This window comes from Mucilaginibacter sp. 3215, from assembly GCF_050433785.1.
In the GTDB taxonomy this organism is placed as follows: domain Bacteria; phylum Bacteroidota; class Bacteroidia; order Sphingobacteriales; family Sphingobacteriaceae; genus Mucilaginibacter.
On sequence record NZ_JBNPWO010000002.1, the window covers coordinates 114550 to 172220 of the forward strand.

Here is a 57671-nt window from a genome sequence, read left to right on the forward strand (position 1 = left end):
TTTATATGCCTGCATAACCATGGGGTCACCAAGATATTTCAGGTAGTCCATATCATTGAGACGGCGTTTGATACCGTTAGAGAAGAACATATCTTTCTTTCCGTCCATATCAAAATCCTGCACCAGTGGCGACCATGTCCAATCTGTAGCAGAATTCCCGCTATACAAGCTCAGGTCGACAAACTTATTGCCGTTGCCCACGTTCAATTGCATGCAATTTTTTGAATATTGATAGTAATACCCGGCATTAACTTCCTGGTTATAAATATCCAAGGGTTCATCGTTGATGGTTGATCGTAACACCTTCATTTCTTCAGGAAGCATGTCGGTGCTAAGCACATCTAAATGGCCGTCCTGATTGACATCACTGATAGTATTCCCCATTGAAAAAAGGCTGGTATGTCCGAACGCATTTTTCAACTCTTCCTTAAATGTGCCGTTATGCTGGTTGACGTAGTAATAGTCCTGCTCAAAAAAGTCGTTACTTACATAAAGATCATCCCAGCCATCGTTATTCAAATCACCTACACTTACACCTAAGCCGTAACCGATCGGCGCCGAATAAATACCTGAACCCGCAGTTACATCTGCAAAGTGACCATTGTCATTCCTGAAAAGATGATCGCCGGCATCATGGCTGTATTTAAACCTTTGGGTTGAGTCACCATAGGTATCATTGCTATGAACTGATGAAGTAAGCAGGAACATATCCAGGTCACCATCCTTATCATAATCAAAAAAAGAAGCCTGGGTAGAAAGTCCTGCAAAATCGAGCCCGTATTTGGCCGCGCTTTCGGTAAAAGTTAAATTACCGTTATTGATGTAAAGCTGATTTTTACCTTTAAAGGTTTTATAACCTGAAACCACGCTTACGTAGATATCTTTAAATCCATCGCCATTGATATCAATTACAGTTACACCGGTTTTCCAATTCCCGGTACCTGCAACACCAGCTTTATCGGTGATGTCTTCAAACTTCATCCCTCCTTTGTTAAGGTAAAGTTTGTTAGAACTCTGGTTTGATACGAAATAAAGATCGGGCAAGCCGTCGTTATTAAAATCAGCGGTTGCTACGCCGGCACCGTTGTAGAAATACAAATAATCTAAAACATTAACTGAATCGGATACTATGTTCCTGTTTTCGAAGGTTACTCCCGTTTCATTAGCTGGGAGTAATTTAAATACACCTTCCCCGACTTTTTTGGGTTTACAAGAAGACAAGCCGACCACACCAATACAAATAAGGATAATGAAATATCTAAGAATATATTTGGCAAACAGCATTAAATTGATGTTAACGTAGTTCATAAGCTTTAAGCGGTTCATCATTAATGCCAAACAGGTAATAATTTTTACCGGCTGCATTTCTTATACCTAACGATGACCGTACCTGTCCGTTTAAATTGAGGCCCGTTTTGGCAGCCGGAAAATAAGCAAACCCATTTTTTGTATATTGATAAATAAGCCCCAGATTAGCATCAAGCCGCCCGACTTCAGGTTTAAAGCCGTAAAAGTTGCCTCCTAATATGATCTTCACAGCTCCGGTATTATCAAAATCTGCACACAAAATAGTATTTATCATAGATAACTGTGCATCGGCAGGCAGTGGTTTACAAATAAATTTTCCGCCTTTATTAAAAAATACCGCCGAAGCCAGGAAATTCATCTGGTGCTTTTCAGCGCCATCAAGCATCTCAGCAGGAAATACCTCGTCAAATGGTTTGCCCGCATAGTCAATATAGCGCAGAAAACGTTTTTTGAAGATTGGCATCTGGCCCACTAAATCAGGCTTCATATGAAAAACATAGTTTACTCCATCACTTTTATACATGGAAGTTACACATTCTTTTGTGCCATTATTATCAAAATCCTTTACAAAAATTTCCATGGGCCGCTCAAACGAAGCCCTGAATTTTGAGTTAAGCCCGATGTTACCGCCAATAATATCAAGGGTGCCGTCGCCATCCACATCAGCAATTTCAAGACTGCTCCACCAGCCTTTGTAATTGGCCAATTGTTTATCTTCAGCAAATTTCTCTTTGTTGTTTTTGAAGATCTTAATCCCCATCCAATCACCTGCAATTATCAAATCTGGCGAACCGTTATGATCAATATCAGCCCATTTGGCTGCTGTTACCATACCGATCTTTGTATCCGTGCCCAATACTAATTTTGACACATCGGTAAAATGCCCGTCGCCTTCATTATGAAAAACAAATGATTGCGGCGAACATCCGTAAAGCCCGGGCACACTTCTGCCCCCAACAAAAAGGTCGGGCTTGCCATCGCCATCATAATCTGCCGAAATAATCACCGAAGCATTAACAGCTGCATGAAGTGTTCTCTCAGGGTCCCTATGAAAATTCCCCTTGCCATCATTCACAAAAAAACGAGGATTGTACACTGGTGTTTCAGCTTCATCGGCGTTACCTCCTACTCCTATTATCAGGTCCTGATCGCCATCGCCATCAAAATCGCCAAAAACAGCCCCCGCATTTTCCAGGTATTCCTGTTTCTTAAAATCTTCAGGAATGGTTTGTTTAAACCTGCCGTCCTTTTGTTGGATATAGATGCTGGCAACGCTGTTTTTTGAACTTCCGAAATAAAAATCAGTCAGCCCGTCGCCATTAACATCACCAGTAGTCATATACGGATTTTCTGTCGATAACATCTGGAGCATCAGGCGCTCGTTGTCGAAATCGATAAAATCATCCTCCTTATGCTTAGGAATGCTGTCAAATATTGATTTTGTAACATCGGCAAATAGTGTTTTAACAGCAGGCTTTGTCCAGTTATATTTCAAGGCGGCATCGGTTTGCTTAACTGTGTAAACTTTATCCGCGTTTACGTTCTTTAGCAACTGATAAGTATTACCCGGCCAAATCACCTGGACAGAATCAATAGATTTGTATTTACCTATACCTATTGTAAGTAAATTGGGCGATGTGCAACTTTGAAAACCACGTGTAGGCTGATTATAATAAATTAGCGAACTGCCCTTCATAAACGCTTTTACCGTAGTACCTATTCCAAAAGTATTTAGGCCTGTCCCTTTTAATTTTATTTGAATGTGGTGGTTCCCATTTTTTTCGGCATTATTTTTAAAGATAGAAACGGGAGCATTCTCATTATTTATAATCAGGTCATTATCCCCATCATTATCCAGATCGGCATATGACGAGCCATTACTAAACCCAGGCTTATCCAAACCAAAATCAGTTGATTTATTGGTAAAAGTAAGGTTGTGATTATTCAGATAGGCATAGTTAGACAAAGGCGATGAAGCCATTTTATCAGTAAAATCTTTATAATCAAATTTCTTCCGGCCTTCGGCTATTTTGGCCATGTTATCGCGATTGCCCAAAAACTCGATATAATCCTGATCCGTCAGGTCTTTATAAATACCGTTTGATACAAAAATATCTTTCCAACCATCGTTATCCATATCAAACATCAGCGCCCCCCAGCTCCAATCCGTTGCAGCTACGCCCGAATAGAAAGCGGTTTCGGAGAACGTACCATCGCTATTACGCACCTGCAGGCAGTTTTGCATGTATTGGTTATAATAGCCATCGCGCTGCTTGGCTTTGATCACATCATACGATTCAAACGAGGTCATTTTTTTTAATCGCTGATCGCCTTCAGGCAGCATCTCTGTAGTAAAAATATCATACTGCCCATCGTTATTGATATCGGCAATATCCGATCCCATTGAGGCCAGGCTCAAGTGCCCGGTTTCATTTTGAATATCTTCTTTAAAAGTTCCGTCTTTTTGGTTGATATAAAGATAATCGCGTTCAAAAAAATCATTGGAGACATAGATATCAGGATATCCATCCTGGTTGATATCGGCGACAGAAACGCCTAAACCGAAACCTATATCACTTGAATATATGCCCGCTTCTTTGGTTACGTTAGTAAAATGGCCGCCATCATTGCGATAAAGACGGGCACCACCCAACTCATCAACAACGGCACGCAGATTTTTACTAAAATCAAACGACTCTATGGGCCTGAAAGAATTATTTAGTACAAAGCAGTCCAGATCGCCGTCATTATCATAGTCGAAAAAAATGGCCTGGGTGGATAATCCATTATCTACCAGGCCATACTTTTGGGCTTCTTCTTTAAACGTACCATCGTGCTGATTAATAAATAGTTCATTACCCTTTTCGTTGCCGCGAGCATTACCGCTGTGGCAAACGTAAATATCAAGCCAGCCGTCGCCATTAATATCAACCATAGTAGCCCCGGTGCTCCAGTATTTAGTACCCTTAACCCCTGCCTTATCGGCTATATTTTCAAATTTCCAATTTCCCTTATTTATATAAAGTTGATTGCCGCCCATGTTTGATGTCAGATAAACATCATTCAGGCCATCATTATTGACATCGCCAATGGCAACCCCGCCTCCATTGTAATAATTACGAAAGGTAAACACATTGGTACGATCCTGGTCATTGAGCTGATTAGCGAAATTGATGCCGATGGCTTCATTATTTTGCTCGGTAAACAGGGTTTGTTTATCCGCCCCATTACAGGCGCAAAAAATAGTAAGGATCAAGATAAGCAGAAACAGGGGTATTTTTGGTTGCATATACTTTGCGAAAAAACAAACGTAGCGGAAATTTCCGCTACGTTCCTTTCAATCAAATAAATCTCAATTATTAATAACCTGGATTTTGTTTAAGATTAGGGTTAGTATCAACCGCACGCTGAGGAATTGGATAAATTGTTTTGCTTTTATCTGTTTTGGCCGGGCGCTGATCAACCGGATCGTTAAATTTCTCAAAGCGGATCAGGTCATTCCTTCTCCAGCCTTCCCAGTAAAGCTCACGGCCTCTTTCGGCAAGCATGGCGGTCAGATCAACTGTTGCCATGGCAGTAGCACCACGTGGAACGCGGACAGAGTTAACAAGCTGCAGGGCTGTTTGACCCAATGGGTCGGTCCCCCCACGCAGAATGGCTTCGGCTTTTTCAAGCACCACGTCAGCGTAACGCAAAATCACATAGTCATTAGATGTATTATCATCGTTAACTGTGTTATCAGCTTTTGGTTGAGGGAAATATTTAAATACCCTAATCCCTTGAGCTTCGGTTGAAAAGTTAAGGTTAACATCCGGTGTAAAAATCAGAGGCTTGCCACTACGTTGTGTTAAAGCTTTGTGACCAGGGCCATATTGTTGTCCCACAGCAAAGCCTGCCCTTAAACCAACTTTATCAGTTAATCCCGGATAATCTACTCCACGGCGTTCGTCGGTAGCTTCAAATGAGTTATAAAAATCGGCCAGTGTGGTAAAACCGTTCCAACCATCCGGAGTTTGGTTATAATGAAGGCCCATCCTCCAGCGGTTTTTGGCAGGTGCAGGAGAAGACGTAGCTGTATTGTAGAAGCCAAATATGTTTCCATGTGATTGTTCTGAGTTATCCCATGCAAAATCCTGGAAATATTTGCCGGCCGGCTCCAAAGTATATCCTGCCGCAGTAACCTTGTTGGCATATTCTATCACTTTATCCATATCTGCCTTAGCAAATGTAAACGGACCACCAACTGTGGTTGCGGCATAAACCGCCCTGTTTAGATAAACTTTTGCTAACAGTGCCTGAGCTGCCGCTTTATTAGCAACACCAATATTTGCGGTAGTGGCTGCCAGGTTAGCTTCGGCAAATTCCAAATCTTTGATGATGAAATCAGTTGCTTCTGCCCGTTTCATAACTGTAGGAATGGATGAGGTTGGCGCATCAGGATCACGCATTGGTTGCTGTCCGTACAAATCAACCACCTGGAACATAAAGTAGGCTCGTAAAAAGCTTGCCTGTGCTTTGATATTGTTATCGGTTGCCTTTGAGATTACCTGTGTTGCACGGAATACACCAATATTTAGCTGGTCCCAGGTATCATTTACCTGGTTGTGGGTAGGTGTCCAGGTATGAGTGTGCAATTTACGCCATGTACCAAAATCGCCCCAGTCAGTACCGCGGGTAGGACCCATCATTTCATCCGTTGGATGTTCCTGTAGGGCATATGTATTGGCTTGATCAGTTTGTCCATATAATTGTGTGTAAACACCATTCAATTCGGCCGATCCGGCATTGTTACCATATAACGATTTCGATCCGTAAAGTTTTTCATCCAGTTTTGCACAACCGGCTGCGGTTATCAGAACTAAGCTACAAAGAGCTGCTCGTGATGTTATATTTTTCATTTTCATGTTATTAAAAGCCTGCGTTTAAACCTAAAGTGAATATACGGGCTTTGGGGTAAGAAGTATAGTCGATACCCTTTGAAGCCACGTCATTACGTTGTTTATCTGTGTTAATTTCCGGATCCAAACCAGAGTAACCGGTGATCAGGAATAAATTCTGCCCTGTAAATGATACCCTTAAAGTTTTTATCGCCTTAGATTTAAGCGGGAAGGTATACCCTAAGGTGGCATTGCTTAATCTTAAAAAATCACCTTTTTCAAGAAAACGGGTTGATACCTCACCAGAGTTAAGCGGGTTTTCATTGGTTGCTGCTACTTCTTTTGTTACGTTACGACCACTAACAAGGTTGCCTTTGTAAAAGAATGCGTTTGCGGTGTTGTTGTAAATATAGAAGCCTGTAGCGGCATTTAGGAAGAAGCTTAAGCTCCAGTTTTTATAATTAAAGTTATTGGTTAAGCTAGCAGTGAATTTAGGGTTAGGGCTTCCTTGCAGTGAAGAAACATCGACACCCTGAGGATAGATACTAAAGCCATTTGCGTCAAGCCCTTTATAATTCGGAACGTTGAAGGTATATAGCGGGACGCCGTTGGTAATTAATTGCGAATAAGCGCCAGAAAGGCCTTGTCCGTCGATATTACCCGTAACAATATAATTTTTGAAGTTTTTAAGCGTATTGCTTATAAAAGTCATGTTGTAAGCAACATCCCAATTAAAGTCCTTGCTCTGTATAGCAGCAAGGTTTAATCCTACTTCGACACCTTTATTGATTACGTCACCGTCCAGGTTTTTATAAATTCTCGAAGAAAACGTTGGCTGCGCAATATCCTGGAAGAAAAGCAAATCTTTAATTGATTTGTTGAAATAATCAACCGAACCCGTTAATCGTCCCTTTATGATTGAGAAATCGAGACCTGCCCCATAAGTGGTGTTAGTTTGCCATTTCAAATCGGGATTAGCCTGGTATAACGGAGCAACTGCATTACCTGGAAAATCCTGTAATTGCTGCACAGGTAATGAAGCGTACGCAGGAATTTCCTGGTTACCGGTTTTACCATAGTTTAACCTAAGGCTCAGATCATCAAATAAACCATCTTTAGGCATGAAGCTTTCATTGGTTATACGCCATTTTACAGCCAAAGCCGGGAAGTTACCATATTTATGGTTAGCCCCAAAGCGTGATGAACCGTCCCTTCTAATTGTACCAGTAATAATGTAACGGTCTTTATAAGAGTAATTTACACGAGCAAAGTATGATTGTAGTTTATAGCTCGAGCTATCGCCAACCGGATAAGGAAGATGAGTTTTAAAATCATCATAATTTTTAACTAATACACCGGCAGTTGATGTGCCGAAACCAAATTCGTTACGGTTAAAGTTTTTGAAAGTCTGGTATGAATAACCGGCCAAAGCTGTAAGCGAGCTTCCATCCTTCCACTTCTTGTCATAGTTTAAGGTATGTTCGGTTGTGTAATTTGTTAACTCATTATGTGTAAGGATAGCAGTACCATTACCTGTTGGCGACGGGAAGTTTATCTGCCTGATACCAATAGCATCTGTATAGCCAACAATTTTAGGATCATAAAAAGTCTTTCTTAATCCCCTTGATATATCAGCTCCAAAATTGCCCTTATATGAAAGACCTTCAAATAACTTCAAGGTAAGTGTAAGGTTATTCAAAAACCTGTTTATATTATCCCTGTCATCTATCTGATTTAATAATGATACCGGGTTCCTGAAACTGTTACCGTTAGGGTAACCAGCATCGTTATAGCCGTTAAGGTTAAAATATCTTCCTTGTGAGTCAAATACCGGGGCCGTTGGGTTTAGCTGTATAGCTGCACCCACTAAACTTCCGTTAAAACCGGCATTATTAGTAATCGGGGCATACTGGTTTTTAACATTTGAATAGGTTGACTGGAGATCTAACTTGATCCTATCGTTTAAAAATGATTTGGAAGCATTAATACGTCCGTTTAAACGTTTAAGGCCTGAATTTTTCACGATGCCCTGCTGGTCGTCATAGCCAAAGGAGGCACGGTAACTTGCAGTATTATCTTTGCTTGCGCCACCCAGGCTTAAGTTATAGTTCTGCGATATCGAACTGCGGAATATCTGTTTTTGCCAGTCGGTATTGGCACCATAATCAATACCTCCATCAGCTACCGGACCCGCATTAGCACCAACTGCAGCTACTGCTTTCAAAAACGCATCCCTGCCAAGTACGTCATAACGCTTTGCAGTGCTTGAAACACTTGTATTTGATGAAAATTGGATACCCTGACCTTTACGCCCTTTACGAGTGGTTATCAAAATTACACCATTAGCACCACGTGAACCATAAATAGCAGCCGAGGACGCATCTTTTAACACAGAAATGTTTTCAATATCAGCAGGGTTCAAGAAAGCCAGCGGGTTGCGTGCAGATGAGCTACCTGCTCCAACACCATAACCACCGCTTGTACCTCCACCGTTATCCAATGGAACACCATCAACTACATAAAGCGGGCCATCGCCTGAACGAATAGAACCAGCACCACGTATTGCGATTGTAGCCCCAGCACCCGGTTCGCCGCTTGATGGTGTAACCTGTACGCCCGAAATACGGCCCTGAAGTAATTGATCAGGAGTTGAAATAACGCCTTTGTTAAAATCTTTTGTGCTCAATGAGGCTACCGAACCCGTTGCATCTTTAACTTTTTGAGTACCGTAACCGATAACTACAACTTCGTTCAGCGCACGATTCGCTTCTTCCATCTGCACATCAACAGAAGTCCGACCGTTTAATGGAATAGTTGCGTTCAGGAAACCAACATAAGTAAAAGTAAGACTTGGGGTATTTGCCGGAACGGAAATTTTGTACGATCCGTCTGTTGCTGTTATGGCGCCACCCTGGGCACCTACAGCAGTTACTACCGATACTCCTATTAAAGGGGAGCCATCTTTTTTGTCGGTTACTTTACCTGTTATTATCTTATTTTGGGCCATAGCAGGCTCCATCAAAAAGAGAAAAACAGCAAAGAAACATACGTTGAGTAAATGTTTAATTTGCATAAAACTTGAGATTTAGTTGAAATTGGTTGTTGTTTGGGTTTAGTTTTTAATCCGTAAAAAGAGATCCCGAACATTTATACGAAATCATGCTAATATGGTTTCGGGTTTATCATAATAAATAATACCGAAGTATACGCACACAGGTCATGCAAACATCGCCCGTACCGGCAGGTTAGCAGGGGAGCACAGGAAAAGGTTAACAATGACTGATCGTTTAAAAATGTAATGGTTTACAATTATTACAGGTTAAATTCTGATGCAATTTACTTATAAATAAACTCAGAAAAAGACTTGTCCGGTGCGGTAAAGGTAAAAAGAGTCCATTTTAATAATTTTATAATTTTTTTCGATGTTTTTTAAATTCAATGCATTGAAAACCAAATAGTTATAAAAAAAATAGCGACGAAAAATATAATGTTTTTTTAATCATTTATAATACTTTTTTTGCTACGCACCCTGTAAGATTCGGGTATTTTACAGGGTGGCGAGGGTGTATTTTCTAAACAAATCACTCGTAATCAAAAGCCTTAATATCCATAATCCGTTGTTCAAATTGATCCGGGTGCAACGATTTGGCTTTGATCCTCATTTTGTAAACATAGATTGTATTGACAGAATATTCCAATATTTTGGCAATAGTTTCATTATCAGCAATACCCATCCTTATAAGCGCGAATATGCGAAGATCGGTATTTAATACTTCATCCTCATCTGGCCAGATCTGATCTTTCTCGGCAAACAAGCTATTGAACACCGTAATAAAATTAGGGAAGATCTTTAAAAAAATATGATCAAAGCTGTAATACAAGCTCTCCCTTTCTTTTTTAATATCAATATTATTTACAAAAGTATGGATGGCGTCGTACTTCTTCATCGAGAGCTTGGCATCAATAGAGATTTTCAAATTTTCGAGCTTAACAATATAACCCGAAATGGCTTTAAAGAACTGCCCGATATATTCTTCTTTAATTTTTGCATCTTCAATCAGTTTCCCGTTTATCTGGTTTAATTGTACATTTTTCCCTTCAATTATTGCTTCTTTAACCTTTAACTTTTTTAATTGGTTAATGATCATCACCAGAAAAAAGACCACCAACAATGCAAGCGCGGTAATAATTAACAGGAACACCAGGAAGCGATTTTTTTGATGCTCGGTATTGTTAAGTTCGGCTGCTGCTATTAATGGTAAAATTGAGGCAATTTGTATTTTACGCTGGCGGGCCCCGTAAAAGTCGGCATCAGCTTTTGCCAATTGAATGAAACTGTAAGCATCTTTGATATTACCCTGTTTATATAACAGTTCGGCCAACGTGTAAAGCGCAACCGTTTCACGGGTTGATGATTTGATATCGGCTATTGCAGCCCTCATCATTAAATTAAGGCCCTCCTGCCTTTCGTTATCTTCAAGACAGATAGCTCCCAACGAACATGACACCATTGCCCGCAGGTGCATGGAAATTGGCATATCCTTCTCCAATAATTTTTTAAACCGTATGCGCCCTTCTCCATAATTTTTTTCCTGGTAATTCTTCAAACCAAGTAAATAAGTATGCATTATATGGTCGTTGCCGCAAAACGAGACCGCTGAATCAATGTATTTATTACCAGCCTTAATATAATCGGGACTAAAATATTTGTCATTACTGTAATTTGCCAAGTCATAATTGCACCTGCCCAAAAAGAAATAGTAATCAACTTTATCGACATTACTTAGGGCTTTTACATTTACTTTTCGTAAATAGTCAAAGGTTTCGTTAAACATCCCCGACGAAAGAAGAATAAAAGCCATCCTTACATAACTATAATACTCCTTTGGTTTATTACCGGTTACCTTGCTTAATGATATCATTTTATCGACATAAACATACGCCGAATCAAACTGATATGATTTGTATTCGGTGTAAAGCTTGTCCCAGGTATCAAACTGAGCATCATAATTGGTTTGCGAAAGATTTGATTGGTATGCCTTTAATTTTCGGATCCTTACTTCTTTACTGCTGTCATATATATTTTTTTTTGCGATTTCAGTTTTTAATTCTTCGAGTAAGGTATTAGGATCAGTGAATGCATTTGCCGAAAGAATAATTAATGAAAAAAGCAAACAGAAGATATATTTCATTTTTGGTATAAAGGTTTTAAATAGCGTACCGATCCGATGATTAATCAAACACACAATTTCTGCAAATCAAATACGGCAATAAATTAATTAAACTGCAACCAACAAGGCTATCATTTTAGGAGATAAATTGCACACCTATCCCCGGTTTATATTCTCAAATATATGGATTTACAGTATTGCTAATGCGTTTTAGTTTTGTTTTTTGATCAACAGAAATTACACTGTCCGAACCTGAAAAGATTGAGATCATGCTACTCAAACGACGGGTTTTGTTTTTAACCTATAGTTAACAAAAACAGACAGTATTTTCAATTGCTGAGTTTTTTTCTATACAAGAAATAAATAACTAAGTAAAACATTGCAATAAGTTTAATTATATAAACTCAAATTTTCAAAATTTAAGTAAAAATCAATACAAACTAATTTTCAGGGCGAAGATGGCATCGCCCTTGTTTTTATTATTGTAAAACCTGACTTATGAAAGCATATTATGAAACACTAACAACAGGCATCAAAACCCTATTGATTGCAATAGCCTGCCTTTTTCCATCGCTGGTTTTCTCACAATCTAAAACACCAGGATCGGTTGAGTATTTAAAATTTTGCAACGGTATTAAGGGGCTGACACTCGGCGAGGATATCAGTCAAATTCCGGCCCATAAGCTTACCTATTTAGATAATGACGCTAAACCCGATGCAGACAGTTGTATCCGTTATCAATATAAAGACAGCAGCTCATTGATACAGGGAGATAGTTTGTTATTAGATGCAATAGGTTTCCTCGTTTAAAAAAACAAAATAGTGAACATTTATCTTTTTTTTAAGATGACTGACGCTTATAAAATACTGGACGATTTCTTAAAAGCATACGGACCATTTACCGGGCGCCCGAACGCTTATGTTGATATTTATAACTGGGATACAAACGCACTGAATTTGTCATTGAGATACCAGGTAAAAACGGAGATGGGGGTAGCTATATTTAGCAATAAAACCTGGAAAACGAAATAGCAGCCAATCGGCCTTCAGTACTCCTTAAAGATGCATATCAGTCGTTCTCTATTTTGTATTGATGTCATTGTATTATAAAGAGGCACAAAATGCCTCTTTAAGACCATTGGTGGCTTGAAAACAACGAATTATTAAATAAACTTTGGTTTTAACGCGAAAACATCCTTTATTTAAAAAAAATCAAACGAAATTTGTGTACGGTGGTTATCTATCATCTTAATCTCAATTTATAAATGGTCAAATTATTTGTAGGCGGCTTTCCTCTGGAAATGACAGAGCTGGAACTTGTTAAAATGATAGGTCCACATGGCGATGTGGAAACGATTAAAATTGTACGCGACAAAAAAACAAGGATATGCAAAGGATATGCATTTCTTGAAATGAAGGACCGCACCGGGGCCGAGAACGCGGTGATTGCCTTAGACGGTACGCCCATTGCCGATCGGGTATTAAGTGTAAAAATAAACGACGACTTTGTTAAGAAAACTCCTCCGCCACGTAAGTCATTTGGATACGGCAACAACAATAATAGAGGCACCGGTGACAGAACTAACAATACCCGAAGCTATAATAGCCCAAGCAATTACCGGAGCAATAATGATCAGTCACCTGGAGGTGACAGACCAAGGCGCCCCAGAAAAACGATGTAACAAACCCCTGATAAATCACACATAAAAAATCCCGGCCGATTGAGATCTGGCCGGGATTTTTTTAAACCTCATTATCCGTAATTAAACACCGAGGTCCTGCATAATTGAGGCAATTTTAGCATCAAGTTGTTTGTCTGTTTCACGGTATGTTTCTTTACTATCGAGTTTGCTGTTCACGCTGCAATAAAACTTAATTTTAGGCTCCGTGCCTGACGGGCGGGCCGAAATGATACTACCGTCCTCGGTAATGAATTGTAAAACATCAGATACAGGCAATTCAATTGGTTTGCTTGTATTGGTTGCTAAATCAGTTTCAATGCGTTTTTCGTAATCCTTAAGCGTGCTTACTTTTGAGCCGCCTAAGGTTGCCGGAGGATTGGTACGGAATTTCTCCATCATTTCCTTAATTTCTTCGGCGCCGGTTTTACCTTTTTTAGTCAGGGAGATCAGCTTTTCTTTATAAAAACCATATTGCACATAAGTGTCAATTAATGCTTCAAAAAGGCTGCTTCCTTTGTCTTTGTAATAAGCAGTCATTTCTGCAATGAATGCGCTTGAAACTACAGCATCCTTATCCCTAACCAGTTCGCCTATTAAATAACCATAGCTTTCTTCACCGCCACCTATAAAGGTTTGTCTACCCTCAAAATGGGTCATTAACTCGCCGATATACTTAAAGCCGGTAAGGGTGTTATAGTAAGTAACATTTTTGGCTTCGGCTATGCGTTCGATAAGATTTGTGGTGACAATGGTTTTAACAATGTACTCATTACCGGTAAGCTTGCCTTTTTCTTCCCATGCGCTTAATAAATAATTGATCAGCATAGCGCCGGTTTGGTTACCATTGAGCAGAATAAACTCGCCATCAGTATTTTTCACAGCAATTCCCACACGGTCTGCGTCCGGATCTGTAGCCAATACCAGGTCGGCATCAGTATCCTGGGCTTTTTTAAGGGCAAGTGTAAGCGCTTCCTTTTCTTCGGGGTTGGGGTAAACCACTGTTGGGAAATTTCCATCAGGAGTTATTTGCTCATCAACCAGGATCACATTTTCAAAACCAAACCGTTTCAAGGCTTGGGGTACCAATGTGATACCTGTACCATGGATCGGCGAATAAACTATTTTAAGATCTTTTTGACGTGCAATAGCATCAGGCGAAACAGAAAGTTCGGTGATCTTGCTCAGGTAAAGCTCGTCAATATCCTCCCCTATTTCTTCAATATTAGCATCAACGCGGTTAAATTTGATGTCATCAATGCTGCTGATTGCAGCAACCTCGTCCATCACGGCCTTATCATGCGGAGAAACAAATTGCCCGCCATCAGCCCCATAAGCTTTGTAACCGTTATACTCTTTGGGGTTGTGTGATGCTGTAAGCATTACACCGCTTTTGCAGCCTAAATGGCGTACCGCAAACGAAAGCTCGGGTGTAGGGCGCAATGCCTTAAAAAAGTAAACATAAATATCATTAGCTGAAAAAACTTCTGCTGTGATAGTCGAAAAGAAATCAGCATTGTTACGGCTGTCATGAGCAATAGCTACTTTAATTTTTTCGCCGGGGTAGGTTTTTTTCAGATAATTAGCTAATCCCTGTGTGGCGGCGCCTATAGTATACTTATTGATACGGTTTGAACCCGGCCCCATAATGCCGCGAAGGCCGCCTGTACCAAATTCCAGATCGCGGTAAAATGAATCCGTCAGTTCGGTATATGCCTTATCGTCAATTAATTTTTGAATTTCCTGCTTTACATCAGCATCATAATTTCCTTGAAGCCATGAGTTTGCTTTTTGAAGAATGGTGGGGTCTAATTCCTGCATAAGTGGTTGTATATTTTCAATTTATCTGACTCGGTTTTGTTTTAAATATGATAATAAATAATAAAAACAGAACGCCTTAAAGTTAAATCATCTTTTTAATTATGCCAGCCCAATATGCAATAACTTTTAAATATAATGCCCGGCAAGAGCGGCAACCGCCGAACCGTTATTTGAACAAGATATTCCGGTAAAAGTTTTATCAATTTCAAGCTATAAATGGCGTTGCCTTCCTTCGCCCTCGATTTATCGTTGGCCGACGAACCATTAATCAAATCTTTTAACGTCCTTTAGTAAACAAATTGAGTATCGGTATATCAACTAAAACCCCAACCGACCAACGCGTATATAACTTATTATCGCCGTAAGTGTTAGTTATCACATCTTTATTGGCTCCTGTTAAACTAACGCTGCGCAAATTTGGCGCAACCTGGAAACCACCCGAAATTGAGATTGGTGTGGATGGTATGCCTACAGATAAAAACAAACCGGGGCTTATGATATTCTTCAGTTCAATTTTAGGCACCTGCGCTACAGTGGCGCTGGTATCTTTTGCTACCGGGGTACTTCCGGATGTAAAACGGTATGAAGCAAGTGCGCCGATATCAATTAAAGAAACAAAAACAGAAGTCGACCATTTTTTATCGCCCGTAGGAACAAATAATAAACGGTGCCCCCAGCTAAATGAAATTCCTACCGGTGCTGATAGCCCATATGTGCCTTTATAGTTTTCATCAATGCCATGCACTTTTTCGCTACCTACATAAGGGCCAACATAGGCGTTTAGAGCGACATTAAAAATAGCCTCGCGTTTAACGGTTGAACTGCCTACCGGTAAAGCAATTGCTTCAATAGCATTTTTTACTTCGTCGCTATTTTTCGCTTTTGATACCTCAGCGGCGAAATTGGCATATTTGATAAACATTTTATTTATTGCCGGCCACTCGGTGAATGATGCAATTTTCGCTTCAAGTTCATTTATTTCTTTCTTTATGACAGTTTTGGCGACAACGTCCTGCAGTTTATCATATTCCGCTTTTTTTTCTGCAAGGTTTCTAACCAAATCCTGTTTTATTGGGTTGGTAACGACTTTATTAATAAACAAGTTATCGTAAACGCCGCTAAGCTCAACTATGGCCGATGGGTACTGTTTTTCGTAAACATCAATGTAAACGTTGCCAAGGCTCCGGGCTGATGACAGGTACTGCCCAATCTTTGGATCGTTCCTGTCAATCATTGGTATAGTGATATTGGCCGGGTTGACATTTAAAAGCAACGGCGATTTCAATAATTGTTCAAAAAGGTTTAGTGATGAATTATAAAGCGCGTAATAATCCTGGTAATTAAAAGTGTTTTCACCTTTTTGCTGAAGTTGCTTTAAATTAATAAAGCACCTGTTTACAATAGCTGCTTTTTGGATGAATTCAATGTTATAATTCTGATAAATTTCCTCAAACTTTAAAAAGTCAACACTACGATCTTTGAGAAATTGCCTCATTGAACCCTCTTTAAAATTAATGTCCTTTTTTTCCAATTGCTGGTAAAGCAAACCAAGGTAGATTTGGAAAGTTACAGGGCTATTAAACAGCATCTTTGCCGAATCGACATCAACCCAGTATTTATCTTTCTGATTTGACCGTAATGATTGTGAAAAAAGATCAAAAGCTTGCAATGCCGGATATACATTTTCATTTACAAGCCTTAAGGTGCCATTGTCTGCTTTATTAACCAGGTAGTTATGAAAAATATCCCCGGGATGGGAACCCTCATGAAACTCGTTGGCTATATACAAGGCATCGATGAAGATTATCCTGACATGAGGCATGGCAGCAAATAATTGATCCATGCACGGGTCTTCAATCAAATTGGAAACATTGGGAAGCAATAGTGCCAGATCTTTTTGAAATGATTCCCGGAGCAAATCGGTATAAGCGGCGTAGTTATAGATCTCAACATCTATAGCAGTAAGTGATTTGTAAGTAACCGGAAATAATAACTGCAACTGCCTGGTACTGTCCAGCTCCTTTTTAAACCGTGAAAAAAAGGCGGTGGAAAGTTCCTGCTTTGTTCGTTCCACCAAAAACTTTGCAAGACCGTCTGCAAGATTGGTAACATCAAGAGAGCCTATGGATTGTAGTAATCCGGATGGGCTGGGTATTGTCCCTCCGCTTGCACCGCCAGCTTCATAAATCCCGTTCAGGCTAAAAAAAGGATTCTTCTGAATAACAGTATCTACATTGGTGGTATTTTTAAGACTAAAATAATAAGCAAACAGCGGCTTATTTTGCGGGCTGATCCTTATTTTCCCGTCTTTGTCGTAAAGGCTTTTCAAATATAACACATCATAAAAAACGCGCCTTTCGGGTTGTTGTGCAAACATTTTGCAGGACAGAAGCAAAAGCAAAAAAAGGGAGGCGTATTTATATTTCATACAACATCATTAAAAAAATTCAATAAAAGTTCGGGTTTTAGCAGTGGAAAATCGAAGGATGCTGGTGGGTTTCCATCTTCGGTTATAATGAAGGTAGTTTTCTGCGTCATAGCCACCAATTTTTCAAGGATAGTAGCAAATGAATAACTAAAATTCATTTTTTGAATCATCAGCGCAATTATACCCGATGTAATAGCCGTCGCAAAACTACTTCCGCTATCAGCTATCAATTCGTTATTCTGATCATATGATTTTATTTGCGAGCCATTGATCACCAGCGATAGGAACTCATTTATACAAGGATAGCCATTCTCTTTATCCGGAACCATGCCTACTCCGATTGTATTTTTCAAACAGGCCGGATAATATTTTCTAGTATCACCGTATGCTGTCGAATTTCCGATAGAACAAACAACTATTTTATTGTTAGCTACGGCATTGTTTATAGCCTCCTGAATTAAACTTAAAGTAGCTGCATTGCTTATACCCGACGACCAACTTATTGACACTATATGAATATCGGGATTTTTTGCACACCAATTAATCGCGTCAGCATATCTTTGGGCATCTCTCTCCGTGTTTTCAAATGTTCTTTTTTCGGATATTTTACAGGCGAATAAATTACATCCCGGAGCCACACCGACATAGTTGCCGCTGGTATTCCGTAGCCCAACAAGGGAAGCACAAAATGTACCATGACCGGCATTGTCTTTTATCTCAACATTATCTCCATAAACATAATACTTACTCTGATTATAAAACAGGTCTGTTATGCCTGGCGCAATACCGGTGTCAACCACAGCAACACCAACGCCTGTACCTGCATACCGGCCCCAAATCTCCGGCAGGCTCAAGTCAATCATCCATTGCTGATAATTGCTCCCAGCTCCTTCTATTTGTTCGGCCCCGCCGCTCCAATAATGACTATTAGCATCGTCACCCACTTTATACCAGGTATTGTTTCCATCAAGTTCCTCTCCCTGCACGGTACCCGTTACTTCTATCTCGTCACCCGGCTCTCTTACAGCACCGGTTTGATAGGTTGTATGAGCGCCTCCTACCCTGGTATTAAGCAGCTTGGTTACTTTAATACGCATTAGCCTACTGGTTTTACGGTTACGGTGGTATTTTTAGTTGGTGTGGTTGCTTCTTCTTCAGGCTTTTTGCCCGCCGCACGTAAACTTACAATTTTATTGATCAAATCGAACCAAAAAGGAGCGCCTAACATTAAAGCTATAGCTGTTAATAATATACCCGTTATCTTGATTAAAAGCGACAAAAGGCTTTGGCTGAATGTTTTACCCTTCAAATCCGGAGCATTTTGTGCCGTCCAACCAACAGGGATACCAGAGCTTACCAAAAACGTACTAACTGTGCTGATTTGTTGGGCGACTTTTTTTCCGTTAGGTGCGTTTTTACTCGTATCGGCAGGTATGTTTTTAATAACCGTTACTTTGCTGGCTTCAAACTTTATCGTATCAGTTTTAGGATTATATCCTTTTTCGTTTACTTGTTTAACTACGGTTTGTAAATTATCGGCTGTATGTTTCAGTGCTTCCTGGTTACCCCAAAGCTTGTTCACAATATTTATAGTATCAACATTCAAGGAGGCACAGATTACCACTGAAATAATAAATACAATAAGCTGAGATGATCGTTTATAAACTCCCGAGGCCCTGTCCATGGCCGAATTATAAAATGTTTCGATTTGTTTTTGAAAACTCTGAAGATCGCCCTGGGCGCGTTCATAAAAATTAAGAAGAAGTTTCCTGATCCCGGCAGAGATACCAACCTGTCCCGCTGTGCCATCATCTGTTAAAACATCCCTGATCTTATTCATATCAAGGATAATATTTTTATCTTCTTTAAACTGATCCATTAAAGCCGCGGCGAAATTGCCCGCTGGGATATATGATGGCAAACTGTTTAAATCTTTTTTTAAAGATGTAATGTTCGGATTGTTATAAAGCTTTTCAGCTATTTTTTTCCAGTCCTGGTCAAAAAGTAAACAGTCAATGGCATTTTTCAGATATTCTCCCCGCTTGTTGAGCAGGGCAGACAGATACTCATGAATTGTGCTAACAGTTAGGCTGAGCGAAAAATAGGTGAACGACAGCGTGAGCGCAAGATCGATAATTGGGGAATTAAACATAAGGTTGCGGGTTTAGCGGACATAAAAATGTTTCCCAATTTACAAAGCAATCAGCCAAATATCAACCCGTTAAAATACTGTATTTTCATACGTAATTTTGCGCAACAGTCAGTATTCCATCGCTTTAAATTGGATCAAAACAACAACGGCGTAAATTTTATGAGTTGCCTAAAAATCAAGATATTACGACGATGAGTTTTGAGGATCATTATTTAACGCACGCGGTATAATTGATAACATTTCATTTTTTATGGCCGGCGGAATAACCAACATAGGCTGAGAAATGATGTCACTTTTACCATCCGTCGAAGGGCAGCTTGCAACTAAAACTAAACATCCCTTTTCAGCTTCAAAGGTCACTGTTATTTTTAATTGCTTCAGGCACTCAAGGTCCTGATAGGCTGTACGGGTACTGATATGAAAATGTAATTTCAGCAGGTCGATAGAAACCACATCCCTGGTTTGCAGCAGCACCAATACCCTGAGCAACCTGTCGGCTCTGTTCATAACGGATCACATTTTTATATACAAAGGTGTAACGCGCTATTGACAACAGTGTGTCAGCAGTAAAGATGCGTTTTTAAACCGGTCGGTTTGATTCTGTTACCTAAGTTTAATTAGGTGATTGATAAACCATCAATATAACACCCGATGAAAAAACTTTCTTTAAAACCAGTTTTAAAGGCAAGTTGTTTTTTAACCCTTTGAAAAGTGTTTTTCCATTACCTAAAATCACCGGATGGATCCAAAGCTGATACTCATCAACTAAATTCGCGGTCACCAGCTTTTTGACCACACTGATGCTTCCGTAAGTAAGGATGTCACGGCCATGCTGCTTTTTTAAATGCTCAACAGCTTTCTTCAGATTTCCTTTGAGCAGTAATGAATTGTTCCACCATACGGAGGTCATTGTTGAGGACACAACCACTTTTTGATAGTTGTTCATCATATCTGCATAAGCAATATCCGTACGGGGAAAGTTCATGCACTTAGCCTGAAAAGGCCAATAGGCAGCCATAGCCTGATACGTGTTTTTACCCAATAAAATAGTATCGGCCCGGCTAAGCAATTCTGTTGTTGTCTCGGCTATTTCATCCGTCCAGTATTGATAGTGCCAATCCAGGCCCTCATCCTCCGCCGCTACAAAACCATCCAGCGTAATGTTTAAGGATACGATCAGTTTGCGCATGGTAATAAACAAACAAACCGGGATTATTGACAAACCCGGAATTTATAATTAAACTAAAAAAATTAAGCCAGTTCGGTATTTCCGGTAAGTTTAGTGTTGGTTAAGCCCAGTTCTTTTACCTGCTCATACCTTTTCCATAAATAGTAGGTAAAGAACATAACAAGCAGCATAACTACCGGCGGAATGAGCATAGCTGCCCCGGCTCCAACAGCAAGCCATGATAAAAATGCACCGATAAAGCTGATGGTGAAGCCTGAATAAGCCCATTCTTTAATAACCTGGTACCTGGTTTGAGCGATGGCCAGTACACCTGCTATTTTTGCCGCCCCCATAATAACCATGAGGTAAAAAGGGTAACCAAGTTTAGCTAATGAATCTTTGCCTGCCTGCTGCATTGTGATCCCTCCGTACGCATCGCCAAGCATAGCTAATAGAAAAAGGACGGTAAAGATCCAATAAAGGGTTTTAATTGTTTTTGGTTTCATGATGATATTTGTTTTGTGTGATTACATATCTGTTACCGATACAAAGTTATCCCGGGCGATAAAGTTGTGTAGCACGTAAAAAGGACTTGTTAAGGGGTTGTTTGCGACTTTAGTGTTCACTATCTTTATCCCAGATAACCAGTTATACAATAATAAAATGAAACATGTTGCCATCCTGATCCCCAATGAAGCAGTTTTAGCCAGCATAGTTGATGCCCGAACCATTTTTACAGGCGCCAACGATTTTTTACAATCGATGGGGAGGCAACCTGTTTTTGACGTACAGATGGTTGGGCTTTCTAAGGAAGTTAAAGTGCATGGCGGCATGTTTTCGGTTCATACGGATATTTTGTTAAACGAGCTGCAAAAAAGCGATATGGTGATCATCCCTGCCATAAGCGGCGATCTTCAAAATGCGGTAAATGTAAACCGGGATTTTGTACCGTGGATCATCAACCAATATAACAACGGCGCCGAAATAGCCAGTCTTTGTATTGGCTCATTCATATTGGCCTCTACAGGGTTATTGAACGGTAAAGAGTGTTCCAGCCATTGGATCACAGCCGATGCTTTCAGAAATATGTTCCCGGAAGTGAAGCTGGTTGACGGGCGTATTGTTACCGAACAGCAGGGTTTATATTCAAGCGGCGGCGCTACCTCTTACTGGAGCTTATTACTGTTATTGATTGAAAAGTATGCCGGCCGGGATATAGCCATCATGGCTGCCAAGATCTATGCTCTGGAAATCGACCGGAAAAGTCAATCGCCATTTGCGATGTTCACCGGGCAAAAAAAACATGAAGACAATCCTATAAAGCAAGCCCAGGAATACATAGAAAATAACGTTACCGAAAAAATCTCAGTTGAAGATTTATCATCAATGTATGCTATTGGCCGCAGGCATTTTGAACGACGGTTTAAAAAAGCCACCAATAATACCCCGGTTGAATATATACAGCGCGTAAAAATTGAAGCAGCCAAAAAACAATTGGAAAGTACCCCCAAAAACATCAATGAGGTAATGTATGATGTTGGGTATACCGATGCCAAAGCATTTCGTACAGTTTTTAAAAAGATCACCGGGCTCTCGCCAATTGACTACCGTAATAAATATAACAAGGAAGCAGCTGTAGCATAGGTAGTACATCAAAATTTGGGGGCGCCAGCTATCCCTCCCGCATTACCCATGTTGTAGCTGGATTATTATCGAATATAGATATTGATTATTAACCGCAACATACTGTATTGCAGCGGGTAATGGCTAATCCGGCTTCTACGGCAAAAACATTACATTCCGTCAATAAAATTAATCCTAACAAATAGCCAAATATTCCGTTTAAAAATTACATTTTTGCCCAAAATTTTTAAGGATGCAGAGTTATCAGGAATTTCTTGACTTAAGTGTAGGCTTTCCACAGGATGGTTTTGAGATCATCGACGATGAACTATACTTTCAGGACCTAAATTTGATGGAGATGATTGAAACGTACGGTACTCCCCTACGCTTTACTTATCTGCCTATGATATCCAAAAAGATCCAGCAAGCCAAATTGCTGTTTCAACAGGCCATTATCAAAAACAATTATCGCGGCAGTTATAAATACTGCTATTGCACCAAGAGCTCGCATTTCAAGCACATTGTTGAAGAAGCCCTGAAAAACGAGATCCACCTGGAAACATCATCGGCGTTTGATATGCCAATGATTGATGCGCTGGAGAAAAAAGGTACTGTAACAAAGGATATAACCGTAATATGCAACGGCTTTAAAACTTTCCAGTACAAAACATACATTATTGACATGCTGCATGATGGTTTTAAAAACATCATTCCGGTATTGGATAATAAAGAAGAATTTAACCTTTACGACGACGAAATTGAGATGGACACTCCTTGCAACCTGGGCATACGGATTGCAGCTGAAGAGCAGCCTGATTCTCAGTTTTATACTTCACGTTTGGGTGTGCGCATGGAAGATGTTATTGATTTTTATCATAACAAAATTGAGGATAACCCTAACTTCCAGGTTAAGCTGTTACATTTCTTCATCAACTCGGGTATTTCTGATACACCATACTACTGGAACGAGCTTGAAAAATATGTAACGCTTTACTGCAAATTCAAAAAAGTAAATCCACATCTGGATACGCTTGATATTGGCGGTGGTATGCCATTTAAAGACTCACTGGTTTTCGATTTTGATTATGAATACATGATCAACGAAATTGTAAGCCGGATCAAAGAGATCTGTGCCGAGCACGATACCATGGAACCAGATATCATTACCGAGTTCGGTAAGTATACTGTAGCCGAAGCTTCAGGTATTTTGTACAAGGTATTAGGCCGAAAACAACAAAACGACCGTGAGCGCTGGCTGATGCTTGATGGCTCGTTCATTACCAACCTGCCTGATGTTTGGGCGCTGAACCAAAAATACATCCTGTTGCCGGTTAACAACTGGGATTCGGAATACGAACGTGTAAACCTTGGAGGTATTACCTGCGACGGGCAGGATTATTACAACCAGGAAGCGCATATGAACAGCGTATTTATGCCTAAAACCCGTAAGGTGCAATATTTAGGGTTCTTTAATACTGGCGCCTACCAGGAAGTATTAAGTGGTTACGGCGGTATCCACCACTGCCTATTGCCATCGCCCAAGCATGTAATCATTCGCCGTAATAGGGACGAAACGTTTAACTTTGAGGTGTTTGGAGAAGAGCAAAACAGCAAGCAAGTATTGAAAATTCTGGGTTATACCACGTAATCGTATATCTAATCCTAACAGCATAAAAAAGGTGACCATTTCGGTCACCTTTTTTGCTTAACGGCCTATGGTGCCATCTCCGACACCTGCTCCTTCAACATTTGGATCCGGAAGATCAGCCAGGCTCCCATCCTCATGTAAAACTTTAAAGTGTTTTCTTTGAGGACCTCTTGTTTCAAGACAGGGATTGTTTCGGCCAGCATAGTTATAGCTGTCTGTAATGTTACTTTCCCTTGTCTCCTTAATATTACCCTGCCGGGAAGCAGGATAGTCATTTTTATAATCATTCATGATTATACCCTCCTTTTGCTAAATCCCTTCAGTTCCTGGTTCATGACCAACCATCCTGCCGGTAGTGCGTCCTTGCGGACGGCTCTCAAAATCGGTTTTAGCCGGGCCTACCGACGGAAATTCCTTTTTATTCGGCGGCGTTACATCTGTTTGCTCGCTAAATGAGGTGTCGGCACTTCGGTTGGGCTGGTCAATTTCCGATTGACTATGGGTACCCACCTGTTCGTCTTCGGTTTTTTCCACCTCAGGCTGTTCATCATAGTCTACTATATCGTCTACCTCATCCAGGTCATCATCATCGTTTTCAAGATCACGGTTTGGATAGGCTTCATCACCATTCACAGAAAATGAGTTGGTGTTGTTTTCAAAATCATTACGATCATTATCCTGGTTTCCCCAGTTTTCATTATTGGTATTCATAGGTTTTAATTTTAGTTGTCATTAAATAAACCCACGAAACAATTGTATTGTTTTATTTTTTATCTTTTTAAGAAATTAAATATCGTAAATTAAAACTATTATAGTTGTAATTATCAGGAAGCTTCAAAATAGTTTATAAGTGCTTACCCGGGATGGCATAATTGGGTCGTCATAAGGCAAACCGGATTACAGAGCATAATTCTGACTAATTTTGAACGATACAACAATTATTTATACGCCAGTATAATAAGAACGCTTTTAAGAATTAAAAAGTATGCTGAGGGCAAGTTACTTTATATCGATTATTAAGCAGGATACCTAACACAATTTCATGCGAACCATGACTCACTGTGTTTAAGGCAGATGTGGTAAAATCATATGAGTAGCCAACATTAATAAGCGAACTCAGGTTAAATCCAACCAATGCCGCGTATGAATCATTACGGCGGTATGAACCACCAATCCAGAACCTGTCTTTGAATGACATTTTCATATTCACATCAAAAGTTACCGGAACCGGTGCTATAAATTTCAACAAGGCTGAAGGCATAAGCGTAATATCATCAGATACAAAAAGCTTAACGCCGCCGGTCACAAAATAATGCGGTACCGTTTTGTTTTGTACAGCGGTTGTCGAAGTTGTTACATATAAATTTTGCGGAAGGATTTGTTGTACCGACGCGCCAAAAAAATAATTGGAGGAATATGCCCATACGCCCACCCCCAAATCAGGTTTCCACTGTGCCCCCGCAAGGTTATTGATAGTTGGGTCATTTTGGTCAACATAGGTAAGTTTACTTTTGTCAATAATATTATGACTTACACCGGCAGATACTCCTACCGCTAAATTTAACGTTTCGGTAAGGCCGAGGTGATAAGCGTAAGTAGCGTCAATATTGGTTTGTGTTATCGGGCCTGTTTTATCAGACACCACCATTAAGCCCACGCCATGATGCGGCTCGGCAGCCATGTAATTTTGTGTATATGACCTGCTTGATGGATTTAAACCTCCGCCCGCAGGAAATGCAGTAGCATCGCCCTGTAAAAATCGGTTACCTATAGGCGCGTTTACTGAAAAATAGGATGTTACCGGTGCACCTTCAAGCCCTGTCCATTGGCTACGATAACCCAGCTTTACATCGGTATAGTTTTCAATACCGCTTAAGGCAGGATTTAAAAGATAGTTATTGAATACGTATTGAGTGTACTGCGGTCGTTGCTGTGCTTTTGCTAATTGAATTGTTGTAGCAATAATAAGTAGAGTATATAAAATTCGCTTCATTTTTATCTGATAATGGTCACATTACCTGCAATAACCTCCCGGCCATTTTTGGGGTCAATAATATAATAATAAGTCCCGGGCGGCAAATACGAACCTTTATATTTCCCATCCCAAGGTACACTATAACCAATTGACGAATATACCTTTTCTCCGAATCGGTTGTATACGTCAATCTTATTATTTGGATAACTTTCTAAATATTTAACATTCCAAATGTCATTTACCCCATCGCCATTAGGCGTAAACACATTGGGAACGACTAAAAACTTTAAAACCTTTACCGATACACTGGCCATTGCCTGGCATCCATGTGCCGAAGTAACCACTACCTGATAGGTAATATCCTGCGACGGGCTTGCAACAGGATTAGCTACATCGTCATGATCAAGGCCCGTTGAAGGGGTCCATTTATAACTTAAGTTATTATCGTTTACTATGGGTTTTAAAACATGCTTTGTGCCTTCAAGCATAGTAAAATCCGTCCCCAACATTACAACAGGCGATGCATCTACCTTAACCTGCTGTATAACAGTATCGGCACAGACATCGGCAGTTGTATAAATATACGTAATATCAAATATGCCGGCACCGGAAACAGCCGGATTAAACATACCGTCAGTACTAATACCTGTTCCTGAAAATACGCCCGAACCGGCAGGGGCCTTAATTTGGGGTATCAATTTTTTTGGCTCCGATTCGATACAAAGAACAGGCGCCTGATCAAAGGTGACCACAGGTGACGCTTTTAAATTAACCGGGATTTCTGCGACATCAGAGCATGATGTACCCGAATGTGCAATTACTCGCAAGGTAACCTGCCGCGATCCTGATGTAAACAAAGGATATTTATGTCTGAGTTGCATTCCATATGCCGGATGGTCATAAACTACCGTAGTTGATGGGTCGTTGATGTCATAAGTAACCTCCAGCCGGGTAATCTCGCCGAAATTAACCCCGGACTGGTTTTCAAAAAATACTTCCTGAGCGCTGCACAAACCTGCCGGGTCCTTAATAATTACTTTAGCTTTTGGTTTGCTACCGTTAATTGTTAATGACTTTGAAGCCGATGTAAAAGAGCATCCATTTTTTGAAGTGACCTTAAGTGTAACCTGGTAATTGCCGGCTAAAAACTTGTGCCTGGGATTTTTCTGGTGGGAAATATTCGGGTTAGCTGGTGTTGAATTAGGGTCGCCAAAATTCCATTCGTAGGTAAAGTCAGCTTCTGTGGCATCAGCAATTGTGCTTTGATCAATAAACTGAACAAAGTCGTCTTCACAGGCATCGGGCAACAAAAAATCAACTACCGGCACAGGACAAACTTTAACAGGCAGGGGGGCTATATTACTTGTACAACCATTATCATTTGTGACGGTTAGCTTAACCAGATAATCTCCCGGTGTATTATACTTATGGTTAAACGGATTTTTATCTGTAATGATTTCAACCGGTGTACCATCACCAAAGTCCCATTGCCAGCTAACAATTTCCCCTTCTGCAGATGTAGATTTATCAGTAAAAGTAACTTCCTGGCCGGCACAGCCAGGTGCTGAATAGCTAAACAAGGCTAAAGGAGGCCTGGATATGTGTACTTTGATAGGATCAGATGTTTCCCCGCAACCATTTTCATTGGTAACAAACAAGGTAACAAGATAATAGCCCGGCTGGGTGTATTTGTGTGTTGGATTTTGTACCACATCGGTCATTCCATCGCCAAAGTCCCAATGCCAGGTTTTTATTTGCCGGGTACCTGAGGTTGACTGATCGATAAATTTAACGTCGCTTCCGAAACATGTATTTGCAAAACTAAACTTTACAACAGGCGGCACCGAGATATTAAAATCAAACTCGATATCTTCGTTCGACCCACATTCATCAGCAACAGGATTAAATACAGTAGCAACTACACTATAGTCCCCATCGCTGTACGCTTTGTGTTCCGGATACTCATAAGTATAGAGCACCTTTGAGTCTTTTACTATTGAACCGGTTGGTGTTGGATTATTGATAATAACAGGCGGGGTTCCATTTTTTAAATCCCATGTAATTTTATTTGTTTGAAACGGCAGCGTCAATTGCAGTTTATAATAAATACCTGTACAGCCGTTTGCCTGCGTTGAATTGTTTGCCGGGTTTCGTAATGTGATAAACTCATTCAGGTTTTTAAGATTGGTGCCTGCAGCATAACCGTATGATTCGGTTCTGCCAAATCCATAAGCTATGGCATTAAATCCGTCTGATGCCTTAATGTTATGTACGCCGGCGCCTACACTAATTTGCGCATACGAATAGATACTGTTAGGTACCTGTGAAAACTGGGTATAAGGCTGGCCGTCGAGCGAAAAAGTTGGCACGGCTGCAGTTTTAATAATAACATTAATAAAATTATTATGTATCAGGTAATTTGGGGTTGAGTTTAGCGTAACATGGTCAAGTGTTTGCTCAATTGGTGTTAGATATATCATTTCGGGATCACCGGTATCTCCGGTAATGAGTTGGCAATTTAATCCCTCGCCCTGGGTTACCGCGTATTGCACCACCTGAATTGGTTTGTCGGCAGTGATAATATTGCTTGAAGATGAAGTAAATTCATAATAAAGGCTATTAATTAGTCCTCCCTGGGGTGCCGCCCCATTTACGGTTACCTTTGTGTCCGGCGAACTAAGTACTATTCTTAAAATATCATAGTTGCGTGTCTTCAAAGGCGCGGTTATATAATTTTTACCCCAAACGGCTAAAGGATAAACCTGTTGAAAAAGGTTATCTGATGATCCTTTATCTCCCTGGCACCCTATGCTTATTTTTGAGCTGCCGGAAAAAACGGCTATTTTTTTGCATGCACCGCTGGCACTTACAATTGAATGGACGCGGGTACCGGTTAAATCGGTAGCTGATAAACCTTGGTATACCTCCCCTTTTTTTAAGTTTACAGTGAAGGGTTGGTTTGCAGGGATCCCGTTTAGTAATGGTTGCGAGGGTGTTATTTCAACAGTGGTATTATTCTCAGTGGCTATTACTGCAAAAGTTGAATACGAAGGAACACCTTCAGTATTTTTTGTACCATTGTTTGAATTTGATATTTGTTTATAGTTGATGGAGAGGTAATCTTTGCCGAGGGTATTTACCGGCAGCAAAAGGGTCGCCCCGGATACATTCTGCGCAAAAATATGCGCGTAAACCGCGATAGGTTTCAGGGAAGTAATGTGAATGCCCTTTAAAAACTGCCCCTGGGTCCCGATAAAAGCCGCCGGAGGAATATCTACCGTTAATATATCGTTTGCCTTAACCTGATAGGTTTTTGAAAAGCTGCCGTCAGCTACGTCAACAGTAACTGTTGTATTTACGTCGGCAGTTATATATAGTTCCATCTGGCTGCCCCTGCCCAATGCGTCGGGATTGCCGGCTGCGCCATCAACATGGTCAATGTATGCAGTATAAAACTCTGTGCCCTGGTTTGATGAACCTTGTGCATAAGTGTAAGCGATAAAGCAAATGAAAATAAATGCGAGGCTTAACGATCGCAAAAAGGTTATCTTGCTCAAAGGTGTTCAGTTGTATTTGGTTTTGCAGTATTAACTACCCTTTAAAAATACAAAATCCTTCAATGCTACAATGGGTAATTATGTAAAATTAACCACGCTGTTTAATTACGCGGTCATTTTAATAATAATATAACCATCTGCCGGCTGAGTTATCAAAGTTTGGTCTATAAAAAGCAAGGCCTCTTACCTTTTTAAATTAAGGCGATATTTAAAAAAACTTATCAGGGTTGGGCACCAGGTTCAGGAACTTTTCAAAATTTTCCTCGTAATGTGACTGATCAAGCTTGTAGTAAAATGCACCTTTTTTTGATGAGAGCTTATCTTTTTCAGGAAGCTTTACAAGCAAACCTGTTGAAAGCAGCTTACGGCTAAAGTTTCTGTCATCAAACTTGGTTTGATAAACTCCTTCATAAAGGGCCTGTAATTGCGGAATGGTGAACTTTTCCGGAAGCAATTGAAATAAAATCGGGTGAAGCGCAGCTTTATAACGCAGTTGTCTTTTAGCCAGGCGCACCATTTCATTATGATCAAAGATCAGATCGGGCATCTCATCCAGCAAAAACCATTCGGGGTGATATTCTTCACTTAACTGTGCCTCATATTGATGAATATCAATAAGTGCAAAATAAGCAACGGAAAGGGTCCTTTCTACCGGGTCACGTTCCGGTTTACCGAATACCTGAAACTGCTCCATGTACACATTCTTAAGCCCAGTGCGCAATTCAAGCACACGGTTTGCAGCATCTTCGGGTGATTCGGTTGGTTTTATAAAACCGCCTATCAGGCTCCACTTGTGTTTTTCGGGCTCAAGGCCACGCTGAACGAGTAATAACTTAATATTTGCACCGTCGAATCCGAATATGATACAATCTGTTGCAACTAAAATGCGCGTTTCGCCGCTGTACTTATGCATAACTTAGGTTAAGTTTATATGCAATTGTAAAAATAATTTAGCAATTATTTAGTGTTGATGGGACAACTATTTTATAAGTTCGTAATTTATCAACCTAATTAAAATGATTTATCACACCCGGATAAAAAAATGGGGTAAGTTTCTGGTATATGGAGTATCTTTTATAATAATTTCCAACGCTATTATCAGAATTTATTTAACCCAAAGCAAACAAACAATTGATCTATTTAGCCTGATATCGTTCATGCTTGCATTCGGCACTGTGGTAGTTTACTATTTATTGATATTGCCTTTAAATCATATAACCAACAGCATTAGTAATCTTTTAGATGCCCTGCTTTTATATATTTCCTCCGAAATTGCATTTTTATTTACCGGGGATTACTGCTGTCTATTCGGTATCAGATATATATTTCACTGGTATACCGAACAAGTCGATGCCGATATTCTTCAATTCCGAATCAATTTTGAAATTGCCCTCTCAACCTCATTCATGTTATCATCTGTTATTTATTTTATAATAGCCCAAGCATTTAACAATAAAAGATCAACTAACTCTTTTACCTTGAAGCAACAGATCCATAGCGTCGTCAAATGATCCTGCCCTGATCACCTCACCCGAGTTTACAAAAAAGATCTCATCGGCATTTTCTATCGTATTTAAACGGTGCGCTATGATTACCCTCGTGGTAGTTTTTGGCAGGTTATCCAAAATATCGCTCAGCAATTTTTCGGTAATGGTATCAATATTGGCCGTGGCCTCGTCTAATATCAGGATCTCCGGATTGCGCAGCACTGCACGCATAAACGCAATTAGCTGTTTTTGGCCTAAACTGATACTGTCCCCTCCTGATAAAACTTTGGTGTCCAACCCTTCTTCAAAAATCGCCAGCAGGCTGCCCAGGTTAGCATCCCTGATCACCTGTTCCATTTCTTCGTTAGTATGATCTTTAAAAAGCTCGTTGCCATAGAGGATATTATCCCTTACCGTACCGGTAAACAGGAACGGCTCCTGTAAAATAAAACCTATTTTTCGGCTGCGTTCCTCGGCCGTAAAACTCCTGATATCTTTCCCGCCAAGTAATACCAACCCTTTAGTAGGGTCATACAAACGTGCTATTAATGAAGCCGTTGTTGTTTTGCCGCCACCGGTGGGGCCAACTAAGGCATAGGTTTTACCTTGCTCAAGCTTAAAACAGATATTATGGAGAATCTCCCGGCTTTCATCGTAACTAAAATGCACATGCCTGAATTCCAGTAAAGCGGCATCGGGGTCGTTAATACCTGCTTCAAGTACGGGCAAATCGGTTTCGAGAGATAAAATCTGAGAGATCCTGTCCCAGCCGGCCATTGCCAGTTGAAAGTTTGTCCAAAGTGCAGCCAGCTGCCTTAAAGGGTTATAAAAGTTGGTTACATAGGTAAAATAAGCCACCAACATACCGATTGTAAAAGGACTATTTTGTATGAGGTAGATCCCGAAACATAATACTATTAATTGACCTATACTCGCAAATAAACCGTAAAGCGGTATAAACACGTTATTAGCGAGGCCCGATCCTATAGCTGTTTTATAGTTTTCATTATTGACCGTATTAAACCGTTTTCTGAAGTAATCACGACGGTTGAAAGCGATGATCACTTTAAAATTATTAATACTCTCCTGTATTTCCCCACTTAATGCCCCTGTACTTTTTAAGTTCGCGGCGTTTTTTCTTTTTATCCATGGAGACAACACCAAGGTTAAAAACAGGATAACCAACGCCGGACATAACGTGGCTGCTCCAAGTTCGATATTAATAGCCAGCAAAAAAATACCGGCGCCAATCATGATAGAGATATTGCCGATGAACTGCATCAGCGACTGCGAGAAAAACTGGTTAAGCTTATCGGTATCGTTGTTAACCCTTGAGATCAGGTCACCGGCCTTATTTTGATTAAAAAAAGCTACAGGCAATTGCTGTAATTTATTAAAGATGGAATTACGCAGGGTAAACAACATTCTTTGCCCTACCCCTCCCATCAATGTAGTTTGCTTGTAACTTGTAAATAATGCTACCAGGTACATACAAAACAAAATGGCTGCATTATGTAAAACACCATTAAAGTCTTTATGCTGTACATATTTGTCGATGGTATGCCCAATTATGAGTGGCCCAAGCAAGTTGAGTGATGAATTGGTAAGGATTGCAAAAAAAGCGATGATAAGCGTACGCTTTTCGTGGGTAATAAGCTGAAACAGTTTTTTTAACCCGGCCAGCGTAGAGGTTTTGGGTTGACTTTTACCTAATTGGTTAAGATCGTAGTTCATTGTAATGAATATTTTTTCAGGTACCACCGTAATTTAGTGATTAACCCCTTGTTCGTAGTTGCTGGTACTTTGCTGCGAGTTGAAGATCTGCACATAATCCGGACTGGTTTTCATTAACTCATCATGTACGCCGGTGGCCACAATTTCGCCCTGCATAAGCAGGATGATCTGATCGTAATGCTCAACAGAAGCAATTTTCTGAGTAACCGATATCAATGTTAAACCCGGATAGTTCTTTTGAACATTGGCGAGGATCTTTCGCTCTGTATTGTTATCAACCCTTGCGGTAAAATCATCAAGCAGTAAAACCTTCGGATTAACCGCAAGCGCCCTGGCCAGCATAATACGCTGTTTCTGACCACCCGAAAGGCTTGATCCCCGTTCGGAAACAATGGTGCTTAACTTATCAGGCAGGCTATCGATAAATGTGCCTAATTCAGCCGTTTCAATCGCTTTTTGAAGCGATTCGTCAGTCACCGTGTCGCTGAAAGCGATATTTTCACGAATGCTCATATTAAAGATAATGCTGTCCTGGAAAACAAAGCCAACCTGCCGGTGAAAGGTTTCACTGTCATATTCGGCAAGGGCTTTGCCGTCAAACAACACTTCACCTTCGGTAGCATTGATCAAGCCGGTGAGCAGGTACAATAATTGCGTTTTACCGGCAGATGTAGGCCCGATGATTGCGATTTTTGAACCCGCCTTAACTTTAAATGAGATGTTTTTCAGCGCCGATTTTTGGCCGTAGCTTATTGTGACGTTCCTCAGTTCCACATCGCCGTGCAAAGTATCCTTTAACGGGCCACCGTCGGTAACATCCGGCGCATTCAAAACCATGCTGATCCGGGTGAATGAAGCAGTAGCCTGGGCTATCAGGTTGCTCATGAAACCTAAAATGAATATCGGGAATATCAATAACGACAGGTAGCTGTTGAAAGCCGCGAAACTACCCAGGGTCATGCTGCCGCTGATCACGAAATGCCCGCCCATTACCAAAATGGTAAAAGCTGCCATATTAGCCGTAAACGTCACAATGGGAATGAGCCCGGCAAAAAAGCCGAGGATCTTTAAGCCGTAATCTTTTGCTTCGGTATTGGCCGCCAGGAATTTATTGTATTCCAACTGCTGCGAGTTGATCACCCTGATGAGTGCTGCGCCAAGTATGCTCTCGTTAATTACCTTATTAAGCTGATCGATAACGCCACGGCTTTTTATAAACAAGGCGCGCACGTTTTTCAAAACGTAAAAAAAAGTACCGCCAATGATGGGAATAATAGTGATCACAACCAGCGCAAGTTTCCAGTTAATGGTGAGCAGCATCACACTGCAGCCAATAATAATAAACAGCGATGATACAATAGAAACCAAAGCCTGCGATACAAATAGTTTGATCGAATCGATATCCGAAGTTAGGTTGGTTAACAGTTTTGATGGATTTGCCTGTTCGATAAAAGCGTGGGTTTGGCGGGATATTTTATCAGCCAGTTGCTGCCTGAGATCACGCGCTACCTTTTCAGATGCATATATCTGAACAATTGCCTGTAAGCCAGCAAACAAAAATACCACAATTGTTGCCGTCAGGAATTTGGCCATAACCTCGTTTATCACAAAAAGATGATTGGAGTAGGCATCAATACCGTTAGCTATAATTTTAGGCAGCCAAAGGTTCATAGCGTTGCCCAGTAAAGCAAATAACAGTAACAGCGCCACAAGCCCTTTATATGGTTTCAGCAAACTAAATACGCCGGGAGGTTTACTGTTTGTTTTTTTTGTAGGATCAGGTTGCATAGTGATCTTGATTTATAATTCTCTTTTGCGGGTATCAAATCGCGCTTTTATTATAGTTGACGACTCAGCCTGCAAAACATTTTTATTTCAATCTAAAATTATCGAAATAAATCAGAACAGAACGGCAAGCCATTCTCGTTTTCCATATATTTCTATTTCGATATAGTTTGGCAAATATATTTCTATTTAGGAACAATTAAAACATTTTAGAAATAAATTTATAATTTTACACCCAAACCGTAATAAAATGAAACCAATAGTGCAATTAGTTGATGAATGGGCTGCTTTTGAAGAAGTAAGTGAACAACCTACTGTAGAAGCGTTTTGCAGATATTATCTGCAAAAGCAACGCCCGGAACCTAAACAAGCCGGCAAAAAAGGTGAGCGCATCATGAACGGCGCATACCTGCTTAAAACCCTCGGCCGCATCCTGAGCGCTTATTCGCTTTATTTCCGGTCGGCAGTTAACCACATCGGCATCCCTCCTGCCGAAAGTTTCTATTACCTGAACGGTTTACTTCACCTTGGTGAGGTAAGAAAAAGCGACCTGATCAACTATATGTTTGCTGAAACAACAACCGGCATGGAAGTCATTAACCGGCTCATCCGGGAAAACAAGATAGATGAACGGACCTCGCCCGATGATAAACGGGCTAAGCTGATCAAAATAACCGAGAAGGGTATTTCGGCCCTTGACGAATATTATAAGATCTCTGGAAAAGTGGTTGAAATGACCTTCAAAGGTATTGACGATGATATCTTAACCGACTGTTACGAAATGCTCAAATATTGTGAGCAGCGGAACTCCGCTATTGCCATCGAACTAAAAAATAAACCTTTTGACCAGATGTATGAGCTTGCAATGGCCGATAAAGTTTAACTTCAATATCAGGTAATAACAATTAACGATGAGCACTGCATTTAACCCCGAAACAACCTATGTTTTAGAAGATGAGAGGGTATTATTACGCCCTTTACAGGAAACTGATCTTCACTACCTGCTCCCTTTCGCCATCAACGAACCCGATACCTGGAATTATTCGCTCGCAAGTGCCGCCGGTGAGGATGGCATGCGAGCTTATATCAAAGCAGCTGCTAATGGCCGCATTAAAGGTAGGGAATATCCTTTTATAATTTTTGATAAAGCAAGCGGCGGATACGCAGGCAGTACCCGTTTTTATGATATTCAGCCTGCCTATCAAACCTTACAGTTAGGCTATACCTGGTATGGCGAAAAGTTCAGGGGTACGGGACTTAATAAACATTGTAAATTTTTGCTGCTTCAATTGGCTTTTGACCAACTGGGAATAGAGCGTGTGGAATTCAGGGCCGATGCTCGAAACGAGCGAAGCATAGCTGCCATGAAAAGCATTGGTTGTACAGTTGAAGGCGTTTTGCGAAATCATACACCTCTCGCCGATGGCAGCCGCCGCGACTCGATAGTGCTGAGTATTTTAAAAGACGAATGGGAAAATAAACTAAGAGACAGCTTGAAAAGCCGCCTTTAAACTCAATGTCAGCTAAAAGTAAAGATGGCATAATACTTGGACATTCAATGGCCGGGCGTGGTAACAACCCCGGCTTTTTTGTATCTATACCATAAAAAAACATCTGTGGACAATATCCTCAATATCTCTGATTTAAGTAAAACATACCAAAGTGCCGGTCGTACGCTCACCGTGCTCGATCAAATAAATTTCTCAGTCGCAGTAGGTTCAACCAATGCCATAGTCGGGCCATCAGGCAGCGGAAAAACCACCCTGCTTGGCCTTTGTGCCGGGCTTGACCGTTCGACTTCAGGTACTGTTGAACTCAACGGTATTAACCTTAACAAGCTTACCGAAGATCAGCGTGCACAGGTACGCAATCAGCATGTAGGTTTCATATTCCAGAATTTTCAGTTGCTACCTACGCTAACTGCGCTCGAAAACGTTATGGTGCCACTTGAGCTTAGAGGCGAAAAAAACATCAAAGCAAGAGCTTTGGATCTGTTGGATAAAGTAGGCCTATTAGAGCGTGGCCATCATTACCCGCTCCAGCTTTCGGGCGGCGAGCAGCAACGTGTATCATTGGCTCGTGCTTTTTCAAATGCCCCCCGGATCCTCTTTGCCGACGAGCCTACGGGAAACCTCGATGCAGAAACCAGTGACAAGGTGATCAAACTCATTTTCGACCTAAATAAGGAAGCGGGTACTACACTTGTAGTGGTGACCCATGATCTTGAATTGGCAGCCAAAACCCAGCGCATCATCAGGATCAAAGGCGGCAAACTGATTTCTGACGAAAAAACCATTAACGGATAAGCTAATGGACAATACCGCTGTTGATTTCAAAAGAAAAATAAATATCCCCTGGCTGTTTCGGATGGCATGGCGCGATAGCCGGCGCAACCGTTCCCGGCTGTTCCTTTTTATATCGGCTATTGTGTTTGGGATTGCTGCATTGGTGGCTATTTATTCGTTCAAATACAATGTACAAAATGATGTGAACGACCAGGCAGCTACGCTCATAGGTGCTGATCTGGCGATATCCGGAAATAAACCCGTAGATGATAAGTTAAAACACCTGCTCGATTCACTGGGTGATGAACGTTCGCAGGAACGGAGCTTTGCATCCATGCTTTATTTTCCGCGTACAAAAGCCACCCGGTTGGTACAGATCAGGGCATTGCAGGGAGGTTTCCCCTACTATGGTGCTTTAGAAACCACACCCGAAGCAGCCGGAATTAATTTTAAGCAGGGAAAAATGGCCCTGGTTGATAAAACCCTGATGCTTCAGTTTAATGCTAAAGTCGGTGATTCGGTAAAGGTGGGAAACCTCAATTTCCTGATTGCCGGGATCCTGAATAAAGCACCGGGCCAAAGCGGTGTAATGGCGGGTATTGCCCCGGTAGTTTATATCCCCATGCAGTACCTGGAGCAAACCGGGCTTGTAAAAATTGGCAGCCGGGTTAATTATAGTTTTTATTATAAGTTCAATTCATCCGTAAATGTAGATAAGCTCAGCAAAAAAATCGACCCAATACTCGACAGAGCAGGAATGCGCTTTGAAACCATCGAAACCAAAAAAGACAATACCGGCCGCGCCTTTGGCGATCTGAGCCGCTTTTTATCGCTGGTTGGTTTTGTAGCCTTATTGCTGGGTTGTGTTGGGGTAGCCAGTGCTATTCATATTTATGTGAAAGAGAAAATTGCATCAATAGCTATTATGCGCTGTTTGGGAGTTAAATCATCCGAAGCATTTTTAATTTACCTGATACAAATTGTTGGCATTGGCATCATTGGTTCTGTTACCGGGGCAATATTGGGTACCGCTGTTCAACATTTGCTCCCGCTTGTATTTAAGGATTTTCTGCCTTTCACCATCTCCGTAAAAATATCATGGATGGCTATTGGCCAGGGCATTTTGCTGGGTGTGATCATCTCCATCCTGTTTGCTTTACTCCCTTTAATCTCCGTACGCAATATCTCGCCGCTCAATACGCTTCGTATCTCGTTTGATGAAAGTGGCAACAGGCGTGATCCTTTGCGTTGGCTCGTGTATTTGCTGATACTGGTATTTGTGATAGCATTTACATATTTACAATTAGACAGCGTCATTGGCAGTATCCTGTTTACACTTGGAATTTTAATTGCATTCATGATCCTTACGGCGACAGCTTGGTTATTGATGCGCGTTACTAAATCCATTATTAAAGGCTCCTGGAGTTATTTATGGCGACAAGGATTTGCCAATTTATACCGTCCAAATAATCAAACAATTATTCTTATCGTATCAATCGGTTTAAGCACCATGTTTATCTGCACACTTTATTTTGTGCAAACGTTATTGGTACAGCAGGTTAATCTTTCAACCAGCGGCAATCAATCAAACATGATCCTGTTTGATATCCAGAACAGTCAGGAAAAAGGCGTTGTGCAATTAACAAAGCAACAGGGGCTTCCGGTATTGCAACAAGTACCAATTGTAACCATGCGCATTGAACAAATTAATGGTAAAACCGCGGCTGATCTTACAAAAGACAGCACCATCAAAATACAGCATGGTGTATTTGCCTGGGAATACCGGGTAACCTTCAGGGACTCGTTAACATCTTCAGAAAAATTACTGAATGGCAAATGGATCGGTAAAGCTGATCCCTCTAAAGAAATCCCGGTATCCGTTGAAGAAAATCTATCAAAAAGGGGAAACCTTAAAATAGGTGATAAAATAGTATTTAATGTACAGGGGGTACAAATGCCGGCCTATGTGGCCAGTATCCGTAAGGTTAACTGGGGCAAGGTGCAAACCAATTTCCAGGTAGTTTTCCCAAAAGGTATATTGGAAGATGCGCCGCAATTTCATGTATTGATGACGCATGTGCCCTCAAACAAAATATCGGCAGCTTTTCAGCAGTTGGTAGTGCGCACCTATCCCAATGTTTCTATTATCGATTTGGGTTTAATTTTGAGCGTTGTTGATCAATTGTTGAGCAAAATAAGCTATGTTATCCGTTTCATGAGCGCGTTCAGTATTATAACAGGTATTGTGGTACTGATAGCATCTGTACGGATCAGCAAATATCAGCGCATACAGGAAAGTGTTTTATTACGTACGCTTGGTGCAAGCCGTAAACAAATATTCACTATAACAGCGTTAGAGTACTGGTTTTTGGGTAGCCTGTCGGCCTTAACCGGAATCCTGATAGCTTTTGCGGGTACTTATTTCCTGGCAAAATATAGTTTTGAAATACCATACAGTGTGAACATATTACCGGCACTTGTACTATTTTTAATAGTAAGTTTGCTGACTGTTGTTATTGGCTTACTGAACAGCCGTGGAGTGTTAAACAAGCCGCCGCTTGAGATTTTAAGAACAAACGCCTGAGCGCATTGTATTTATTTTATATGAACAAAGTTACATTAAGCGGTATCTTGCTTGCGGCCCTCACAATGGCAGGTTGCGGCGATGGCGCTAAATCATCAAACAATGATCAGGCGCAAGCTGCCACTGAAAATGCCAAAACCGATTCGGCATCAAAGAAAATTGTTTTGTTTTTTGGCGATAGCCTCACTGCCGGGTACGGCCTCGATGATCCTGCAGATGCATTTCCCGGCGTTATCAGTCGCCGGGTTGATTCATTAAAATTACCGTATAAAGTAATAAATGCCGGACTAAGCGGCGAAACTACCGCAGGCGGCAATGGCCGCATAGACTGGCTGTTAAAGCAAAAAGTAGACGTTTTTGTATTAGAGCTTGGCGCCAACGATGGCCTTCGTGGCATCCCGGTAAGCGAAACCGCCAAAAATCTTCAGTCCATAGTAGATAAGGTAAAAGCCAAATATCCTGATGCTAAACTTGTTTTGCTGGGCATGCAGGTACCGCCGAACATGGGCGCCGATTATACCGGTAAGTTTAAAAACGTTTTCCCCCATCTGGCTAAAAAAAACAATATGGCCCTTGTCCCCTTTTTATTGCAAGGCGTTGGAGGCGTACCCTCACTTAACCAGGGCGATGGCATCCACCCTACCGCTCAGGGTGCAAAGATTGTAGCCAATAATGTTTGGGCTATATTGAAAGATGAATTGAAATAATCAATCGTTCAGGACGTGATGCATCATCACCCTGAATTCATTCTGCAAAATAGTTCATTAGTTTGATGAATCCCTGATAATTAGTTCGGTTGCTAATGTTATGTGTTGATTTTTTTCTTCGGGGACAGCTGTGTTAAGCCTTTCCATCAGCAGCTTGATCACGTTGTCGGCTATTTCGTCAATTGGCTGAGCTATAGCGGTAACAGCTGGGGTATACAATTCAAAAAGTTCGTAATCGTCAAACGCGATCAAAGCAATATCACCCGGTATATTTTTACCTGCCTTACGGATGGCCTTCAAGCCGCATTTGCCCAAATGATTATTGGCGAACAGAATGGCATCGACATCTTTATTTTTTTCCAGGAAGTTTGTCATTAACTTAAGCAGTTCCTGAACAGTAGTGTGAAAATCGACCTCGGTTATATTGGGTTTTAATTTGCTTTGGTGCATGGCTTTTTCATAACCTTCAAGCCTTTCTATCATTTGAGTTTGGATAGAGCTGTAAGTTATAAAAGCTATATTTTTATGTCCTTTATCAATAAGGTACTGTGTGGCGTTAAAGGTGCTGAACAGGTTATCAACCACTACATAGTCGGTAGCTACTTTAGGCAGGTAGCGGTCAAAAAGTACCACAGGGAAACCATCTTTGATCAAATCGCTGATATCCTCTTCAATATTATCGGGCGGGGTAATAATGTACCCATCAACATGCCTGTCGCGAAACATAGCTATCAGTTCGCGCGTTTTTTGCGTATCGTTATCTGTACTGCTGTAAATGATCTTATAACCGTTTTGGTAAGCAAGGTCCTCTATGCGGCGGGCTATTGTGGCAAAAAAATGATTGGAAATATCCTGCACCAGCAAGCCGATGATATTTGATTTGCCGGTGCGTAAACTTTTGGCTAACGAATTGGGTTTATAACCAACCTCTTTCACATATTGAAGTACGCGCTTCACCAACTCATCGCTGATGCGTTTTTCCTGCGCGCGACCATTAAGGATAAAAGATACCGTAGTTTTAGATATATTAAGGCTATTGGCAATGTCAACTATAGATAATTTCTTCTTCAAGGATTTAGTATTTTAAAACCAAATATATAATATAAATAGTAATGCTAAACAGGTTTAGTAGATAATAAATGGTTTATATTACTTATTAATTAATGCATGCAGGATAACTCAAAAATGCACAACAATATATAAACAAAAAAGATCGCCCATAACAGGCGACCTTTCAGTTAATATATAGGGAGTTAGAATATTAAAACCTGCGCATGCCCCGGCCGTAATTTCCATTTTGAGAAAAACGCTCACCACCATTGCCCCTGTCATAACCGCCGCCGTTTGATGGTCGGCCACCCCAGTTGCCGCGATTGTCATGACCGCCATGGTTATCATTGTTGCCATTGTTAGGCTGTCCGTTACCCCATCCGCCATGGTTACCATGGTTGTCATTGTCAGATTGGTTTCCATTACCCCAGTTACCACGGTCATGATTACCGTTGCCCCAGTTATGATTATCTCTGCCACTTCCCCAGTTACCACGGTTATCATACGGATTAGGTCTTCTGCCCCAGCTTCCACGGTCACCACCCCAACCCGGGCGATAAGCATAGCCGCCTGCAGGCCTTCTGTCAAAACGGTGTCTCCAGTTACCACGGTCGCCCATGTAACCGCCCCACCTTTGCCTGTAAAAATCGTGACGCAAGTATGGTCGTGGCGCTCTTACCTCGTATCGTACAGCAGTACGCCAGTTATAGTCACGGTAAGCGCCTGGCAGATAAGCACAGCTTACCCAGCGGCTGCCGTCATTGTAGTAGTAGCATCCTGCACCTACATTATAGTAAGCTTCTACTTCCGGTAAATAGTAATAATCATCGTCGTCACTAACATTTACGTTATCATCATAAACAGGCTCTTCTTCTACTACGGGCGGAGGAGGGGCAGGTACGTAAACGCGATGAGCGGGGATATTGATACCAAATTGTATAGATACCTGTGCGTTGGCTTTACTGATAAATAAGCTTCCGGCTGCTATTGCTGATAATATGGCTAACTTCTTCATAATTGTAAATTTTATATAGTTAGGACGATATCTATCTGCAATGGTTTAATCAAACACAGCATTATATGTCGCAACATTAGTTAATTAATACTATGTTTTACCCGCAAGCCATTTAACCAAATTTTATTTCAAACAATTAAAGCCGCAATCTATTGTTGCCAAATTTTATTAATTGATATGGTTAAATAAAAAACAACATTGTCACTCGATTACTACAAAAGAGATTTTAGGATTATCGGTATATTTACTTAATTTGATAACCATTAATCTTTACCATGAAAAACCGCAAATTATTACGTTCCATATTGCCCGTAGTTGCTATGGGAGGTATTATGTTTATTACAGCCTGCAAAAGTAATAGCGACTCAAAGAAAACTGCTGATAGCACTTCTACCCCTGCTCCATCAACAGAAAACGCGGGTATTAAAACTCCAGAAGGCTTTAGCGCCAGTATTATTGCTGAAAAACTTGGTGGTACCCGCCATATTGCCATTACACCGCAAGGCGACATCTATGTAAAGCTTACCAATGTTAAAAACAACAAGGGGATATTAATGCTTCACGAAGATGGCGGCAAGGCTACCGTAAAGAACAGCTTTGGCGCTTATAGCGGCACAGGTATGTCGATTAAAAACGGATACCTGTATGCATCGTCGGATGAAGAGGTTTTTCGTTATAAACTGAACGATAAGGGCGAGGTGATCAATCCTGATCAGCCCGAAAAAATAGTGACCGGCCTTATTAGCCGCCACGAGCACGAAGCTAAGGCCATAACGCTTGATAACGATGGCAACATTTACGTAAACATTGGCGCTTACTCAAATGCCTGCCAGGTTGAAGACCGAAAAAAGGGTTCCCCGGGCCAAAAAGGCTGCCCTATTTTAGATTCGGCCGGCGGCATCTGGCAGTTTAAAGCAGATAAATTGAACCAGCATTATGGCGATGGTATGCGTTATGCCACCGGTCTGCGTAATGTTGTAGGTATCACCTGGAATCAGCAAAACAACCAGCTTTTTGTAATGCAGCACGGCCGCGATCAGCTTTTTGAATTCTATCCACAATATTTCACTGCTAAACAATCGGCCATGTTACCTGCCGAGTGTATGTATGCGCTTAAAAAAGGAGATAATGCAGGCTGGCCTTATATGTATTACGACCAGGAACAACATAAAAAAATGCTGATGCCTGAATATGGCGGCGACGGCAAGATTGAAGGCGGAAAAGATGCTATCGACCCCGCAGCTGCTTATCCGGGCCACCTTGCCCCTAACGGCCTGTTATTTTATACCGGCGATCAGTTCCCCGCGAAATATAAAAATGGTGCATTCATCGCTTTTCATGGTTCATGGAACCGCGCACCTGAACCGCAGGCTGGTTACTTCGTGGTATTTCAACCATTTAAAGATGGCAAGCCTGATGGTCAGTGGGAAGTTTTTGCCAACGGCTTTTCTGGCTCTGCTGCTAATACAGCTTCAGGTGCTGCGGCCCACCGTCCATGCGGCTTGGCGCAAGGCCCGGATGGCTCACTTTACGTTACCGATGATGTAGCTGGAAATATTTATAAAATCACCTATAAAAAATAATAACGGACTAAAAAAGCTCTCATTTTATTATTCATAATCTCACTTACAAGTATTGCCTCACAGGCATAAACAAGGCATAAAAACCGGCGACAAGGAAACCTGTCGTCGGTTTTTTTTAAATTAATGGCCTTTGGCAATAAGGCAATACGGTAACTACTGCACAGGTAAAGGCAGCAAGGGTTGTCAATAAAAAATGGTAACACGTAAATCAGCCTGCGAAGTTTTTAAAACTTCGTAGGCTTAATATTAACCTCACTTCTTTTTGATAACAGCCGTCGCTTTTATCTCAATTAAAATATCATCCCTGAAAAGCTTGCTTACCTGCACCAGTGTACTTGCCGGTGGTTGCTTTGTATTCACATATCTATCCCTGATATTACGAACTACCTGCACCTGCGATGCGTCTATGATATAGTAGTTCAACTCAACCAGATCATTCATGGTCCCGCCTGCAGCCTCAACAATGTTTTTGATATTGGCAAAAACCTGCTCAGTTTGGCTCGCGAGATCACCTTTGCCGGCAAGCTTGCCGGCCTGATCCAAACCAACCTGACCCGACATGATCACCATTTTATTTTTACCCAGATCAACAATTACAGCGTGAGAATAGCCAAATGGCTTACCAACTGTAGATGGGTTTAAGAAAGTTACGTCTTTATTCGAATCCTGGGCAAAACAAGCTGACGATGCGCAGAACAAAATGAGATAAAGGAGTTTTTTCATCAGGTGATTATTGATTTGCACAAATTTGGACATATTAAAGCACACTTACAATATCGTGATACCGGCCGACCAACCGATCCAACCTTTTGTGCGGTTACCCCAATCAATCAAACCGGGTTTGTTTTTTATGATCTGCTGAATATCGCTGTCTCCGGGATGATTGCCATAATTAGTGTAAACATTAAACGACGGCCCTGCAAAGAAGCTAACTTTTGAACCTGCCCTGAAATTGAGCAACGCGCTTACCCGGTTTATCTGATTTTGGTTTTTCCATCCTTTTGCCAATAGTAAGTGAGTCGAACCTTCAGCTGACAGTGACATATTGTTATTGAAGATAAAATCGTGACCTAAGCCAAAACCTGTGCTATAATAAACATGCTTATCTGTAAAATTAACGCCGCCTGATATGATGGAATACAGTTTAGCATTCCCCGATTTAAAGGCGATGTTTGTTGTAGTGATCTCGTTACTGTACACTTCAATTTTAGCATATCCATTACGCGAAATATTCAATAAGCCGATGCCATAACCATCAAGCGTATCGGCAATATTTACCATAGCAAATGACACGCCTTTTATCACCCGGGCGTTATTAAAAATTCCTGCTACCTGTATTCCGCTTGCTTCGTTGCCTGTAACATTGGCTATCCCTGCGATACTAAAACCTTTGTTGTTTTTCCGGGTGTAATTGTAAATACCTGCCGCCTGGATGCCTTTGCTATTGCTCACGTGGTTAAAGATCCCGGCAAGCTGAACGCCTTTAAGACTGTCTTTTACCATATTATATATACCAGCCGCCTGGATACCTTCTATGTTTTTCTGGTCGTTATTATTAATGCCGGCCAGTTGAACGCCTTTGCTGTTACCCCCAACAATATTAAAGAGCCCGGCGGCCTGTACATATTTAACTTCCTGTTTGTTGATATTAAACAGTCCGCCAAGTTCAACGCCATTAACGCCACCGTTATATCCCCCTAAAATATTGAGCGAAAAGTTATTGACTATTTGCCCGCTCATCATACCATGGCTTCCTAAACTTGGTAAAAGCGAGGTTTGTACCGGAACCGTTGAAAGATATCCACCTAAATTAAGGTTCTGTATTTTCTGGCCGGATGAAAGGAACATTCTGCCCAGCCAGCTCCTGTCTGATTTTGAATTTGCGGCATCGGCGCTGTAATAATATTCGCGTGACTTTATGGATACGTTTACATTATTTAAAAAATTGATACTGGTGTCACGATATAGCTCCTTACTTACATTAAGTGTAATCATACCATTGGCTTTTATCTTGAGCTGGAAGTAACCGTTCTGATCGGTAAGGGTTGATTCCAGCGAATTTTTTTCATAAACACTGGCATTGTAAAGTTTTTTACCGGTGATATCATCATACACGTACCCGCTGATGTAATAAACATTGCCTGGCCCGGCCAGGGTATCAGGCACAAGGGTTAACCTGTACGGGGTAGGCCGGAGAATAATATATCCCGGCGACTCCTTATAATCAACCCTGCCATGAAACAGCTCATCAAGTAAGTTTTTGATCGTTTGCCCGGATGATACTATGCTCACCACACTATCGGTTTTGATGACATCATTGCTGTACGAAAAATAAAACTTCCCTTTTTCGCCGATAATGGTGAGGATCTCGGCTATCTTTTTTTGTTTAACATTGAGCGCTACAGTACGGTTCAGGTTATCCTGCGCCAGCGCATTGGTAATGAGCAGGCAGCCCGCCAACACGAGCATTACATAAAATAATATGCTTAGTTTCTTTTCCATCAGTTTTTGATTATGATGAGATGAGGTTTTTTGACCACTTTGACATCGCCAAGGGTTTTGCTTATGACCTCTAATATCCCATCAAGTGAATCTGCTTTAAATGTGGTTGTTATAGTCCTGTTAGCCAGCTTTTTATTATCTATAACAATATTTGCGTGATAGGCTTCATTAAGCACATCCACAAGCCGCCACAGTGGTGTTTTATTGGCTACGAACTTTTGGGTACGATAATAATTATATAGCTCATCCTGGCTGCTGCCTTTCTGCAGGCGGCCACTTTGTACCGATGCTTTCTCCTTAGGTTTTAGTTTCACCACTATCTCCTGCTGAATTACCTGCACAACGCCGGTTTCAACAATAACCTCGGTATTGGGGCCGGTAGTTTTAATATTGAACGATGTACCTACCACCTTCACAACCAGGTCATTTACGTGGATCATAAATGGTTTTGATTTATCATGAGCCACATCAAAAAAGGCTTCCCCTTTTAATGATATTTCCCTGGTATCGCCGGTAAATCTGTCCGGGTAATTCAACACCGAGTTTTTATTCATGGTGATCAATGATCCATCTGATAAGGTAACCTTGCGTACTATATTACCGCTTTGTAGTGCAAGCATATTAACTTTTACCGGCTTGAATACGGCGTACAAGATCCCCGCACTTCCCAATATCACCAGCCACATAGCTGCCATTTTAAGCCAGCGGTTTACCGGTTTTAAAGGTTTAATTGTAGCCGGTGCTTTATCCCTGTTTTGCACCAACTGTTTAAATTCGATCCATGAAGCATCGGGATCAAGCTTACTTTCTATATTAAGTTCGCGGCTGGTATCCCAGATCAGTTTAAAATGATCAAAATACTTTCGGTTATCGTCATTTTCACCAAGCCAGCGGTTGATGGTTTCGTTCTCAACCGGCGTGGTCTCGTTCAGCATGTATTTGGTTAATAAATCGTCCATCATGTTAAATAATATTAAAAGTCCGGCTGATAAGCCAAATGATCAACGGCAGGTAATCAACTAATTTGAGTCGTAATGTTTTTAGGGCCTTGCCCATCTGGTTCTCTACCGTTTTTATGGAGATTCCTAATTCATCAGCAATTTCCTGGTATTTTAAATCCTCAAACCTGCTCAGCTGAAACACTGTGCGGCATTTTTCGGGCAGGTCATTTAATGCCTGTTGTAATTTTTCTTTGAGGTCAAGCAGTTCCATACCGGCGCCTCCATCAACTTTATCTTTCGTCATATACAGTACGTGCTGCTGGTGGTTAACCTTTACTTTCTGGTGCCTGAGGTTATTGAGGCATTCGTTATAAACCGCGCCATACAAGTAGGCTTTTATCGAACCGGTGAAATTCAACCGCTCCTTTCGTTCCCAGAGCCGCATAAAAACGTTTTGTACCATCCCCTTCGCCGTATCTTCATCTCTTAAAATAGAGACAGCATACACATGCAACGGCCTGATGAAGTGCTTATATACCTTTTCAAAGGTTGCTTCATCGCCCGAGAGCAGCAGCGGGATCAATTGTTCGTTATTTATATCCAAAATATGATCAGTTTGGGTTAACATTCAATTAAATCTTAATGCGGTAATTAATGGTTGTAAGGATGTTTATCCATTTATTTTCCTCAATCATCCGCCTGGCCCAATTATTATCGGGAGAATAAATAAAAGTAATAAGAAGTAATAAGGAAGCTAATCTGTTCATTTTAGTAAAATTTATCCTGAAACACGCCAGGATCATTTTACCCCTATGAGTAAATGAAATTTTTATTTAGAAAATAAACAGGAAGTTTGATTCAGGAACATCTTACACATGCTCCTGCTTAAAAACGTGGTGCAATACTTTACTATGTAGTTCATCTGGTAAAAAAGGTTTCATCACAATATCGTCAAAACCTGTTTTATAAGCTTCGTCCTCTACATCTTTGGGAAGATTGGCGGTAAGCGCTATAATGGGGATATTTATACCGTTCAATCTCATTTTTTTTGTGGATTCATACCCATCCATCACAGGCATTTGCAAATCCATCAACACAAGACGATGTTTTGACGTATCCAGCTTGTCAAGTGCTTCTTGCCCGTTGGTTGCCACATCCGTAGTGGCGCCCCAACGTTTTAAATAAGTTTGCGCTACCAGCACATTCATCGGGTTATCATCAACCAGCAAAATAGAGATCCCGCTCAGGAGCTTATCATTTGCATCGGATTTAACGTTGACATTAATTGCCTCCGATATTTTACCCGCTTTTTCAAAGGTTTTAATAAAATAAAATACTGAGCCCACTCCTTCCTCACTAATTAACTGCAAGGACGATTCCTGTAACTCCAATATTTTTTTACTGATTGCAAGACCTAAACCTGTCCCCCCAAAACTGCGTGATATGGACGAATCAGCCTGGGTAAAGCGTTCAAATATGAGTTTCTGTTTGCCACGGGGAATACCGATACCAGTATCTTTAACAAACACCATTAATGTAGCCGTAGTTTCGGTTTGTTCTTTCACCTCAATCCCTAACACAACCTCCCCGCTTGGGGTAAACTTTATGGCATTATGAACCAGGTTAGTAATTACCTGCGATAAGCGGGTGGGGTCGCCAAGCAGTTTATGCTGCAATTTCTTATCAAAATCAAGGCGTAGGGTTATATCCTTATCGTGCGCTACTGTTTGCAAACCACCTACTACATTACGGGCAAGTGCAGCCAGGTCCATTTCAATGCTTTCAAAAGTTATCTTCCCGGCTTCTATCTTGTTATAATCCAATACATCATTCACTATTGCCAAAAGATTATTAGCCGAAAAAAGCATGACGTTGAGATGTTCGATCTGATCCTTGCGTGGCTCGTTCTTAAGCAGCAAATGGCTCATCCCTATTACCGAATTGAGCGGTGTCCGGATTTCATGGCTCATCGTGCTCAAAAATTCACTTTTAACCTTCAAACCCTGTTCAGCTTCGGCCCTTGCCTTTTTCAATACAAATGATACCCGGTGCGCTAAAACAAGCGACTGCAAAAAGAAAAAAGCGATATATCCTAAAAAACTAACCAACTGCAGCGGAGGTATTAATGCCCAGTAATGAAAAAGCGATATCGCAAATACCGACATTAAAGCAAACGCGCTCATTAAAGCATAAACAGATCCAGGCCTGTTATTGCGCCAGGCTTTTGAGTATACATAAGGAATATAAACCAGGCAAAACAGCATCACTGCTAAAAATGGGTTCACGAGCTGGGTAAAAATCCAGGGAGGACTAAATAATGTCATTAAAGTGAACGAAAAGCAAATGCCGTTAATAATATTTACAACCCGGCGATTTACATCTGCCGGATATAAGTATAACGTATAAAGCCCAAACAGCCCTATCCCTAAAAATAAGCTCATATATTCCAGCCGGGCCGTTATGTACCAGTTAATATTAGGCAATAAGGTGTGCAGCACATAGTTATCTGTACCTATGATCCGGTAACTATAAACTATAGAGAACAGGGCAAAAAGTAAAATGGCTTTATCACGGCTGCCCAGCAGGTATAAACCAAGGAAAAACAATCCCCCCATCAGTAAACAGCCCGTCAGCATCAGATCAATACCTTCGGCGCGATGCCGGGCCAGATCAATTCTTTCCGCAAGCCCTATGAAAATGGGTTTACTAATCCCTCCTTTACTGTGTATAAAATTGGAAACTTGTAATGTGATATTGATGGTATCGCTGTTGGGCAGGGCAACAGCATGATATTCCCAATGTGCTTCAAATCCCTTTCGGGAAGTAGTTGCTTTCCCATTTGACGATACTAACTTTTTGTTAATATAAAGCCTGTACGCGCTGTAAACATCAGGCATGGCCAGCTTTAATTCGCCGTGTTTTTGGGGAAGTAAAATTTTAAGCCGGTAAGTACCATAGCCAAACGCAGGTAGCTTTTTGCCCCGCCAGGTATACCCACTCCATTTAAATGGAAACTCAACCAAAAGCCTGTCCTTAATAGCAGTAGTGTCATTGGGATTTACTAATTGGTTCCAATAGAACAGCCAGTTTCCGGTCAGTTCAATTTTATCATTGACAGGCTGATTACGAAGATCGAGTACGCCGTGCACCGCGGCTACATAGGTATTTTGTGCAGATACCCTTGCTTTGGTTCCGATCAATAATATAAATACAACATATAGAACCTTACTGATCTTCATCGATTTACGGCACCTATTATCAAACCAAAAGCTTGTAAACTGTTTCGTTCAGAAATATGAAACAGGATTATTTTCCTTAATCTAACTTAGAATTTCATAATTAAGTGTGAATATAACAACCCGTACCAATATTTAGAACTATTATTAAGGCTTATCTATTGATATAAACGATAGGTTAAATTACCCATTATGTTTAAATAGTAATAGTTAAATATTAAAACTCAACCCTGTTGAATAACAGCCATAAAAAAACGACAGGATAGGTTCCTGCCGTCATTCCTTATGTTAAATTATATTATTTACTTACCGGGCCATCTAATACCGGCACGGTTACCGTAGCGATCTCTGTTTGCTGGATATCATTCAACTGATCAAGTACAACGATACTGTTTGTACCTTTTTTAAGCCAGCACCCTGGCAAATAAAGCGTTTGCTGTGGCCCAATTTTCCAATAGCGGCCAATGTTGATCCCATTTACGAATACTATACCTTTACCCCAATTCTTCATGTCTAAAAAAGTATCTCCCACTTTATTCAGGTCAAATGTTCCCTGGTAAAGTGCTGGATGGCCCGCTGTGTTTGTTGTGCCTGCCCCGAGCGCCGGTGCTTTATCCATAGGTAGCTTATACATTTGCCAGTTGCCTGTAATTTCATGATCGTCAACCTTCACCGGGCTAATGATTCCTTTAAGATTGTGAATGATCTCGCCACCGTAATTGATCCTGCCAAGGTTTTCAACCAAAATATCCAAACGCGCATTAAAAGGAATATTTATAGGGCAGCTGAATTTATTGCTTTGCCTGTTAAGCTCCGCAATTTTTTCGCCATTTATATATATGGTTGCATAATCCCTCAAACCTTCCAGGTTTAAAGTGCCGCTGACAGGTTGGGTAAATTTACGGCTGTATAATACATAGCCATTGCCCTGGTTAAGCTCTTCAAATGTTTGCGGGGTATCGCTTTCTACTGCCTGCTGATCTTTCGCCATCTCCAGCAAATCGGTTGTTTTGGTAAGCTTAATAGCCGGAATACGGATCCCAGGGAGCTGCGCAGGCACTTCAGGAATAGCATAAGCTGCATACTTTTTCATCAGGTTGCGGATAGCTGTAAACTTGGGAGTTACCCATCCTGCCTCGCTGATAGGGGCGTCATAATCATAGCTGGTGATATCCGGCTGAATTTGATGTTCCTTGTCATAATTAGCACCGCTTGTGAAACCAAAATTGGTGCCACCATGTGCCATGTATATATTAAATGATACGGTATCTTTCAAGTACTTCTCCAGGTCTTTAATTACCGAGGTCTCGGATACTTTTTCAAATTTCTCGCCCCAATGGTCAAGCCAGCCAGGATAATATTCGGCCACCATATAAGGGCCTTTTCCTCCGTTATATTGGTTAATGAGCTTCTTCAAATTTTTGGTATCACCTTCGCCATTGGCAGTTGGCAATGCCCCTTTAATTACGCCGCCTTCAAACAACCAGTCGCCATCAGAAGTAAACAATGGCACATCAACGCCCGCTTTTAAAAGCAGATCTTTTATAGCTGCGCTGTAAATTTTATGATCGGCAAGCGGCACATCCTTACGCTGGGCTACATATGATCCAAATTCATTTTCGGCCTGAACCATGATTATTGGCCCGCCATGGGTTATTTGCAAGTCTTTAACCTGCCCCATCAACTGGTTAATATAAGTTTTGCATGAATCAAGGAAGCGTTCGTTTTTACTGCGGATAACCAATTGTTTATCATTTTGGAGCCACCAGGGATAGCCGCCAAATTCCCATTCGGCACAAGCATAAGGCCCCGGCCTTAATATTACCATTAAGCCCTCCTGCTGTGCGGTTTTTACAAACTCGCGGATATCGCGGTTATCCGTTTTAAAATCCCATACACCCGGACTGACCTCATGATGGTTCCAGAAAACGTAAGTAGCAACCGTATTCATACCCATTGCCCTGAGCATTTGCAGGCGCTGCTTCCAGTAAGCTTTAGGGATTCTTGCAAAATGCATTTCGCCCGAGTGGATTTGGATGGGTTTTCCATCATAAATAAAATTGCCATCAGCAATTTTAAAACTATGTTTCGCCTGGCTAAAAACCTGTGAAATTGTGAGGGTTAGCAATAATAAAGAGAGGAGTATTTTTTTCATTTGCATTTGTAGGGTTGAACATGATTGACCGTATATTAAGTGTACCGACCATGATGTTTTTAAGTTCCTAAATTATAAAGGTTAAATAGGAATGCCTAATTTCCTGCGATCTTAATTTAGCGCAAACGTTTGCTTAATTCAGCGAATGCAAGATAAATGGTTCAGGAGCTCATTTTAGTCGCAAATTAGCCCTGAATAATGGGCTAGTGAAGTTAACAAACAAAGGATAAAGCACCGAAAGAAATTAAGACACAGAAAATAAATCCCTACCCTTTATCTTAAATTTCAAGTTTTTGCAAATTAGCACTTTCCCTAAGCTTGTCAATAGCCCGGTTTCTTAGCTGCCTCACCCTTTCTGCGCTAATACCAAGCCGGTTACCGATTTCGGGAGCCGAGAGTTCACTGTGCCCGTCCAGACCATAATGATAAAACACAACAGATCGTTCAGCATCGTTTAGCTTATTAAGCAAATCATCAAGCTGTTGTTTAAGTTGGTAAGCTTCCAAAAGGCCTTCTATTCCGGGTCATCTGTATGTAAACGATCAAGCAGGCTGTATCCGTCATTGCCGGGTGTATCGGCTTTATCATACGAATGAGTAAAAGGAGCCACATGTAAAGCTTCTTTTACTTTCCATTCAGCAGTTTCCAGGAATGCCGCTATTTCATCCTGGACGGGCAGTCGCTCAAGTCGTTGTTCCAGAACCCCTGTAGCCCTGTTAACATGAACAATCATATCCACCTGGTTGGCAGGCAGGCGGATCATCCGCGTTTTATCCAACAGCGCTTCCATGATTCGCTGCCTGATCCACCAAACTGCATAAGATATAAACTTGAAGCCGCGGGTTTCGTCAAACCGTTTCGCAGCTTCAAGCAAACCCAAATTACCTTCGCTTATCAGGTCGCCCATGGGCATGCCCTGGTGCTGATACTTTTTTGCCACGGAAACCACAAAACGCAGATTGGCCTTTACCAACCTATGCAAAGCCGACAGATCTCCCTGCCGGATCTTCCGAGCTAACAGAACTTCTTCTTCCGTATTGATAGTTGGCTCGCGGGCAATATCACTAAAATACTTTTCCAGCGAAGCAGCATCCCGGGCTGTGATCGATTGGGTAATATTCAGGTCTCTCATTAAACCCTTATTTAACTCACTGCGGCAGTATTGCTGTTATTTTTATAAACAGGCGTAAGATGACCGAGCATATCTGCAGTCATAGTAGCAAGATCATATTCAGGACGCCAGTTCCAGTCGCGCCTTGCTTCAGCATCCTCAACACCGGCGGGCCATGAGTTTGCAATGGACTGGCGCTTGTCGGTGTTATAACTAATGGTAAAATCGGGCAGGTGATTTTTCAACTCTACGGCAAGCTGAGCAGGTGTAAAACTTAAAGCACCGATATTATATGCTCCGCGTTCTTTGAGTGCTTCCACGGGCGCGTTCATCAGTTGAAGTGTAGCCCTTACCGCGTCATCCATATACATCATAGGTAATGCGGTGTTGGGGCTTAGGTAGCATTCGTAACGTCCATTCTGCAAAGCTTCGTGAAATATAGCTACTGCATAGTCTGTAGTGCCCCCGCCAGCAGGAGCACTGTAGCTGATCAATCCCGGATAACGCAAGCTGCGTACATCCACCCCATAATGCTCCCTGTAATAGGCGCACCACTGTTCACCAGCTTCCTTACTGATACCGTAGACCGTTTGCGGATCAAGCAAAGCATTCTGGGAGCTGATCTTACGTGCTGTTGATGGCCCAAATACGGCAATACTGCTCGGCCAGAACACTTTATCCAATTTATGATCTTTGGCTGCTTCCAATATATTGAGCAGGCTTTGCATGTTCAGGTGCCATGCTTTTAGCGGGGCCTCTTCTCCTTTGGCAGATAAGGTAGCTGCGAGGTGATAAATTTGAGTTACTCCATAGGTAGCAACCAGATTTTCCAGCTCATCTTTACCTAATACATTTAACTGGTGATATGGCCCCTCTAAATCCGGGAGTGCCGCAGCATCATGCAAGTCAGTGGCAATTACTTGTTCCCTGCCATAAACATTTCTTAAAGCGGCAACCAGTTCGGTACCGATCTGCCCCCGGGCACCCGTAACAAGGATTACCGGGGACGGTTGATTTTTTTCGTACTTCATAGTATTATGACGTAAAATTGTATATTCACAACCTCATAATCCACACAGCACTTAAAATTTAGTTTTTAAGACTAAAAATATTCTTAAAAACAGGTTTTAAAACTTTTTGTAAATATTTAAAGCTTATATTTTAGTTTTTATAACTCTTATGCTCAACCAACTCGATGAAACAGATATCCGCATACTCCAGCTTTTACAGGAAAATGCACGCCTTACCGGCCAGGAGATAGGCCTTAAGCTTAACAAAACCACTACTCCTATTAATAACAGGATCCGTTCGCTCCAGGAGCGAGGCTATATAAAAAAATATGTTGCGGTGCTTGATCATGAAAAGCTTGAGCTGGATTTCATGACCTTTACGCATGTGCAACTGAAGGACCACAGCCAGCACAGTTTAAGTCATTTTGAAAGTGAGATCATTAAACTTCCGGAAGTGCTGGAGTGCTATCATCTCACCGGCGATTTTGACTTTATACTTAAGGTAACCGTAAAAGACCGCAAAGAGTATTATGATTTTTTGATGAACCGGCTTTTCGCGGTTGTTGCTATTGGCAAGGTAGAAACCAAACTCGTGATGAAAGCTGCGAAAACAGAAACGGCATTACCAATCGGCAAACAGTAGTTTTAGTGCATTAAAAATAGGTCTCCGTAGACGCCACAAGCGAAAGCAGCTCAAGCTTAGGTTCGACTTCTAAATCACTGGCCTCAAGTTCGTCAGCAAACTTATGGAACGAAGCCAGCCCTTGTAATACAAGGTGGGCTTCTTCATTTTCGAGCTGATCGAAATGCATGAATGTTTTACCGTCGGGCAATAGCCATGCTGTATATTTAATACCGGGATGATTTAAAGTTTTCAACTCTTCAACAATGGCAGCGATGTTCCGCTGATTGGTGGCCGCAAACTCCGCGCGCGTGGTGTATTGTACTCTTACTACTTTCATACGATAAAATTAAGATCAGCACGATCACTATTAAACAGGCAAATGTGCCAACAAACGGGGGTGTTTGTGACAAAATGAAACACAGGAGAAGCATCTCTCCTCCATTAGGCCTGCCCATATATCCTTTTATTGTCATTTATATGCTTTAAATACATAGAAACATTTCTATATGTTAATATTATTTTACCTTTACATTATAACGTTGATTACATATAATTGACGGCAAAAAAAATGGACAACAAAAAAATAGAGAAAATATCCAGGGCGCTGAGCGATGCAAACCGGATAGCTATTTTACAACAGTTTAAAAAAAGGAAAGATTGCCTTTACTGTGCAGAGGTAAACGACCTCCTTGACCTTACCCAACCTTCCGTATCACACCATCTTAAACAGCTGGTTGATGCCGATTTATTGTTATCACAAAAAGAAGGCCGCAACCTTAAATATGTATTGAACCAGCGGGTACTTGATGAATACATTGCCTGCCTAAACGAATTGAAAAGTTAAGTATTAATATCTTCTGATTTAACCCGCTATTTCAAAGCAAAAAACATCGAAACATTCAAATATTTAAATATATCTACTCATGAATAAATTAATCTACATTATGGCCCTTGGTGCCTTCGGTATCATAACCACGGAGTTCGGGGTTATCGGTATCCTTCCCGACCTGGTGAAAGAATTTCATATTTCCATTGATACGGCAGGCTGGCTGCTTAGTGCCTTCGCGTTAACGGTGGCGCTTGCAGGCCCGTTTACCAATATGCTAACAGCACGTCTTAACCGCAAATTTGTGATGTGCCTGGTATTGGGAATATTTGTTGTTTCTAACCTGTTATCGGCAATAGCGCCTAACTTCACCGTACTTATGATTGCCCGTATACTACCGGCGTTTTTACACCCGGTGTTTTGGGCTGTATCCATGACTGCAGCTGCAAAACAAGCAGGGCCAAAAGATGCGCCCAAAGCCATCTCTATAGTAATGGCCGGGCTTAGCGTTGCTACCGTGTTGGGCGTACCCTTAACCACTTATATGGCAGATATTTTTAGCTGGAGGGCGTCTTTTATCTTATCAGCCGTCATTAACCTGTTAGCCTTTGGCGCGTTGACGCTATTTGCACCTTCAATGCCGGTTAACGAGGAACGGGCAAGCCCCAAAAGCCAGGTAAAGCTACTGCGGAGTGCGCACTTATGGATTAAGCTACTGGCTTCAACCATTATCCTGGCGGGCATGTTTGCCACCTATGGTTATCTTGCAGAATATCTGGATAAAGTTTCGCGTATGAGCGGGGCGCAGATCAGTATCATGCTGTTGGTATTTGGTGGTACAGGCATTGCCGGTAACTGGTTTATGGGCATTGCGCTTAGCAAAAATGTAACACTAACCACACGCCTGTTTTTACTTTCATTGATCGCAACCCATATATTAGCGTATCAGTTTGGCGGGCATTTTATTCCGATGGTTGTTATTCTTTCGGTTTGGGGGTTTATACATACCGGGGGATTCCTGGCGGCCAACATACAACTTACCCATGGTATTCAGGAACCAGCGCTTGACTTTGTAAACAGCCTGCTTCCCTCCTTCTTTAACGCCGGTATTACATTGGGCACTTTACTGGGTGGTTTTGTGATTGCCCATTATGGTATCCATCAAGTAATCTGGATGACAATACCACTGCTTTTATTTGCATTTGGCATGAGTTTTATTACCTCAAATGCAACAAAAAAATCAATATCAGCTCAAATTAAGGAAATACCTGAGGACGAACCTGTACAGGTAGCCATTTATGAATAAGCTCAATTGTAAACGGTAGCTAAATTAAAGTAAAAAGTCCCTGGCTTACACCGGGGACTTTTTATCATTTTTAATTTTTAAACAGTTTAATATTAAACACCGTAAAATAATTGCCTGGGTTTCCATTACCAACCAGGTTACCCAGAAATCCTATGGACACAACCTGCGGTGAAGAAAGTGTAAAAGTAAAAGTTTTCACATCCCTTGAACTCGGACTGGTTGTACCAGCCTTTGCGCCGTTATACATCTTTACAGATCCCAGCGCTGTTGAAAGATCTGCGAGTATCGGGATGCCGTTCCCTCCGGCGGCTGCCACACAGTA

At 41.2% G+C, this 57671-nt stretch carries 46 protein-coding genes (2 of these 46 only partly in view); 14 read left to right on the forward strand and 32 right to left on the reverse strand.

Annotated elements, in window-relative coordinates:
* The 5 genes from ABIC84_RS04315 to ABIC84_RS04335 all read right to left on the reverse strand — a co-directional run.
* A protein-coding gene (locus ABIC84_RS04315; protein WP_429262767.1) for an FG-GAP repeat domain-containing protein crosses the window boundary here: on the reverse strand, positions 1-1308 show its 5' portion. Its footprint begins 2040 nt before the window's first position; the window shows 1308 of its 3348 coding nt (coding positions 1-1308); it begins with the start codon at positions 1306-1308; the stop codon falls past the left edge of the window.
* Positions 1295-4597, reverse strand: coding sequence for a VCBS repeat-containing protein (locus tag ABIC84_RS04320; protein WP_429262768.1), 3303 nt, complete (start codon positions 4595-4597; stop codon positions 1295-1297). The genes ABIC84_RS04315 and ABIC84_RS04320 overlap by 14 nt, the downstream gene beginning before the upstream one ends.
* Positions 4598-4667: 70 nt before the next feature.
* Complete coding sequence (locus ABIC84_RS04325; RefSeq protein ID WP_426588114.1) at positions 4668-6206, reverse strand: RagB/SusD family nutrient uptake outer membrane protein; 1539 nt, start codon at positions 6204-6206, stop codon at positions 4668-4670.
* Positions 6207-6216: 10 nt separating this feature from the next.
* Complete coding sequence (locus tag ABIC84_RS04330) at positions 6217-9258, reverse strand: SusC/RagA family TonB-linked outer membrane protein (protein WP_429262769.1); 3042 nt, start codon at positions 9256-9258, stop codon at positions 6217-6219.
* A gap of 508 nt (positions 9259-9766) precedes the next feature.
* Positions 9767-11377 carry a DUF6377 domain-containing protein gene (locus tag ABIC84_RS04335; protein ID WP_429262770.1) on the reverse strand — a complete coding sequence of 537 codons (1611 nt, stop codon included), beginning with the start codon at positions 11375-11377 and terminating at the stop codon, positions 9767-9769.
* Positions 11378-11854: 477 nt separating this feature from the next.
* On the opposite strand from ABIC84_RS04335, the gene ABIC84_RS04340 reads away from it, so the two are divergent.
* From ABIC84_RS04340 to ABIC84_RS04350, 3 genes are all read left to right on the forward strand, one after another.
* On the forward strand, positions 11855-12166 hold the full coding sequence (locus ABIC84_RS04340) for a hypothetical protein (RefSeq protein WP_429262771.1): 312 nt from the start codon (positions 11855-11857) through the stop codon (positions 12164-12166).
* A gap of 36 nt (positions 12167-12202) precedes the next feature.
* A complete protein-coding gene (locus tag ABIC84_RS04345; protein ID WP_429262772.1) occupies positions 12203-12388 on the forward strand; it encodes a hypothetical protein in 186 nt (61 codons plus the stop codon).
* A 233-nt stretch (positions 12389-12621) separates the two neighbouring features.
* On the forward strand, positions 12622-13038 hold the full coding sequence (locus ABIC84_RS04350) for an RNA recognition motif domain-containing protein (protein ID WP_090525518.1): 417 nt from the start codon (positions 12622-12624) through the stop codon (positions 13036-13038).
* An 81-nt stretch (positions 13039-13119) separates the two neighbouring features.
* On the opposite strand, the gene ABIC84_RS04355 is transcribed toward ABIC84_RS04350, so the two are convergent.
* From ABIC84_RS04355 to ABIC84_RS04385, 7 genes are all read right to left on the reverse strand, one after another.
* Positions 13120-14856: a phospho-sugar mutase gene (locus tag ABIC84_RS04355; protein WP_429262773.1), complete on the reverse strand. Its 1737-nt coding sequence runs from the start codon at positions 14854-14856 to the stop codon at positions 13120-13122.
* A gap of 277 nt (positions 14857-15133) precedes the next feature.
* Positions 15134-17233, reverse strand: a complete 2100-nt coding sequence (locus tag ABIC84_RS04360; protein WP_429262774.1) for a hypothetical protein — start codon at positions 17231-17233, stop codon at positions 15134-15136.
* Between the two features lie 47 nt (positions 17234-17280).
* Entirely contained in the window at positions 17281-18381 is a 1101-nt protein-coding gene (locus tag ABIC84_RS04365; RefSeq protein ID WP_429262775.1) for a S8 family peptidase, read from the reverse strand.
* Positions 18381-19436, reverse strand: coding sequence for a hypothetical protein (locus tag ABIC84_RS04370; RefSeq protein WP_429262776.1), 1056 nt, complete (start codon positions 19434-19436; stop codon positions 18381-18383). The genes ABIC84_RS04365 and ABIC84_RS04370 overlap by 1 nt, the downstream gene beginning before the upstream one ends.
* Positions 19437-19619: 183 nt before the next feature.
* On the reverse strand, positions 19620-19943 hold the full coding sequence (locus tag ABIC84_RS04375; RefSeq protein WP_429262777.1) for an HTH domain-containing protein: 324 nt from the start codon (positions 19941-19943) through the stop codon (positions 19620-19622).
* Positions 19944-20049: 106 nt separating this feature from the next.
* Positions 20050-20625, reverse strand: coding sequence for a dihydrofolate reductase family protein (locus tag ABIC84_RS04380; RefSeq protein WP_426588128.1), 576 nt, complete (start codon positions 20623-20625; stop codon positions 20050-20052).
* Positions 20626-20687: 62 nt separating this feature from the next.
* A complete protein-coding gene (locus ABIC84_RS04385) occupies positions 20688-21110 on the reverse strand; it encodes a DoxX family protein (protein ID WP_429262778.1) in 423 nt (140 codons plus the stop codon).
* A gap of 157 nt (positions 21111-21267) precedes the next feature.
* Between ABIC84_RS04385 and ABIC84_RS04390 the strand changes: the two genes are divergently transcribed.
* Both ABIC84_RS04390 and ABIC84_RS04395 read left to right on the forward strand, forming a co-directional pair.
* Complete coding sequence (locus ABIC84_RS04390) at positions 21268-22248, forward strand: GlxA family transcriptional regulator (protein WP_426588132.1); 981 nt, start codon at positions 21268-21270, stop codon at positions 22246-22248.
* A gap of 232 nt (positions 22249-22480) precedes the next feature.
* Positions 22481-23875, forward strand: coding sequence for an arginine decarboxylase (locus tag ABIC84_RS04395; RefSeq protein WP_090525492.1), 1395 nt, complete (start codon positions 22481-22483; stop codon positions 23873-23875).
* A gap of 57 nt (positions 23876-23932) precedes the next feature.
* On the opposite strand, the gene ABIC84_RS04400 is transcribed toward ABIC84_RS04395, so the two are convergent.
* The 7 genes from ABIC84_RS04400 to ABIC84_RS04430 form a co-directional block, all read right to left on the reverse strand.
* Positions 23933-24166: a hypothetical protein gene (locus ABIC84_RS04400; RefSeq protein WP_426588134.1), complete on the reverse strand. Its 234-nt coding sequence runs from the start codon at positions 24164-24166 to the stop codon at positions 23933-23935.
* A gap of 18 nt (positions 24167-24184) precedes the next feature.
* The gene (locus ABIC84_RS04405; RefSeq protein WP_426588136.1) at positions 24185-24586 is read right to left on the reverse strand and encodes a hypothetical protein; all 402 of its coding nucleotides are present in this window, start codon (positions 24584-24586) and stop codon (positions 24185-24187) included.
* Between the two features lie 265 nt (positions 24587-24851).
* Positions 24852-25868 (reverse strand): PorP/SprF family type IX secretion system membrane protein, encoded by a 1017-nt coding sequence (locus ABIC84_RS04410; RefSeq protein WP_426588138.1) that lies wholly within the window; start codon positions 25866-25868, stop codon positions 24852-24854.
* A 2-nt stretch (positions 25869-25870) separates the two neighbouring features.
* The gene (locus tag ABIC84_RS04415; protein ID WP_429262779.1) at positions 25871-29407 is read right to left on the reverse strand and encodes a PKD domain-containing protein; all 3537 of its coding nucleotides are present in this window, start codon (positions 29405-29407) and stop codon (positions 25871-25873) included.
* Between the two features lie 208 nt (positions 29408-29615).
* Positions 29616-30320 (reverse strand): NUDIX hydrolase, encoded by a 705-nt coding sequence (locus tag ABIC84_RS04420; protein WP_110582151.1) that lies wholly within the window; start codon positions 30318-30320, stop codon positions 29616-29618.
* 547 nt (positions 30321-30867) lie between these two features.
* Entirely contained in the window at positions 30868-32628 is a 1761-nt protein-coding gene (locus ABIC84_RS04425; RefSeq protein ID WP_426588143.1) for an ABC transporter ATP-binding protein, read from the reverse strand.
* Between the two features lie 33 nt (positions 32629-32661).
* Positions 32662-34416 carry an ABC transporter ATP-binding protein gene (locus ABIC84_RS04430; RefSeq protein WP_429262780.1) on the reverse strand — a complete coding sequence of 585 codons (1755 nt, stop codon included), beginning with the start codon at positions 34414-34416 and terminating at the stop codon, positions 32662-32664.
* A gap of 247 nt (positions 34417-34663) precedes the next feature.
* Here ABIC84_RS04430 and ABIC84_RS04435 point away from each other — a divergent pair, with 247 nt between their 5' ends.
* The 5 genes from ABIC84_RS04435 to ABIC84_RS04455 all read left to right on the forward strand — a co-directional run bounded on the left by ABIC84_RS04435 (position 34664) and on the right by ABIC84_RS04455 (position 39989).
* Positions 34664-35296 carry a MarR family winged helix-turn-helix transcriptional regulator gene (locus ABIC84_RS04435; protein WP_429262781.1) on the forward strand — a complete coding sequence of 211 codons (633 nt, stop codon included), beginning with the start codon at positions 34664-34666 and terminating at the stop codon, positions 35294-35296.
* 28 nt (positions 35297-35324) lie between these two features.
* Positions 35325-35924: a GNAT family N-acetyltransferase gene (locus ABIC84_RS04440; RefSeq protein ID WP_426588149.1), complete on the forward strand. Its 600-nt coding sequence runs from the start codon at positions 35325-35327 to the stop codon at positions 35922-35924.
* A 105-nt stretch (positions 35925-36029) separates the two neighbouring features.
* The gene (locus tag ABIC84_RS04445; RefSeq protein WP_429262782.1) at positions 36030-36719 is read left to right on the forward strand and encodes an ABC transporter ATP-binding protein; all 690 of its coding nucleotides are present in this window, start codon (positions 36030-36032) and stop codon (positions 36717-36719) included.
* 4 nt (positions 36720-36723) lie between these two features.
* On the forward strand, positions 36724-39282 hold the full coding sequence (locus ABIC84_RS04450) for an ABC transporter permease (RefSeq protein ID WP_429262783.1): 2559 nt from the start codon (positions 36724-36726) through the stop codon (positions 39280-39282).
* Positions 39283-39302: 20 nt separating this feature from the next.
* On the forward strand, positions 39303-39989 hold the full coding sequence (locus ABIC84_RS04455) for an arylesterase (protein WP_429262784.1): 687 nt from the start codon (positions 39303-39305) through the stop codon (positions 39987-39989).
* A 57-nt stretch (positions 39990-40046) separates the two neighbouring features.
* On the opposite strand, the gene ABIC84_RS04460 is transcribed toward ABIC84_RS04455, so the two are convergent.
* On the reverse strand, positions 40047-41060 hold the full coding sequence (locus ABIC84_RS04460) for a LacI family DNA-binding transcriptional regulator (RefSeq protein WP_429262785.1): 1014 nt from the start codon (positions 41058-41060) through the stop codon (positions 40047-40049).
* A 190-nt stretch (positions 41061-41250) separates the two neighbouring features.
* Positions 41251-42054, reverse strand: a complete 804-nt coding sequence (locus ABIC84_RS04465; RefSeq protein WP_429262786.1) for a hypothetical protein — start codon at positions 42052-42054, stop codon at positions 41251-41253.
* 275 nt (positions 42055-42329) lie between these two features.
* On the opposite strand from ABIC84_RS04465, the gene ABIC84_RS04470 reads away from it, so the two are divergent.
* Complete coding sequence (locus ABIC84_RS04470) at positions 42330-43637, forward strand: PQQ-dependent sugar dehydrogenase (RefSeq protein ID WP_429262787.1); 1308 nt, start codon at positions 42330-42332, stop codon at positions 43635-43637.
* 252 nt (positions 43638-43889) lie between these two features.
* Here ABIC84_RS04470 and ABIC84_RS04475 read toward each other — a convergent pair whose 3' ends face one another.
* From ABIC84_RS04475 to ABIC84_RS04515, 9 genes are all read right to left on the reverse strand, one after another.
* Entirely contained in the window at positions 43890-44360 is a 471-nt protein-coding gene (locus tag ABIC84_RS04475) for a RidA family protein (RefSeq protein ID WP_090526214.1), read from the reverse strand.
* 45 nt (positions 44361-44405) lie between these two features.
* Positions 44406-46139, reverse strand: a complete 1734-nt coding sequence (locus tag ABIC84_RS04480) for a carboxypeptidase-like regulatory domain-containing protein (RefSeq protein WP_429262788.1) — start codon at positions 46137-46139, stop codon at positions 44406-44408.
* A complete protein-coding gene (locus tag ABIC84_RS04485) occupies positions 46139-47101 on the reverse strand; it encodes a FecR family protein (protein ID WP_429262789.1) in 963 nt (320 codons plus the stop codon). The genes ABIC84_RS04480 and ABIC84_RS04485 overlap by 1 nt, the downstream gene beginning before the upstream one ends.
* Before the next feature lies 1 nt (position 47102).
* The gene (locus ABIC84_RS04490) at positions 47103-47708 is read right to left on the reverse strand and encodes an RNA polymerase sigma-70 factor (RefSeq protein ID WP_429262790.1); all 606 of its coding nucleotides are present in this window, start codon (positions 47706-47708) and stop codon (positions 47103-47105) included.
* A 241-nt stretch (positions 47709-47949) separates the two neighbouring features.
* Positions 47950-50319 (reverse strand): response regulator, encoded by a 2370-nt coding sequence (locus ABIC84_RS04495; RefSeq protein ID WP_429262791.1) that lies wholly within the window; start codon positions 50317-50319, stop codon positions 47950-47952.
* Positions 50320-50614: 295 nt separating this feature from the next.
* Positions 50615-52471: a glycoside hydrolase family 35 protein gene (locus tag ABIC84_RS04500; protein WP_429262792.1), complete on the reverse strand. Its 1857-nt coding sequence runs from the start codon at positions 52469-52471 to the stop codon at positions 50615-50617.
* A 278-nt stretch (positions 52472-52749) separates the two neighbouring features.
* Positions 52750-52977, reverse strand: coding sequence for a sigma-70 family RNA polymerase sigma factor (locus ABIC84_RS04505; RefSeq protein ID WP_429262793.1), 228 nt, complete (start codon positions 52975-52977; stop codon positions 52750-52752).
* Positions 52978-52985: 8 nt separating this feature from the next.
* Positions 52986-53603 (reverse strand): sigma-70 family RNA polymerase sigma factor, encoded by a 618-nt coding sequence (locus tag ABIC84_RS04510; RefSeq protein WP_429262794.1) that lies wholly within the window; start codon positions 53601-53603, stop codon positions 52986-52988.
* A gap of 11 nt (positions 53604-53614) precedes the next feature.
* On the reverse strand, positions 53615-54613 hold the full coding sequence (locus ABIC84_RS04515) for an NAD-dependent epimerase/dehydratase family protein (RefSeq protein ID WP_426588176.1): 999 nt from the start codon (positions 54611-54613) through the stop codon (positions 53615-53617).
* 148 nt (positions 54614-54761) lie between these two features.
* Between ABIC84_RS04515 and ABIC84_RS04520 the strand changes: the two genes are divergently transcribed.
* Complete coding sequence (locus ABIC84_RS04520) at positions 54762-55235, forward strand: Lrp/AsnC family transcriptional regulator (RefSeq protein WP_090525447.1); 474 nt, start codon at positions 54762-54764, stop codon at positions 55233-55235.
* A gap of 10 nt (positions 55236-55245) precedes the next feature.
* On the opposite strand, the gene ABIC84_RS04525 is transcribed toward ABIC84_RS04520, so the two are convergent.
* Positions 55246-55554 carry a hypothetical protein gene (locus ABIC84_RS04525; protein WP_091162842.1) on the reverse strand — a complete coding sequence of 103 codons (309 nt, stop codon included), beginning with the start codon at positions 55552-55554 and terminating at the stop codon, positions 55246-55248.
* A gap of 231 nt (positions 55555-55785) precedes the next feature.
* On the opposite strand from ABIC84_RS04525, the gene ABIC84_RS04530 reads away from it, so the two are divergent.
* Both ABIC84_RS04530 and ABIC84_RS04535 read left to right on the forward strand, forming a co-directional pair.
* Positions 55786-56061, forward strand: a complete 276-nt coding sequence (locus ABIC84_RS04530) for an ArsR/SmtB family transcription factor (protein WP_426588179.1) — start codon at positions 55786-55788, stop codon at positions 56059-56061.
* Positions 56062-56140: 79 nt separating this feature from the next.
* Complete coding sequence (locus ABIC84_RS04535) at positions 56141-57349, forward strand: MFS transporter (protein WP_429262795.1); 1209 nt, start codon at positions 56141-56143, stop codon at positions 57347-57349.
* 70 nt (positions 57350-57419) lie between these two features.
* On the opposite strand, the gene ABIC84_RS04540 is transcribed toward ABIC84_RS04535, so the two are convergent.
* A protein-coding gene (locus ABIC84_RS04540; protein ID WP_426588183.1) for a DUF4998 domain-containing protein crosses the window boundary here: on the reverse strand, positions 57420-57671 show its end. It continues 993 nt past the right edge of the window; the window shows 252 of its 1245 coding nt (coding positions 994-1245); its start codon lies off the right edge, out of view; the stop codon is at positions 57420-57422.

Coding starts and splice junctions, on each gene's coding strand:
- ABIC84_RS04410 (WP_426588138.1), bottom strand. CDS start 25,868: ATGAAGCGAATTTTATATACTCTACTTATTATTGCTACAACAATTCAA.
- ABIC84_RS04390 (WP_426588132.1), top strand. CDS start 21,268: ATGAAACATGTTGCCATCCTGATCCCCAATGAAGCAGTTTTAGCCAGC.
- ABIC84_RS04525 (WP_091162842.1), bottom strand. CDS start 55,554: ATGAAAGTAGTAAGAGTACAATACACCACGCGCGCGGAGTTTGCGGCC.
- ABIC84_RS04510 (WP_429262794.1), bottom strand. CDS start 53,603: ATGAGAGACCTGAATATTACCCAATCGATCACAGCCCGGGATGCTGCT.
- ABIC84_RS04530 (WP_426588179.1), top strand. CDS start 55,786: ATGGACAACAAAAAAATAGAGAAAATATCCAGGGCGCTGAGCGATGCA.
- ABIC84_RS04495 (WP_429262791.1), bottom strand. CDS start 50,319: ATGAAGATCAGTAAGGTTCTATATGTTGTATTTATATTATTGATCGGA.
- ABIC84_RS04425 (WP_426588143.1), bottom strand. CDS start 32,628: ATGAACTACGATCTTAACCAATTAGGTAAAAGTCAACCCAAAACCTCT.
- ABIC84_RS04360 (WP_429262774.1), bottom strand. CDS start 17,233: ATGTTTGCACAACAACCCGAAAGGCGCGTTTTTTATGATGTGTTATAT.
- ABIC84_RS04350 (WP_090525518.1), top strand. CDS start 12,622: ATGGTCAAATTATTTGTAGGCGGCTTTCCTCTGGAAATGACAGAGCTG.
- ABIC84_RS04430 (WP_429262780.1), bottom strand. CDS start 34,416: ATGCAACCTGATCCTACAAAAAAAACAAACAGTAAACCTCCCGGCGTA.
- ABIC84_RS04355 (WP_429262773.1), bottom strand. CDS start 14,856: ATGCAGGAATTAGACCCCACCATTCTTCAAAAAGCAAACTCATGGCTT.
- ABIC84_RS04320 (WP_429262768.1), bottom strand. CDS start 4,597: ATGCAACCAAAAATACCCCTGTTTCTGCTTATCTTGATCCTTACTATT.
- ABIC84_RS04500 (WP_429262792.1), bottom strand. CDS start 52,471: ATGAAAAAAATACTCCTCTCTTTATTATTGCTAACCCTCACAATTTCA.
- ABIC84_RS04490 (WP_429262790.1), bottom strand. CDS start 47,708: ATGTTAACCCAAACTGATCATATTTTGGATATAAATAACGAACAATTG.
- ABIC84_RS04330 (WP_429262769.1), bottom strand. CDS start 9,258: ATGCAAATTAAACATTTACTCAACGTATGTTTCTTTGCTGTTTTTCTC.
- ABIC84_RS04395 (WP_090525492.1), top strand. CDS start 22,481: ATGCAGAGTTATCAGGAATTTCTTGACTTAAGTGTAGGCTTTCCACAG.
- ABIC84_RS04475 (WP_090526214.1), bottom strand. CDS start 44,360: ATGAAAAAACTCCTTTATCTCATTTTGTTCTGCGCATCGTCAGCTTGT.
- ABIC84_RS04340 (WP_429262771.1), top strand. CDS start 11,855: ATGAAAGCATATTATGAAACACTAACAACAGGCATCAAAACCCTATTG.
- ABIC84_RS04380 (WP_426588128.1), bottom strand. CDS start 20,625: ATGCGCAAACTGATCGTATCCTTAAACATTACGCTGGATGGTTTTGTA.
- ABIC84_RS04515 (WP_426588176.1), bottom strand. CDS start 54,613: ATGAAGTACGAAAAAAATCAACCGTCCCCGGTAATCCTTGTTACGGGT.
- ABIC84_RS04535 (WP_429262795.1), top strand. CDS start 56,141: ATGAATAAATTAATCTACATTATGGCCCTTGGTGCCTTCGGTATCATA.
- ABIC84_RS04420 (WP_110582151.1), bottom strand. CDS start 30,320: ATGCATAAGTACAGCGGCGAAACGCGCATTTTAGTTGCAACAGATTGT.
- ABIC84_RS04485 (WP_429262789.1), bottom strand. CDS start 47,101: ATGATGGACGATTTATTAACCAAATACATGCTGAACGAGACCACGCCG.
- ABIC84_RS04440 (WP_426588149.1), top strand. CDS start 35,325: ATGAGCACTGCATTTAACCCCGAAACAACCTATGTTTTAGAAGATGAG.
- ABIC84_RS04450 (WP_429262783.1), top strand. CDS start 36,724: ATGGACAATACCGCTGTTGATTTCAAAAGAAAAATAAATATCCCCTGG.
- ABIC84_RS04400 (WP_426588134.1), bottom strand. CDS start 24,166: ATGAATGATTATAAAAATGACTATCCTGCTTCCCGGCAGGGTAATATT.
- ABIC84_RS04325 (WP_426588114.1), bottom strand. CDS start 6,206: ATGAAAAATATAACATCACGAGCAGCTCTTTGTAGCTTAGTTCTGATA.
- ABIC84_RS04470 (WP_429262787.1), top strand. CDS start 42,330: ATGAAAAACCGCAAATTATTACGTTCCATATTGCCCGTAGTTGCTATG.
- ABIC84_RS04375 (WP_429262777.1), bottom strand. CDS start 19,943: ATGAACAGAGCCGACAGGTTGCTCAGGGTATTGGTGCTGCTGCAAACC.
- ABIC84_RS04365 (WP_429262775.1), bottom strand. CDS start 18,381: ATGCGTATTAAAGTAACCAAGCTGCTTAATACCAGGGTAGGAGGCGCT.
- ABIC84_RS04385 (WP_429262778.1), bottom strand. CDS start 21,110: ATGAAACCAAAAACAATTAAAACCCTTTATTGGATCTTTACCGTCCTT.
- ABIC84_RS04345 (WP_429262772.1), top strand. CDS start 12,203: ATGACTGACGCTTATAAAATACTGGACGATTTCTTAAAAGCATACGGA.
- ABIC84_RS04480 (WP_429262788.1), bottom strand. CDS start 46,139: ATGGAAAAGAAACTAAGCATATTATTTTATGTAATGCTCGTGTTGGCG.
- ABIC84_RS04435 (WP_429262781.1), top strand. CDS start 34,664: ATGAAACCAATAGTGCAATTAGTTGATGAATGGGCTGCTTTTGAAGAA.
- ABIC84_RS04465 (WP_429262786.1), bottom strand. CDS start 42,054: ATGAAGAAGTTAGCCATATTATCAGCAATAGCAGCCGGAAGCTTATTT.
- ABIC84_RS04405 (WP_426588136.1), bottom strand. CDS start 24,586: ATGAATACCAATAATGAAAACTGGGGAAACCAGGATAATGATCGTAAT.
- ABIC84_RS04455 (WP_429262784.1), top strand. CDS start 39,303: ATGAACAAAGTTACATTAAGCGGTATCTTGCTTGCGGCCCTCACAATG.
- ABIC84_RS04370 (WP_429262776.1), bottom strand. CDS start 19,436: ATGTTTAATTCCCCAATTATCGATCTTGCGCTCACGCTGTCGTTCACC.
- ABIC84_RS04520 (WP_090525447.1), top strand. CDS start 54,762: ATGCTCAACCAACTCGATGAAACAGATATCCGCATACTCCAGCTTTTA.
- ABIC84_RS04335 (WP_429262770.1), bottom strand. CDS start 11,377: ATGAAATATATCTTCTGTTTGCTTTTTTCATTAATTATTCTTTCGGCA.